Consider the following 57,671-nt stretch of genomic DNA (forward strand, 5'->3'; position numbering starts at 1 on the left):
ACCTTCAATCAAATTCGTCATCGCCGCTATGACGGCATGATTATTACGGGTGCACCAGTAGAGAAAATGGCATTTGAAGACGTAAACTACTGGCAGGAAATTTCAGAAATTATGGATTGGTCCAAGGCAAACGTAACATCTGTTTTACATATATGTTGGGGTGCTCAGGCAGCGTTATACCATCATTACGGTATCGGTAAAGTTGCGCTTCCAGCTAAATGCTCAGGTGTATATTCTCATGTCATTACGGATTTAACAGTGGATTTAGTACGTGGCTTTAGCGATTCATTTACAGCACCACATTCACGTTATACATCCGTATCAATTGATGAAGTACTTAACCATCCTGATTTACGATTACTATCTTTTTCAGAAGATGCTGGTGTTTTCATAGTGCAATCTAAGGATAATAAAAACATTATGATTACTGGCCATCTGGAATATGATGCGACTACTTTAGCTGATGAGTATAGTCGTGATGTTGCGAAAGGATTAGATATTGAGGTACCAGTCAATTACTTCCCACATGATAATCCAGCAAATGAACCGATAAATACGTGGCGTGCCCATACACATTTATTATTCTCGAATTGGTTGAACTACTATGTTTACCAAGAAACACCATACGAATGGGATTTCGTTGATCAAATTGAATATCATATTTAAAACTGCTTAATAACATTTATAAAGAAAAATGATGACCTTGATTTTTCAGGGTCATCTTTTTTTAAGCCATTATGCTGTTAATTTTCTGATGAATTTTTATTTTTATCAATGTTTGGAGTATTGCCGGAATCGCTATCATTTTGTGTAGTATTGCTGTTATTATCACTCTGAGTAGAATTATCGTTATTACTAGTACTTTTACTTTGAGAAGCATTTCCGGCATTGTTGTTACTTTCATTTTGAGTAGAGTTATCGTTAATGTTGTTACTTTCATTTTGAGTAGAGTTATCATTAATGTTGCTATTTTCATTTTGAGTAGAGTTATTGTAATTACTATTACTTTCATTTTGAGAAGTATTTCCGGCATTGTTGCTACTTTCATTTTGAGTACAATTATTGTTATTACTATTACTTGCATTTTGAGAAGTATTACCGGCATTGCTACTACTGTCACTTTGAGTAGAATTATCGTTATTACTACTACTTGTACTTTGAGAAGCATTTCCGGTATTATCTCTACTTTCATTTTGAGTAAAACTATCGTTATTACTATTACTTACATTTTGAGAAGTATTACCGGCATTGCTACTACTTTCACTCTGTGAAGAATTATCGTTATAACTACTACTTGTACTTTGAGAAGTATTGCCGGAATTGCTGCTACTTTCATTTTGAGAACAATTATTGTTATTACTATTATTTGCATTTTGAGAAGCATTTCCGCCATTACTGCTACTATCACTCTGAGTAGAACTATCGTTATTACTAGTACTTGCATTTTGAGAAGTATTACCGGCATTGCTATTACTATCACTTTGAGTAGAATTATCGTTATTACTATTACTTGCATTTTGAGAAGCATTTCCGCCATTACTGCTACTATCACTCTGAGTAGAACTATCGTTATTATTGCTACCTGCACCTTGTGTAGCATTTCCGTTATTACTACCGCTTTCATTTTGTGTACTACAAGTATTATTTCCTGGATTACCGTTAATTTTGCGGATTTTCGCGACAAGTAGTAAAACTAATGGTAATAAGATTGCGAAAATAAAGGAAAAAATAGGCCAGGTTTCTCTATTGTAAATATCTGAATGAATGATATTAGGATGAACAATTTGTGAAAGTCCAAGGATAATCATTCCGAATGGAAAAATGAGCGGTCGATGATTTTTAATTTTACATATTTGTGCGATGCCGATGACCCCAGCGTAAAAAAACATAAAAGTTTTAATATAAATTGATATAATCCACATGGCTGCCATAATAACTTCAATACGCTGCAAAAAATTCCCGATTGAAATTCTTTGGGCTAATGAATAGCTAGGAAATGTCCTAGAAGCAGTATTTGCCGGACCTAGGACAAGGATAGCCAGTGTGATGATAGCAATTAAGACAATCCCTCCAAGAATTGTGCCAATGTAAAAACCTTTTTGTGCCGATTCATGGACGTTAACAGTAGAAGGAAAAATCATTAATAATATGACAAGTGGGAATGAAAAAATACTCATTAATCGAATAATACTAAAGAATAATGATTTTGCTGGTGCTTCCATTATTGGCTGTAGATTTTCCATATGGATGGATGGTGAAATACAAACTACAAAAAAAATAAAAATTATAATAAACATTGGGAATAGTATTTCTGCAGAACGGGCAAAAACTTCAATTCCTAGAAATGCTGCATAAATAATGATAATACTGAACAGAAAAGCAAAGGCCATCGTAGGTGTTTCAGGCATAACTGATGTTTTCATGAAAATGCCAATGAAATATAATAATTCACCGGCAGAAAGAAAGGATAGAATAATAAAGCCAATCGAAGTTATTTTTCCAAAAAAGCGACCTAATATCTTTTCATTAGCCTCTACAAATGTAAGGGTAGGTGTCCGTTTTCCTACAGTAACGAAAAGCTTTATTAAGAGTAAACTTAAAACGACACTAATGATCGCTGCAATCCAGGCATCTTGTTTTGCTTCACTTGTTACACTAGCAGGGCTAATTAAAATAGCAGTCCCAATTGAAGAGAGAAGGGTAATGATCATAAATTGTCTTGAACTAATTATTTCTTTTTCCATATGAACACTACCCCTTTCTCTTAACATAAAGTTCCTTATTATTTTGTCAGGGAGACAATGAAATCTTTAATTGGTGAAAAAATAAAAGTAAGCAAGTCTAGTGGGCTTGGAATTTTGACCCTTAATGATACCCCAATATTTAATGCAGCGTTGATCAATAAAAAAATTTAAAAAATAACAATCGTCTTCGTTTGATGGATGCGGCTGGTCCAATGGTTCGTGGCATTCGAAGACCTGCTTCTCTTAACACCTCAAAGGCTATATCCATGATGAGTGCCTCGACTATGACAGGGAAGGGGTCTCCTTCTCGATGAGATGCAACAATTATCAGCATAGGAGCTCACTATGCTGTTTAACTTTCTGGAGAATCTTTATTTTTATCACTGTTTGGATTATTGCCGGTATCGCTATCATTCTGTGTAGTATTGCTTGAAGCGTTATCACTTTTGCTAGGTGAAGGATTTTCACTATTACTGCTACTATCACTTTGAGTAGAATTACCGTTATTACTGCTACTATCACTTTGAGTAGAATTACCGTTATTGCTGCTACTATCATTTTGAATAGAATTACCGTTATTACTGCTACTATCATTTTGAGTAGAATTACCGTTATTACAATTACTTTCGTTTTGAGTAGAATTACCGCCAGTGCTGCTACTATCACTTTGAGTAGAATTAGCGTTATTACAATTACTTTCATTTTGAGTAGAATTACCGCCAGTGCTGCTACTATCACTTTGAGTAGAATTACCGTTATTACTGCTACTATCACTTTGAGTAGAATTACCGTTATTACTGCTACTTTCATTTTGAGTAGAATTACCGTTATTACAATTACTTTCGTTTTGAGTAGAATTACCGCCAGTGCTGCTACTATCACTTTGAGTAGAATTACCGTTATTACTTTTATTTTCACCTTGTGTAGCATTTCCGCCATTGCTACTACTATTACTCTGTGAAGAATTATTGCTAGCTGCACTTTGAGTAGAATTACCGTTATTACTACCACTTTCATTCTGTGTACTACAAGTATTATTTCCTTGATTACCGTTAATTTTACGAATCTTCGCGACAATTAATAAAACTAATGGTAAAAAAACCATGAAAACGAAGGAATATATAGGCCATATTTCTCTATTGTAAATATCTGAATGAATGATATTAGGATGAACAATTTGTGAAAGTCCAAGGATAATCATTCCGAGTGGAAAAATGAGAGGTCGATGATTGTTAATTTTACATATTTGTGCGATGCCGATGACCGCAGCGTAAAAGTACATAAAAGTTCTAATAAAAATTGATATAATCCACATGGTTGCCATAATAACTTCAATACGCTGCAAAAAATTCCCGAGTGAAATTCTTTGAGCTAATGAATAGCTTGGAAATGTCCTCGAAGCTGTATTTGCCGGACCTAGGACAAGGATACACAGTGTAATGATAGTAACTAAGACAATCCCTCCAATAATTGCACCAATGTAAAAACCTTTTTGTGCAGATTTTTGGACGTTAACTGCGGAAGGGAAAATCGTTAATAACATAGCAAGTGGGAATGAAAAAAGACTTATAAATAGAATCATACTAAAGAATATTGATTTTTTTGGCGTTTCCATTATTGGCTGTAAATTTTCAATCTTGATGGATGGTGAAATACAAATTACAAAGAAAATAAAAATTAAAATAAATATAGGAAATAGTATTTCTGCAGAACGGGCAAAAACTTCAATTCCGAGAAATGCAGCATAAATAATGATAATACTGAACAGAAATGCAAAGGCCGTCGTAGGTGTTTCGGGCATAATTTCCGTTTTCATGAAAATTCCAATGAAATATAATAATTCACCTGCAGAAAGAAGGGCAATAAGAATAAAGCCAATCGAAGTAAATTTTCCGAAAAAACGACCTAGTATCTTTTCATTAGCCTCTACAAATGTAAGGGTAGGTGTTCGTTTTCCTACTGTAACGAAAAGCTTTATTATGAGTAAACTTAAAACGACACCAATGATCGCTGCAATCCATGCATCTTGCTTTGCTTCGGTTGTTACACTAGCAGGGAGAATTAAAATGGCTGTCCCAATTGAAAAGAGAAGGGTAATGATCATAAATTGTCTTGAACTAATTATTTCTTTTTCCATATGAACACTACCCCTTTCTCTTAACATAAAGTTCCTTATTATTTTGTCAGGGAGACGATTAAATCTTTAATAGGTGAAAAAATAAAGGTAATCAAATCGAGTGGGCTTGGAATTTTGATCTTTAATGAGACCCCAATATTTAATGCAGCGCCGATTAATAAAAAAATCGAAAAAATAACAATCGTTTTCGTTTCTTTATTTTTTTTTAATGTTGGAATGAAGGCAAAGGCAATAACAGCAGAAATCATTAGTATGAATATCGTCATAATCATGGCTTATTCTCCCTTCGTCTTACTCACTAATGAGTTTTCCATCGTTCCTACTCCTTGTGTGTTGACATGTACTTCAACTTTCACTGGTAGCTCTTGAAATATCGTTAGCCAGTCTTTTTTAATTTTTTTCCACTCTTTAGGATTTGTACGATGAAGTTCTTCACCAAAACCAAAAATATCGACCCTGTAATTTTGCTGAACTGAACGGATAGTTTCTTCGATTCGTTTTTTTATAAGTTCTTCTGTTTTTTTATTTATGAAGTGAATCGATTTTTCTTTCGTAAGGTCTATTTTACATAGAACTTCTCCAACATTTTGGTCAACATCTATAAGAACATCGATTTTGGGAGCTCCATTTTCAAATTTACCTTTTATTTTCGTCTTTGAGTGCGTAATCTCTACTGCTAACGTATCTCCCTTAGGGCAAGCAATAATTTCAACTGTACTTTGTATTTTGTCCCTTAAAAAACTTAGGCTTCTACTCTCATCTTCCGTTAAAAGACCAATGAGTTTACCTTTTTTAAAAACTGCTAAGCCCGTATACTTCAATAGCACAGGAGATTTCGATTTTTTAACATTTGTTTGTTCCATGCCAACATTTTTATTCCCAAGTATTTCAATGGCAGAAATGACTACGCTTGTTGTTTTATTATTTATAGTATTGATTAATTCATCAATTTTAATGGATTCGGTTGTACCCCACGTTTTCTCCGACGTTTTAAGAGAATTTAGTAATTTATTAGCTGGTACTTTTTCGATAGGTGTTAACACATTTAATACTTCATCGGCAGTCGCGTCATTGGCAACGATGACTTCGAAATCATTTCTGAATTCATGATCTCTTGAAATCAAATCTAACGTTTCGTTAATTCCTTCTTTTGCCAATTCGTCGCCAAGCACAACTATTTGAAGGTGAGAAAAATAAAGTTTTCTAGCTGTTACTGTTGTCATTTTTCTAATGGCCTCAAAGACCGTCGCACCTGTTGAATGATAGGTAATAATGGGTGATCGCCCAGAAGAAGGCTGTTTTGAAGAAATTTCACCAGGAACCACAACTTGAACAGTTATTTTAAATTCATTATCAACTTTATCTATACCTAATGCTGCGACAATTGCTAATTCATTGAGCTCACGCTTACTCCAGCAACCACTTAAAAGCAACGTAAGAATCATTAGTAAACAAATTGCCTTAAATTTTGACATCGTTCATTCCTCGTTTACACATTCGATTGATTCCTTTTTTTCGTATTAAAATATTTATGACCCCTGACAGTATTTTTTTGACTAATTAACCGTGGTCGGGTCAATAAAGCTCTACGAGGGAACAACACTAGTGCGTCTTTTTGATCTTGTAGAATTAATGGGCCGAATGGACTTAAATAGGGAACACCGAACGTTCGTATACTGCATAAGTGTAGGACGATAATCATAAGGCCAAACATTAAACCAAACAATCCAAGTATTGAAGATAAAATCATTAATGGGAAACGAAGAGCACGAACTGTATTAGATAAGCCGTAAGCAGGGAACAGGAAGCTACAAATGGCTGTTAATGCCACAATAATAACCATTACGGCTGATACAATTCCAGCTTCTACGGCAGCTTGACCGATTACTAATGTTCCAACAATGGATACGGCTGGCCCAATGGTTCTTGGCATTCGAAGACCTGCTTCTCTTAACACCTCGAATGCAACCTCCATAATGAGTGCCTCGACTATGGCAGGGAAGGGGACTCCTTCTCGTTGAGATGCAACACTTATTAGCATAGGAGTTGGTAGCATTTCTTGATGGAAGGTGGTGATAGCTACATAAAGCGATGGTGCCACCAAGGCTAAGCTAATTCCAAAAAATCTCAAAAGGCGTACAAGAGAACTAATCATCCAATGCTGATAATAATCTTCAGCAGATTGTAAAAAGGCTGTAAATAAAGCTGGTACAATTAGGACAAAAGGTGAACCGTCCACTAGAATTGCAATTTTTCCGTCTAATATTTCACCAGCAATAACATCAGGTCGTTCAGAATTATAAATCGTAGGGAATATCGAGTATTTCGAATCTTGAATAAAATCTTCGATGTAGCCGCTTTCTAAAATACCATCAATATTAATACGATCTAAACGAGCAAGAACCTCTGCTACTATTTTGTCATTCGCAATGCCATTTAAATACATAACAGCAACATCCGTTTTTGTTACTTCACCGACAATACGGGACTTGATCCAGAGATTCGGACTTTTTATTTTTCTACGAACCAGAGCAGTGTTCGTACGTAATGTTTCCGTAAAGGATTCCCTTGGACCTCTAATGACCGACTCTGTTGATGGCTCCATAACGGCTCTATCTTTTGCACCTTGAGTACTTGTTACGATACCAGTTGAAGATTCATCTAATAAAATGACCGTATTACCATTCAAAATCGAATTGTACAGTGCTGAAAAATGAAAAATATCATTAACATCGCCGACTGTTAAACAAGAATCTCTTAAATATCGAATAATCTTTTCTATTTCTGCATCATGATTATCCTCAATATCAAGCATTAGTTTATCAATTACAGCATTAGAAATGCTTAATTTATCGGATAAGCCATCTACATAGATGATCGCTAACGTAAATTGTTCAGCTTTTCCAATGGTAATTTCTCGTATGACAAGGTCATTACTATTCCCAAGTGTATTTTTAATCATTTTTAAATTTTGTGAAAGAGAACTATACAATTGGTCATTGTTGTGGGAGGTATCAGTAATTTTAGAAATAGACATTTTCATTCCTCCTCAAGATATACATAACTATAGAATGTACAATTTCGAGAGAAGATAAACCAAGCATGGAATTGAATTCATATAACTTCTTTCAGAGGATGGGTTTCCAAACATCCGCCGAAATAGAGGAACTCAGTCTAAGAGCGCCGCGTCCTGTGGCAACGACTGAGTGACCAACATCATGTTGTTGCTGTCGCTTCGCTTTCGCACAGTCAAAACACGTTGCTGCCGCTGCGTTAACACTACGCTGTCGCACAGAAAACATTTGTTGGCCTAAAGCCTCCGGCGGATGTCACGGAATCGGAAAGGAGTTCTTAGGGGATGTTAGCCTAAAAACCATCGCATCCATGCGATAACGGCTAACTGACCTGCATCCAGCAGGCCTAAGCACAAAGCCGATTCTGGACACAATTATGCCGAGGCATAATTGATAAAAAAAGCAGTGTTCCCTTCGTATAAACGAAAGGAAACACTGCTTTATTTTCTATACTCATATTTTAATTCGTCATTTGTAGCATCCACATCAACAAATAAAGTGTGATCATTGAAAAACCATAAATCTTTTTCATCTATATAGTAGGTAACATCGTCAATAATTGTTTTTACTCCAATGTTGATTGGTTCCTCACGTGTCATACCAAGAGAAAAGCCTTCGTGAAAAGGACTGGAACCACCATATCTTGCATAAAAACGAATAGTGTCTCCGGATTCAACTTCCATCTCATTTTTAAACCAATGTAGGGCTTCATCTGTTAGTACGATATTCATTAGAATGCTCCTCTCTTTGTTACAGCCATTTCACCTTTGGTTCGGTACCATTTTTAATGCGTGCAATATTTGCTCGGTGACGATAAATGATAAAGGTAAATAAACAAGCTACTAAAAAGCCTAACGCAAAGTCGCCTGTAACAAAATAATAAACGATTGAATAAATAAGTGCTACTAAAGCGGCAATCATGGAAGTTAAACTTACAATCTTTGTTAATTTTAATGTTACAATAAATGCAATAAATAGTAAGACAAATAGTGGCCATGAATATCCTAAGAGAACTCCTGCTGATGTTGCTACCGCTTTCCCTCCACGGAAACCCGCAAAGATCGGGAACATATGACCGATAACGGCTACTAGTCCAAGTATTAGCGAGTGGATAGAGACATCAGAGAATATAGGAAGAGCTCCGAGTAAAACGGCTGCTGTACCTTTTAAGACATCCATAATCGTTACGACTATTCCTGCTTTTTTTCCTAAAATACGAAAAGTATTTGTCGCACCTAGATTACCACTTCCGTGTTGACGTATATCAGTTTTATAAAAAATTTTGCCTACCCATAACCCAGAAGGGATCGAGCCGATTAGATAAGCACATAAAATAATAAGTCCATTTAGCATATTTGGACTCCTTTCATTCAATTGATTATCACTTGGTACTAATAATATGTAACAATTATTCTACACTTTTTCTCTATATTCTACAATGTCATGAAGGAGATTTCTTAGTGTATCTTGAATTCATTACAAAAGATAACTATTTTTCAAGGATTTTTAGATGTATTTGAATGTATGTTAGTCTTTTAGACATGATTCATATAGTCAGCATGAAAGCCCTTTCTAAAAATATAGGTCAAATGGCAATTTTGTCAATCACCCATTCCTTTGGTAGAATAGAAGTCTATCTTTAATTTCTAGAGTAAGCTAGTATGAATCTTCTTTAGACAGAAGAAACCCATCTATTACTGTACCTGTATATTTTTCAGAAAATATTCAAATGCTTTTGAATGAAAGTTAAAGCCTTCAGCGATTCGTATCGTTTTGAAAAAGAGTAATGACCAGAAGTTAGTCATATGTTGTTTTATTTATGCAACTAATGTTTATTATCCTGCGTCAAGGGAATAGGGTAGTTAGTGATACATATTGAAACAACTATTGCAACTTTTTCTCTCGGTAAAAAGCTCAAAACGATAAAGCTGTGAAGAAATTTTAAAAATTTATTGGGCCTGTCACTAGCTATTGACAGGAAATGCTATTATTATTAGGTAGAGAATATAAATAGAACATGCGTTTGTTTTTTGGAGGGGAATTTTTTGGCGAATAAACAGTCACCAAGCGTCTATAATGATGACGCCATTCAAGTATTAGAAGGATTAGAAGCGGTACGAAAACGACCCGGCATGTATATCGGTTCTACAGATGGCCGTGGACTTCATCACCTTGTATATGAAATCGTCGATAATGCGGTGGATGAAGCACTGGCTGGCTTTGGTTCTCATATCATTGTCAATATTCATAAAGATCAAAGTATCAGCGTTCGAGACTTCGGCCGTGGAATGCCAACAGGTATGCATAAGATGGGGAAACCAACTCCCGAGATTATCTTCACTGTTTTACATGCTGGTGGTAAATTCGGACAGGGTGGCTATAAAACAAGTGGTGGTTTACATGGTGTAGGTTCTTCTGTTGTTAATGCTTTATCCACTTTTTTAGAAGTAACGATTCACCGCGACGGTAAAAAGTATCGTCAACGTTTTGAAAACGGTGGCCATCCTGTGACGACATTAGAAGAAATTGGACAAACAAAACAGACAGGAACACTTGTCCATTTTTTACCGGACGATTCGATTTTCTCTGTAACAAAATACAATTATGATACGCTTGCAGAACGTTTACGTGAGTCAGCATTTTTATTAAAAGGCTTAAAAATTGAGTTAATCGATGAACGCGAGGAAGGCAAAGGTGATGTTTTCTTTTATGAGAACGGCATTGAAGCTTTCGTTGCGTATTTGAATGAGGAGAAAGATGTACTTCATCCCGTTAAGTATGTGGAAGGGATTCAGGACGAAATTGAAGTAGAATTCGCCTTCCAATACAATGATGGTTACTCAGAAACAATCCTTTCATTTGTTAACAATGTACGTACACGAGATGGTGGGACACATGAAACAGGTGCCAAGGCAGCTTTAACACGTGTTTTTAATGAATATGCGCGAAAAATTGGTCTGTTAAAAGATAAAGATAAAAATCTTGAAGGGACAGACATTCGAGAGGGCTTAGCGGCGATTGTTTCTGTCCGTATACCAGAACATTTACTGCAATTCGAGGGTCAAACGAAGGGTAAGCTCGGGACGAGTGAGGCACGATCGGCAGTAGATAGTGTTGTCTCGGAGCAAATTTTATATGTGCTTGAAGAAAATGCTGAATTGTCTGCATCTCTTGTACGTAAAGCTATTCGTGCGCAACAAGTACGTGAAGCGGCTCGTAAAGCACGTGAAGATGCACGAAATGGCAAGAAGAGCAAAAAAGCCAGTACCATTCTTTCTGGAAAATTAACTCCTGCACAATCTCGAAATGCGGCGAAAAACGAGCTGTATTTAGTCGAAGGTGACTCTGCAGGTGGCTCTGCAAAACAAGGGCGAGATCGTACGTTCCAAGCGATTTTACCATTGCGTGGTAAAGTTATTAATACAGAAAAAGCAAAGCTGCAGGATATTATGAAAAATGAGGAGATTTCAACGATTATCCATGCCATTGGTGCTGGCGTTGGAACAGATTTCTCTGTCGAGGATGCATCCTATGATAAAGTCGTTATTATGACCGATGCTGATACTGACGGAGCGCATATTCAAGTGCTACTGTTAACGTTCTTCTATCGTTATATGCGACCATTGATTGAAGCTGGAAAGGTATTTATCGCATTACCACCACTTTATAAAATATCAAGAGGTACTGGTAAAAAAGAAGTGATTGAATATGCTTGGACCGAAAATGATTTACAAGCGGCCATTAAAAAAGTTGGAAAGGGTTACATATTACAGCGTTATAAAGGGCTTGGTGAGATGAATGCTGACCAGCTGTGGGATACGACAATGAACCCTGAAACGCGTACATTAATTCGTGTAACAATTGAGGATGGTGCACGTGCTGAAAGACGTGTGACAACATTAATGGGCGATAAAGTAGAGCCACGCCGTAAATGGATCGAAGCTAATGTAGACTTCGGTATGGAGGATGATTCAAATATTTTAGACAATGAATTCATCCAACAAGAGGAGGACCAAGCATGAGTAGTACGGAAAAATTTCAAGATTTACCTTTAGAAGAAGTTATGGGTGACCGTTTTGGTCGCTATAGTAAATATATTATTCAAGACCGCGCGTTGCCTGATGCACGTGACGGTCTTAAGCCTGTGCAACGCCGTATTTTGTATGCAATGTTTACAGAGGGCAATACGAACGAGAAACCATTCCGTAAATCAGCAAAAACTGTCGGTAATGTTATAGGTAACTATCACCCACACGGTGATAGCTCAGTATATGAAGCAATGGTGCGCATGAGTCAGGATTGGAAGGCGCGTCATATGCTTATCGAAATGCATGGGAATAACGGTTCCGTTGATGGTGACCCACCGGCAGCGATGCGTTATACCGAGGCAAGACTTTCTGCTATTGCAGCGGAAATGCTTCGCGATATTGGCAAGAAAACTGTTGAATTTGTACCTAACTTTGATGATCAGGATATGGAGCCAACTGTTTTACCAGCTCGTTTCCCGAACTTACTAGTCAACGGCTCAACGGGTATTTCGGCCGGCTATGCTACGGACATCCCTCCTCATGCACTTGATGAGGTGCTAGACGGTGTTCTAATGCGCTTAGATAACCCAAATACCACTGTTGATGAATTAATGACCGTTATTAAAGGGCCTGATTTCCCAACAGGTGGGATCATTCAAGGTGTCGATGGCATTAAAAAAGCGTACGAAACAGGACGCGGTAAAATCATTGTGCGTGCGCAAGCAGTCGTTGAGCCAATTAAAGGTGGCAAAGAGCAAATTGTTATTACGGAATTACCGTATGATGTCAATAAAGCAAATCTTGTGAAGAAAATTGATGAGCAACGTGTAGATAAACGACTTGAAGGAATTGCGGAAATTCGTGATGAATCGGATCGTACTGGCCTACGTGTTGTCATTGAACTGAAAAAAGAGGTTCCAGGACAAGGAATATTAAACTACTTGTTCAAAACAACTGATTTACAAGTAGCCTATAATTTTAATATGATTGCTATCCATAATCGTCGTCCGACAATGATGACATTACCATTGTTACTGGATGCTTATATTGCTCATCAAAAGGAAGTCGTGACGAACCGCTCCATTTATGATTTGCAAAAAGCTAAAGATCGTTCGCATATTGTTGATGGCTTGATCAAGGCGCTGTCCATTTTAGATGAAGTTATTGCAACGATTCGTTCTTCTAATGATAAACGAGATGCGAAAACGAATTTACAGGTGAAGTTTGACTTTACAGAAGTGCAATCAGAGGCAATCGTTAGCTTGCAATTATACCGTTTAACAAATACGGATATTACGGAATTACGTGCTGAACAGGAAGAGTTAAATAAATTGATTGCTAAGCTTGAAGGTATTCTTAATAGTGAAGCAAAACTTGTACGCGTTATTAAACAGGAACTACTTGACATTAAAAAGCGCTTTGCAGAGCCACGTCGTTCAAAAATCGAACAAGAAATCGAAGAAATCAAAATTACGTTAGATGTCCTTGTCCCAAGTGAAGAGGTCGTAGTGACTGTCACAAAGGATGGCTATATTAAGCGTACATCTACACGTTCGCATGCAGCTTCGAATGGTCAGGATTTTGCGATGAAGGATTCCGACTATTTATTATATGAAGCAAATTTAAATACACAGCATCATCTACTGTTGTTCACAAATCGAGGCAATTATATTTATCAGCCTGTCCATGAACTACCTGATATTCGTTGGAAGGATCTTGGTCAGCATATTTCAAGTATTGTGCCGACTGGGGAAGATGAATCTATTATTGCTGTATACGGTTTTGAGACATTCGAACAGGGCAATACGTATATTTTAACGGCTACAAAAGATGGACAAATTAAACGCTCACCTGTAGCAGATTATGCAGTTACACGCTATTCGAAGCCTATCAAAACGATGAATGTTAAGTCAGGCGATGAAATGATTTTTGCAGGCATTGTGACGGACGAGGCAGAACTAATGTTAACGACTGATACTGCCTATGCTATTCGTTTCCCAATGGAGGAATTGCCAGTAACGGGTGTTAAAACAGGCGGCGTTAAAGGGATTACGCTGAAAGACGGAGAAGCATTAGTCGGCATCAATGTTTTACCGCCAAATGGCACGGCATATGTTGCGATTGTGACACATCGCGGTGCTGTGAAGAAAATGAATGTTGCCGAAGTAGAGATGACGAGTCGTGCAAAACGCGGCTTAAAAGTGTTAACAGAATTAAAGGCGAACCCACATCGTATCGTGGCTGTAGTCAAGGTAACCGATGAAGAACAGCTACTGATTGAAACGGAAAAAGGTGTGCAAGAAATCCTTGCTGTACAAGCATTAACTCGAGCAGATCGCCATTCAAATGGCTCCTTTAAAGTGGATATAGCTACAGACGGTGCGATTTCACATGTCTTCGCGGTCAAAAAAGAAGAGAAATAACATTACTAGCCCATGCTCCTTTGAGAGCTGGGCTTTTTTGAGTTAATTGAAACCAATGAGCTTGGTGCTTTGTCTACTATATACAATCTAAAGAAGGGAGGATTGTAAAGTGATGCTTTACCTAACGATAAAGTCAGTTGAAAAACTGGTTTGATCGATTAGTGGAAAGACAATCTTTAAGAAGAAACAGGTACTTTTCTTTCATTCCCTTCAATTTCTTTAGCGTATAGCGTTTTTGTTAATATGTAGTACAAAAATGTACCCGTTAATCCTAGAATAAGGAGTAATCCGCTCATATATATGGGGCGAATCCACTGTCCAATGATGATCAATAACGAAGCTACAATCATGGCTCCATAGGTAGTTAAGCTATTAAAAGCCATATAGGTGCTACGAGCGTTAGGCGGGGCAAGTTCTCCTATCATCGCCTGTTTAATAGGAATAAACATCAGCTCACCAATTGTTCCAATAAACATGGCAATAAAAAGAAACAATACGCTATTTGAAGAAGCAAAAACACTAAAACATATAGTAAAGATCAACATTCCTGTAACAAGAGTCCAGCGATCACTGTATTTTTTAAATAAAAATAATACAATGCTTGATAGGACAACTACAAGAATAGTATTCTCTGTTCGGAGAAATCCAAGCATTTTAGTGCCGTCTACGATGAAATCTATGCCAAACAATGAAGCTGATTGCTGGGGTATATCTTTTTCAAGACGAATCCCAATATAGTTGGATAAAGACTGTTCCAATGTAAAAATCATGATTGCTCCTAAAATATAAAACATAAACAGCTTATCTTTTAAAACGGTTGAATAGGTTTGAAACATCTCAAATGGTGAAAGCTTTTTCTTATGAAGAGAAGACTTAGGTGAAGGTACTGGTGAATAGGTTTCTGAGATGAAGAAAATAGTCACGAATACAGATAATAAAGAGATAAGTGAAATCCCAATAAATAGTTCAAATAAGTAGTTTTTAAAAAGAAATGCCCCAATAATTCCTCCAATTGCCGTTGATAAATTCCCCAACCAGTAGCTAATTGTAAATACAAGCTTTCTCGATTCGGAATTAGTAACATCAATCATCATAGCTTGTGCGGCTGGCTGAAACATCCCTCCGCAAAACATAGTGAGGACGAAGAATGCCGCAGAAATATAAGGAAGATTAAACCAAGGAGAATTACAAAGTGCTATAAACAGATAAGAAAGCAATAGTCCAAGTTCAGCATAAATCATTATTTTTTTTCGCCCAATTTTATCTGAAACATGTCCTCCTATGAACCCTCCAATAACCCCGCTAATCACTATTATTATAAGAATAATACCCGTTTTAGTAGCTCCGATATTTTGAGTAAAATAAATTGCCAGAAAAGGTATAACAGCCATAGAAATAAGACCGCCTAGAAATTGCATGACTAGGCGAAGTTTGATGTTGGGATGGATATCTCTCAATTTCATATAATCACTCCTAAGTATATTAAATATGAACTATTTCCGATAGAATCTTCAGGTGTCTCAGTTTGGGGTTATCTATTGATTATCCTATTAGGAAGTGTCTCTTTGACTCTTTTTATGTTTAACTTGTTTAACCTTATGTCTACAAGTGATGGCCGGGCAAAGGGGGAGGAGCTTATTTATTAGAGATAGGCCCAAATAATCTCAGTGCTTGTCTCGATATATCCTTCCGCTTCTCGTTTGTATATTCATCAATAAACGTTAAACGCATTCCGTTTAAGATCGATAAGTATGATTCAGCAATTAATGAAGGTGATTCTTCATAAAAGGAACCGAGCCTTTGTCCTGATTCAATAATCGGATAAATAGAGGCCTTAAATAATTTTGCAAAATCATCTAGTTCTTTATAAAGCTTCGGAAACCGTTCAGGTCTTGCAAGAACCTGCTGAATTAGGCGTAGAAATTCAATTCTCATGGCAAAAAGTTGTACATGACAATCTATCATTTCCTTAATTACTTCAAGAGGCTCACCTTTAAAATGTTCTGCTATTTCAGTAAAATATGGTTTGATTTCTTCCAAGGGCTCCAATATTGCCGATTCATAAAGTACTTCTTTTGAATCAAAATATGTAAATACGGTACCAAAACTAACACTAGCTTCCTTTGCTATTTCGGCAACTTTTGTCTCTGCAAAACCATTCTCACTATATAATTTAATGGCGGCGTTCAGGATAGTAGATCTTTTTCTTTTTTTTTTTCATCATTAGTAAGTTTAGTCTCCATTTAGATATTCCTTTCATAATAAATGATTGATTGATCAATCAAATTTTATTGTAATTTGTTTCCATTGTCAATATGTTGATGGAATTTTTTGAATTTTACGGTTAGTTATAATGGAATTCCTTAAATGAAGGGATATTATTCTTTAAAATTGAGTTTTTAAAAAAAGTAGAACTGACAATTTAAGCATGAAGCCTCTATTTCAATGGAGTCTGAAAATATTATCTAGCTCTCCTAAAGTACCCTTTACAAAAGAGGCGCCATAGCAGTTATTTGATGTGAATGAAAAATATATTTCAAAAAAAGGATTAGAAATAAGGCTATAAAATAATAATTCAGCGCTATTTGCAAACAGAGCCTTGTCATTTCCGGATAGATATGGGTATAATAATCACGAAAAGTTCATATGGAAAGAATGTAGGGGGGCTGGTGTTGCCAGCTGAGATTGTGTCCGATAGACGCTGACTCTTTGAACCTGATTTGGCTCGTACCAGCGTAGGGAACATCTATTCAAAAAGTGAAAGTTTTTGATATTGATTACAAAACGTCTGGGAGGAATCCTAGGCGTTTTTTATGTTTTCAGACTTTTGTTGCATGCACATACCTTACGTGCAAACAGATTGTGAACGGTTTCTTCTGGTAAAGACATTCATACATGAACACTTTCACACTACTTACTTGGAGGATTCAGCATGAAAAAATGGTTATTCATCCTGATGGCTGCACTTTTAACTTTAGTGGGCTGTAGCGAAAAAGAGACTAAAAAGGATGCTAAGGGATTAACGAAAGTATCAGTCGTTCTTGATTGGACACCGAACACAAATCATACAGGCTTATATGTAGCGGAAAAACTTGGCTACTTTAAGGAACAGGGCCTAGATGTTGATATTTTATTACCTGGCGAAACGGGAGCCGATCAGCTTGTGGCGTCTGGCAAGGCTCAGTTTGGCGTAAGTTATCAGGAAGGGATCACACAGGCACGTGTGCAAGATGTACCTTTAGTATCGATCGCAGCGATTATTCAACATAATACTTCTGGCTTCGCATCCATTGCATCAAAAGGCATTACGTCACCTAAGGATTTTGAAGGTAAAACATACGGTGGCTGGGGTGCACCACTTGAAAAGGCAGTACTGCAATCACTAATGCAAACAAAAAAGGCAGATATTAATAAGTTAGATATTGTCAATGCAGGTGATTTAGATTTCTTCACAATGATGAAAAAAGATATTGATTTTGCCTGGATTTATTATGCGTGGACAGGTATTGAAGCCGAACTGCGTGGCGAAAAACTAAACATGCTATATTTAACAGATTATAGTGATCAGTTAGATTATTACACACCTGTACTTGCTACAAATGAAAAAATGATTAAGGATGATCCCGAGACGGTAAAAGCATTTGTCGCTGCCGCAGCAAAGGGCTATGAATATGCGATCAGCCACCCAAATGAAGCGGCTGATATTTTACTAGAAGCGGTACCTGATTTAGATAAGAACCTTGTCCATAAAAGTCAGGAATGGCTAGCAGATAAGTATCAAGACGACGCTGCACAATGGGGCGAGCAAAAGCTAGCTATCTGGGAAAATTACGCGAAATGGATGGCAAGCAACAAAGTTTTAGAGGGCGAATTTAACGCAAAACAAGCATTTACAAACGACTTTTTACCGAAAAAGGAGACGAAGTAGTATGGCAAACTCATTAATAAGTGTACAAATTATCCCGAAAACTGAAAAATATGAGGATGTGATTCCATTTGTCGATGCAGCGATTGCGGTTTTAGACGCATCAGGGGTGAAATATGAAGTTCATCCGTTAGAAACGACAATGGAGGGTGAGCTATCGACTTTGCTACAAATCATTGAAAAAATGAATGACAAGATGATTGAGCTTGGCGCTATCAATGTCATTACGCAAGTGAAAATTTTATATCAGCCATCAGGTATTACAATGGATACGCTAACGGAGAAATACCAGTGATGAAGCAAGCTGTTAAACAAGGAAGGACGATAATTTTTATCGCCTTCCTCTTATTCATGTGGGAACTTATTGTCCGTTTTGCAGATGTACCACATTGGCTATTGCCTACACCAAGTGCCATTTTGAAAGAAGGCTTTCAATCGTATAAGACGTTTGTGCCACATGCTTTAGCGACTGTTCAGTTAGCACTCCTAGGCCTTACCATCGGAATATTGTGTGGGCTAACGGTTGCCGTGCTATTACATCGTTTTACGTTTGTGCGAGAGCTATTTTATCCTATTCTCATTATGTCACAAAATGTCCCTGTGCTCGTCCTAGCACCGCTCTTAATCATTTGGTTTGGCTTTGGTTTATTGCCAAAGCTCATTATTATTTGTTTGGTGTGCTTTTTCCCGATTGTTATTTCGGCAATGGATGGCTTTCGTCAAACCACACCTGAGCTGAAGCATTATTTTGAAATGATTGGGGCAACGAAAGCACAAACCTTTTGGAAGCTTGAATGGCCCTATGCGTACCCGTCGATTTTTTCAGGCATTAAGATTGCGGCAACGTATAGCGTTATGGGAGCTGTCATTGCGGAATGGTTAGGTGCGAAAATGGGGATTGGAGTCTATATGACATTGGCACAATCTTCATTTCGAACGGATCGCGTGTTTGTAGCGATTTTTGCTATCGTATTTTTAAGTTTACTATTATTTAGTGCTATACAATTGTTAGAAAAACTTGTTGTGAAGGGGAGAGGACTCCATGCTAAGCATTCAAAACATTGATAAATCCATTGATGCTCTTCCGGTTATTCGCAATTTATCTTTTGAGGTGAAGGACGGGGAATTTGTGGCGATTATCGGTCCGTCGGGCAGTGGGAAAAGTACACTCTTTCAATTAATTGGTGGTGTTACCTCTATTGATAAGGGAGCTATTTTATTAAACGATACAGATATCCAGCAAAAAAGAGGAACGATTGGCTATATGCCTCAGCAGCCCTGCTTACTACCATGGCGTACGATATTGGAGAACGTCGCGATTGTCGAAGAGCTTCATCGAAAACCAAATGTTGAGCTTGCAAAGGAATGGCTAGAAAAAGTAGGGCTCGCATCATTTGAACATGCGTATCCTAATTAGCTGTCGGGCGGTATGCAACAGCGGGTATCATTTATTCGCGCAATTGTCAGTAATAAGCCCATTTTATGCTTAGATGAGCCGTTTTCTGCCCTTGATGAGTTTACAAGGCTTGAAATGCAGGCATGGCTTTTATCGATATGGGAGAAAGATCGAAAATCTATATTGTTCGTTACACATAGTATCGAGGAAGCTCTCTTTTTAGCTGATCGAATCATCGTGCTTTCGAAACGGCCAGCGACGATTAAAAAGGAAATGATTGTACCTTTTGCAAGGCCACGACAAGAAGAAATTCGCCATTCCTCTACATTTACGGCACTGAAGCAACAGCTATTCACGTATTTAAAAGAAGAAAAGGATGAGGCGAATGTTGATTGACGCACATATTCATTTAGATCAGTATAAGGAACACGACATACCAACTTTGCTAGAAGAAGCTGAAAAAGTCATTGCTGTTAGCATGAATCTTTCATCATGTGAAAAGACGTTGAAGCTGTCGAAAGCCTTTGCAAAAGTAAAGGCAGCATTTGGTTTTCATCCAGAACAACCGTTACTTAGTAATGCAGAGGAAGACGCGTTATTCGATTGGATACGTCAACATGCTCATGAAATGGTAGCAATTGGCGAGGTAGGATTGCCTTATTATTTGAGAAAGGAGAAGGCGATTGATGATCGTCCGTATGTGGCATTGTTAGAACGGTTTATCGTATTGGCGAAGGAATTAAATAAACCAATTGTGTTACATGCTGTTTATGAGGATGCGGCGATTGTTTGTGATTTACTAGAAAAACATCAAGTCACGAATGCGCATTTTCATTGGTTTAAAGGTGATGAAGAAGTGATTGAACGGATGATCTCTAATGGGTATTTTATTTCTGTCACACCTGATTGTACGTATGAGGCAGAAATTCAACAGCTTATTAAAAAATATCCAATTGAACTGATGATGGTAGAAACAGATGGGCCTTGGCCGTTTGAAGGTCCTTTTAACAACAAACAAACATCTCCTTGGATGATGGATCATTCCATAGAGGTTATCGCTTCGATAAAGGGGCTTACAACACAGGAAGCGGCACGTATCATCACAAGAAATACGACAAAATTTTATAATTTATAGCAAAAAACACAGCTGTTTTTTTAGAGGGCACTGAAAAAGTCTATATCTTCTCACATTGCGAGGTATTCAACGATTAAATCGTTGAATACCTCGCTTTTTTCATTTGGCACTGTGACTCTACTGTTGTTTTCCGAAGCATTCCGCTCGCTTTCCGCGGGCGAGCGTCGAGCGATGCTTCTCCAAACAACGCAATGTATCACACTATTATTTTAGTCACGCTTTCCTTTATAAAAAAGAATTAATGTGCAGGTGGTGCCCCCCGATGATTTCAAATCAAGAAACCCTTAATGTAAGTCCATATATGGCGATCTACGATATTGTTGTGCCAAAAGATAATATACTTCGCCAAATCAATGAACTTGTTGATTTTTCATTCATTTTGAAGAGTTAAAAACAAAATATTGTTTAGACAATGGACGTAATGCCATTCCTCCAATTCGTATGTTTAAGACTTATTATTAAAAGTCGGATACACATGCCGAACAAGAGGCATTTCAAAATACGGAAGCATTTAAGCAATTAGCCGCAAATCGCTACAAAGTAGAAGCGAAGAATAGTGAATTTAAAGACGACTCGGGTACGATACGGCATCGACTGCGAGTCTATTTGGCATGGGAATTCAAGGTGCTACAACGATATTCGCTGTCAATTTGAAACGGATATTAAAGCTACTAAACGAAGATGAATTAGGAATAGAGACAGAAATAAGGCACTTCCTGTTCAAAATTGAACAAGAAGTGCCTTATTTTTATCTGAAAAAGGTTCGCTTTTATGAAAACGTAAGTTTTTCAGTGCCCTCGTTTTTTTTTAGAGTGGCTGTATTTTTTTAAAAGTGCCAGAATCGCTGATCCACTTTTAAGCGAAAGTTTAAAAAGGAAATTTTTTATTAACTCAACTTTATCAGAGCAAAATAGGAGGGCAGGCCCTGATATAGCTTTGCAAACCTTTAAACCAAGCCCCACTCCTCACTTAGAAAGAGATTGTGCCAAAGCTAGCTTATGCAAATACAAATACCCCAAAAACGAAAAAATGTACAACTTCATGTGAAATTGTACATTTTCTCGTCTTTGGGCGTTATAAAATTTTTAAGTTGATGGATGTGGGGCAATACGCCAATCTAGGGAATGGGATTAATCCTGTATAACCCCTACGACCTTTCCAATTGTAATAAAGGTGAAACACCATAATAAAGCACCAATCGCAGCAAACGTAATATATGTTTTTAATTTCATTTTGCCGATTCCCGCAAAGTAACAGGTTACGTGTCTGAAACCAGGAATGAAGTATCCGAAAACAAGTGAGAACGGCCCGTATTTCTTCATCCACCTTTCCACTTTCATCATTCTCTTTTCTTTCAGTCCTATCCATTTTCCATATTTGGCTATTAAAGGACGACCAGCTTTTCTTCCGATTAGATAACTGATTATCATCCCTATAAGCGCTCCTGCAAAACTAACGAAAATAGCAAGTTCATAATTCAGGACATGAATATTTGTAAAATAACCGACAATTGTCATTAGGACTTCATCGGGTATCGGCAATCCAACGATTCCAAGAATCAACATTAAAAAAATTGCTATATACCCATAAGATGTGATTAATTCTTGAATTGTTCCCATCTTTTCACCTCTGAATTTTCAACCGTAAGTCTTTTAAAATGTGGAAACTTTATTTTGCTCACCATCAAATAAGAAAGCACACATGTGCTTAAAGCTAATACGTTTGAGTTATTCATGAAACTTAATAAAACAAGACATATTCCTGCGAATGGAATCGGCATTCCAATAAATGTCGGAGACTTGCTTTGATGAACATTAAATCTGGAAAGGCGAATCGCTCCACAAGTGCCATATGCCAACGTACACAAAATCCCAATAAACGGAATACTATTCAACGCTACATTGTAAGCGAGCATAGCCGGAGCCACACCAAACGTAATCAAATCAGCAAAAGAATCAAGTTCCTTCCCAATATCCGAAACGGCATTTAGCTTACGTGCGACCATACCGTCGAAAAAGTCGAGAAACATACCAACAAAAATGAAGAACGCTGCTGAATAGAAATCTTGAATAAACAAAGAGCGAATGGCAAGAAGTCCGCAAATAAAGTTTCCAATTGTAATCATACAGGGTATATATTTCACAGTATAATAAACCTCCAATTCATTCAAATCAACACAATGGATAAAAAAACAGTCTTACAGCACACCTGAAAAAATAGAGGTTTTATTCGGTAAATGTTTTTGTAGCGAAAGTAAAACGTAAGCTACAGAATAATCCCACTCTGAAGGTGGTGAGATAAAGGCGAAATTGATTTCACGACTCCTCCACAAACTGCTAATTATATTGTGAATAGTATTTAAGTAAACAAAAATACTAGGTAAAACTTTTCGAGTGAGGAAATTGTCTAGGTCCACAAAGAGAGCTTCTTTGAATGACCACAGGAACAATTTTGATTGTTCCGAAGGCTTCCTTGACTTTCCTAATTATTCCACTAAGTTTTCTATCAATTGTTTTTCTTTCCATACAAATGTAATACCGAGGCCAATAACCATAATAACAGCAGAGAAAAGGTAGGGATAGTGGACGTTTACGTCAAATAGCATAGTTACTCAGGAATCCCACTGACATTAGTCAGCTTGTCCCTTTAGGGGTGGGAGTCTCAATCCATAGCTTCTTTTGTTAGTATTTTTAACATTTTTTCAAATTGTACTATTTCCTCTGTAGTACATCTTTTTTTCAAATTTGTAATTATATTATTAATATAATTATCATTAAGAGAGTAATACTCCATAAATTTATCTGTTACTTGGAGGTAATATACACGTTTATCTCTTTCATCATTGAATTTTGTAAGATACCCTTTTTTAATTAATTTGTTGATTCTATAAGTTGCATTCGGCTGTGATATATTAAAAAACTCTGCAAGCTCGCTATAGGTAGGTTTTTTTAAGAAATATACAACTTCAAGACATGCCATTTCTACAGCACTTATATTTTCAATCTCTATTGCTTGGCCGTGAGCTGTCTTTTTATAAAAATTCATAGTAAGTTTCATATACAAATCTTCAAAGAGTTCATTCAACACATTTTTTCTCCTTTCCACAATAAACTTAAAACATTTTAATTAAAATATTTTAAGTTTATGTTAAATTAAATAACCTTCATTGTCAAATGTTATAAAAAAACTAATTAAATGCTGTAAAAAGGTTGATTGAAGAAGATAGGACTTGAATTTGAATTTATAGTCATTGATGAAATCCATTCTTTTATTAATACAGAAAGAGGGGTTCAATTATGTCCGCTTCTTTCCGGAATAGTAGACTATTCAGAGGAATGCACTAGAATCGTTGGGTTATCCGCTACCATTGATAGTTTTGACTTGGTAAAGAAATGGGTGAATTACACCGTAAACTTGACCATGTAGAAATAATAATGCATTTCCAAACAGGGAAGGAACGGAAATAAACAGTGGAATATAACACTTTTAATTAGATTGGGTATTAAAATCAAGTAGTTTAAAAGGGTTGGTATAACTGTGTTGGAAAATATATCGCTAAGAAATTGGCAAAAGTAAACTAAAATCAAAAAAGCAATTTCATATTAAAATTCTAGAACTAAAACGGGCGCGATCGTTGAATAATACTTCCATAATTGTACTGCCATCCAAAACAAGACGGAGGTAAGATTATGGAAGTAAAGATAGAATTTTAAAGGTATCAATAAGAGAGGCTGAACGAAAAGGCTTCCGATTTACGATGGGGGAGCTAGCAAAACAGCTTGGTATGAGTACTAAAACATTGTATGGATATTATCCCTCAAAGGAAGAGCTTCTAAATGAAATGATTGATCTTGCAATTGATGAACTGAAAATGAAAGAGGAAGAAATACTGCATGATTCAACTTTAAATCGTATAGAAAAACTACAGAAATGTCTTGTACTCATTCCAGCTGATTTTCAATTTGCTCAGCTCCAATATTTAGCGGAGCTTCAAAAATATTATCCAAATCAGTGGGAAACACTCGATCAATTTATTCATGAACAATGGACAGGCATCTTTTCGTTATTAGATGAAGGGATTGTCGCAAATCAAATACGTCCCTTTAATAAGGAGATATTTATAGAAATCTATGTTGAAGGGCTTTATCAATTGATGGAACATGCATCAAAAAACAGAAATATGAGTTCGCTTCAGGATACAATGCAGGAAATGGTGGACATTCTTATGCTTGGGATTCTTAAAGATATCGTTCATAAAGAAAATTAAATGGGGGCTGTAGATGAGTAAAACTTTAAGATACCTATTTTTAGTTACAGATTTCTTTTTTATACTCTATTGGCTTGTCACTTTTTTTCATTTGATTCCAAAAGAGTATTTATATCAGGATTATCAAAATGAATTATTAGTTATATGGAATTGGTCGTTCTTCCCGCTAGATTTCAAGCAAAACACAACCACTAATCATCCTCGGTGTGGTTGTGTTTTCTGTGTTTTGTAAAATTTTGTTCAAGGTTTTCTTTTTTAGTTTTCGTTACACGTTCATGTGTACTGAAAGGGGAGAACTGACGATTTTTTTCAACGTCTTTCCCTTTCGTACGCTTGATATGCGAGCGCTTCTTTTTTGCTTTTGATTGTGTCATTGTCATTCCTCCTCGTTATTCTAAATATATCATAACGTGGGATTGATTTCCGTTCCATCTGTGCGCTTTTTTGTTGCTGTCGCTACGCTTTCGCACAGAGCAAAGCTTCCTGGGGGCGTCTGATGAGCCGCTTGGGCAAAAAGCTAAGAAAAAGTAAAACCTCGTAAGTATTATTAACTTACGAGGTCTTTGTTATATTATTAGTGAGATACGTCCTGTACAGAAATACCTGTGTTTGCTTTAACTTCCACTTCACGATATTTCTTAGCATCTGATTCCTTAGAAAGCAATGTTCCGATGAAACCTCCAAGGAAGCCAAGTGGTACAGAGATTATAGCTGGGTTTGTTAACATAATTAACGGATCACCAACGAAAATTGCTTTTCCTTCAACTGGATTCCATAGGTTTGGTGAAACTGCAACTAAAGCTAAAGCAGAGATTAAACCTGTTAACATTGCCGTAATAGCACCTGCTGTATTAAAGCGTTTCCAGTAGATTGTATAAATGATTACAGGTAAGTTAGCTGAACCTGCAATACAGAATGCAAGTGATACTAAGAACGCTACGTTTAATGTTTGTGCACCAAGTGCTAAAAGGATTGAAATTATAGCGATTGTAATAGAACCTATACGAGCTGCAAGTACTTGCTCTTTCTCTGTAACTTTACCCTTTTTAATGATTTGACCGTAAATATCATGTGATAGGGCAGAAGCGCCAGAAAGTACAAGACCAGCTACTACCGCTAAGATTGTTGCGAAAGCTACCGCACATACGAATGAGAATAGAATGTCCCCACCAAGTGCTTCTGCAAGAAGTGGAGCAGCCATGTTACCAGCAGCGTTTGCAGCAATAATATCTTCTTTACCAACGAATTTAGCTGCACCGAAGCCTAAGAAGATTGTAAGAATGTAGAAAATACCAACAATCCAAGTAGCCCAAATTACAGAAGAACGAGCAGTTTTCGCATCTTTTACTGTAAAGAAGCGCATTAGGATATGTGGAAGACCAGCTGTACCTAAAACTAAAGCGATTAACATTGAAATAGTATCAATACCATTTTGATATTTAAGACCTGGGTTCAAATAAGCTGCACCGCTATCAGTTGCAGTTTCCATTTCTTTGAACATCGTTGCAATACTAAAGCCGAATTCTTTTAATACTAAGAATGAAATAATAACTGTACCTAACATTAAAAGACAAGCTTTAATAATTTGTACCCAAGATGTTGCAGTCATACCACCGAAAAGTACATAAGTCGTCATCATGAAGCCTACGATTAAAACGGCAACCCAATAGTCGATTCCTAAAAGTAATTGAATAAGTGCTCCTGCACCAACTAGTTGTGCAATCATGTAGAATAATACAATTGTAATAGTGCTTAAAGCTGCTGTACCACGAACTTTAGAGCTATCAAAACGCGCTGTGATCATGTCAGCTAATGTAAATTTACCAAGATTACGTAATGGCTCAGCTACGATATATAAAACCACTAAGTAAGCTACTAAATAACCGATAGAGAAGAAGAATCCATCAAATCCAAATAATGCAACTGCTCCGGCGATCCCTAAGAAAGATGCTGCTGATAAGTAGTCACCAGCGATGGCTAGTCCATTTTGCCAGCCTGTTAACCCACCGCCTGCAGTATAGAAATCACTTGCAGAAGAAGTTCGTTTTGATGCCCACCATGTAATAACTAATGTTAAACCAACAATGGCTACGAAGAAGAATATGGCTGTAAAACTCATTCCGTTATTCATCGGCGGCCACCTCCGTTCTCGTACTCAGCGATAATCGCCTTTGCCTCTTTATCAAAGCTATTTGCTTTTGCTACATATAAGTGACATAAGCACCAAGTCATGATGAATAGCCCTGCTGAATATACCCACACCCAAGTAATTTCCCCAAATGCCTTTTGGTGTAGTACTTTCGTGTACGAAGTAAGAATTGGTAGCAACATGTATGCTGCTAAAAAGAACACAGTCATTGACCAAAGAAATGATTTCTTTCTTCGCACAAGTGCTTTAAACGATTCTTGATTTGCAATTGCATCATAGTCAATCACGATGCTCTTATTGCCTTGATTGTTCCCCATTAACATTCCCCATTTTGTGTTTATTTTTACTGCTTAAAGACTTAATTTTGCTAGTTTAGTGAATTCACATCTTCATTTTATGAGACAGTTCACAAAATTGCAATACTTTTCAGAAAAAATTATGAAAAAATAGTTTTTGTAAAAATAGTCTTTAAAGAGAATATAAACGACAAATTCAAGAAATATAAGCGTTTTGGAAAATTCTGATAAATAAACGAAGTTAGGTCAATTCTTGATTTCCGAGCGAGAAATATGGTTGAAATGTCCAGAGTGAAATGAATTTTTATAAAAAAATAAACACTATTTACTCAGTGAAAATCGGTTTTTTTTGAAAGAGAATAGTATTGTTCGATAAGTAAATTGGTAAATACTTTAAATAAAAAGTTAAAAAACCCGATGAAAAATCGAGTTTTTTAACTTGATATTTTTATTATGATAGATAGGACGTTTGAAATATCCTTTTACAATTATTGGATTGCAGAAAGCGATCAATGAGAGATATCAGAAACGGATACTCCTGTGTTTGCTTTCACGCGAATTTCCTTATAAATACGGTCTGCTTCTTCCTGTGGAACTTTGCTAGAAGATAGAACAGTGCCTAAATAACCTGCGATAAAGCCAAGCGGAATTGTAATGACCGCTGGAACTGCTAACGGTACGATAGGGTTGCCAACAAAGATTGCCGCACCTTCAACAGGACTCCAAACATTTGGCCCCATGGCACCTAAAACTAAACATGATACTAAACCAGTTAACATCGCTGTTATAGCACCTGTTGAATTGAATTTTTTCCAATAAATTGTGTAAAGAATAACTGGTAAGTTTGCTGAAGCGCCGATACAAAATGCAAAGGATACTAAGAACGATACATTCAAGTTTTGCGCAAATAGTGCAAGGATGATGGATACAATAGCAATAGAAATCGATCCAGTACGAGCAGCTACAACTTGTTGCTTTTCTGTTAATTTACCACCTTTAATGATTTCTCCATAAATATCATGGGAAATCGCAGAAGCTCCTGTTAAAACTAAGCCCGATACAACAGCTAGAATGGTTGCGAATGCTACTGCACCGATAAATGCCATTAACACATCTCCGCCCAAGTAATTAGCAAGAAGTGGGGCTGCCGTGTTACCAGCTTTACTTTCAGCAAGAATTTTATCGATCCCTACAAAATTTAATGCTCCGAAGCCTAAGAAAATAGTTAATGAGAAGAAAATAGCTGTAATCCAAGTCGTCCATGAAATAGAAGAACGAGCAGTTTTGGCATCTTTAACTGTGAAAAAGCGCATTAAAATATGAGGTAACCCAGATGTACCTAAAACAAGAGCCATCATCATTGAAACCGAATCAATTGAACTTGTATATTTCATCCCTGGTACAAGGAATTTCTCGCCATGATCAGTGGCGATTGTATCAAACATTTTCATAAGAGAGAAGTCGAATTTAATTAATACTAATGTAGCTAATACGCCTGTCCCGAATAAAAGAAGGCTAGCTTTAATAATTTGCACCCAAGAAGTAGCTGTCATTCCACCGAATAATACATAAGTAGTCATCATAACACCTACAATTAACACTGCAACCCAATACTCAATACCAAATAATAATTTAATAAGGGCACCTGCACCTACTAATTGTGCAATCATATAAAGTATGACGATGATAATTGTTCCTGACGCAGCAACCCCGCGAATACGTTTTTCATTAAAACGGGCAGTAAGCATATCTGCTAGAGTATAACGACCTAAGTTACGCATAGGCTCAGCAATTACATAAAGAAGAACTAAGTTAGCTACTACATAGCCGACAGAGAAGAAGAAGCCATCAAAACCAGTTAATGCAATCGCACCGGACACTCCAAGAAATGCTGCGGCAGATAAGTAGTCACCAGCGATTGCAAAGCCATTTTGCCAACCTTTAAGACCACCGCCAGCTGTATAAAAATCAGCCGCAGAAGACGTACGCTTCGCTGCGATATATGTTACAACAAGTGTCAAACCAACGATTGCTAAAAAGAAACCAACGGATACTAAGTTCATTTATTTTCCACCTTTCGCCTGATACTCAGCTAGTACTGCTGCTGCAGCTTTATCGAATGAAGCAGCTTTTTTCACATATACTGTACAAAGAACGATTGTCATAATGAATAATCCTGCTGAATATACCCAAACACCCGTAATATTTCCGAAGAATTTTTGTTGTAGTACAGGTTGGAAAGCAAGGATTGGTAACAAAATATATAGTGTTAAAAATACTGCTGTTATCGAGAAAAGGAAGGTATTTTTCTTTTTCACGAAGTTATTGAACGATTCCATAGCTTCAATTGCACTATAGTCAACTGAATCTATATTTTTGTCCCCAGAAATGTTTGCCATTATTATTCCCCCTAAAGTGATATATTTCTGTTTTAAACGACATATTTCTTTATGGCTCGTCGTTATATTCACTTATTTTATGGGGAAGATTCTTATAATGCAATACTAAATTTTGAGTTTTTATAATTTTTAATTACTTTCAGAATGTGGAAATAACATAGAAATAATAAGGATTTAATAGAAATAATCCGTATGAAAGAGAATGATATTTTCTACAAGAATAATATTCCTTTAATAGTTTAATGATGATAATTTCGAATGTAGGAGAAAATTTGAACGTGAAAGAGAATTTTTGAGAATTTAATATTGTGTCATTATATGGTGGATTTGCCTGAAAAGCAAAAACACTTTGTTATATAACAATGATATGTTGCCTTGGGAAATAACCGAAATAGTAAAAAACAGCTTTAAAAAATTTTTAAAAAAGTGTGAATTGTCTAGAAAATACAGGATATTAATATACCAAAATCGTACAATATACATTGAATGGACATAAAAAAATGAAAGGATAAGCTCATATCTTGTATTCAGTAACTATAATTTATACAATAAACAACGATGGTAAATTGAAGGGAAGTGAGCAAATAAATGAAAAAGAACAGTGTCATGCTCGTGTTGATACTAACATTAAGTAGCATTCTAACTGCTTGTGGAAGTTATAAATTTGAACCTGAAATGAATATAGAAGTACAGGATTTTTCGGTTACAAATCAAAAAAATGAAAAGGTTAGCCTTAATGATATTAAAGGCAAGCCGTCGTTAGTGATGTTCATCTTTACTAATTGTAATTCCATTTGTCCACCAATGACGTATAACATGACAGAGGTTCAAAAGGCACTTCAGGATAAGGGCGTGGAAAACTATCAAATTGTAGCTTTTAGTGTTGATCCTCAAGTTGATAAGCCAGAAGTTTTAACGAATTATTTAAAAACGTATTCAGTGCCCGATGATAGTAAATGGCAACTATTAACTGGCTACGATCAAAAGTTTATTGAACAGTTTGCAATGAAATCGTTTAATTCAGTAGTAAAGAATGATCCTAATTCTGACCAAGTTATACATATGGGAAGGTATTACTTAGTTAATGCCGATGGAATTGTTGTGAAGGATTATAACGCTACAACAGATGTACCAGTTGAGACGATTGCGGCAGATATGAAGGCGTTAGCTAAATAGTAAAGAATATCACAGAGGTTGGAATGTTTTATTAAGTGTCGAGATATAAGCTGAAACTATTTTTAAATGGTGTATTCTTATATATGGTCACACATTATATGTATAGAAATTAAAAGGATAGAAGAGCTTGAAGAAATTCGCTCTATCTATCCTCTTTTTGTACCATAAATGCCCCTATCTACTACATCAACTAATTAATACGTTTGCAATTTAAAGAAAGGGGTGAACGTTCTTTTCCTGCCTTGATATACGCCTATACGTCATTGTATCCCAGGACATTTAATCAGTGTTTCGAAGCAAAATCTGTATTGTAGTAAGAGTAGAAAGAGCTTAAATCAATACATATCCCTCTATGTACATACCCTTCATTGTTGTTTTAACAATATACCAAAAGCACCAAAAGATGATGGATAGCAGCTGCTCTTCGACTAAAATACAAAGAAAACTATAGTATTCATAACTAATAATCGATGGTAAGCCTCTAATCTTCATAACTCATCATTCAACTTTTATTAGAGAATAATTATATTATGTCTACTAAAATCAAAACCAAAGATACTGAAGCATTTTTTCTTGACGACACATATAGTTTTACCGATAGCATGAATTAGGCTATCGAACCTTATACAATATCCAATTTTCAATGAACGAGCATGTTTTAAAGACTTTTACTTGTCTATCATTGAGGATAACAACTTTCAGACACTTTAAATAGCAAACGTTACCTCTTGTCTGACCTCACTTTCATCCCATGTCTAAAGACGGGGTTCACCCTGCATGGGCTTTCTCTTTCGGAAAATCTGTAGAGGTGTAAAATGGTGACCTTAATAAAGGAGCATCGATTGCCTAAAGATGTAGACAAAGAACAATGTGTGGTAAATATACTTATAATGTAACGAATCAGTCCGATAATCTTTGGGCTGATTTTTTAATTTGCATGAAAGCTTTTGTTATAAATATGTAATGTCGTTTGTATTTTTGTTAAAAGTGAACAATGTTATTTAATAACTCGTATCCTACAATCAGATTAAGAAAAGATATAAAAATAAAAAAAAAAAAGGAGTGTCAATCATTGTAAATGCTTCATTTTTTGTGTGAAGTATACAAAACAAAAAAACGAAGTGTGATTTTCTCTTTTCTAACTATGGTCACTAGTTAATCAACAGACGCATTCGAATATAATAGAAGGGAATGGATTGTATGTTAGTAAAATTATTAGAACCATTAAATGTTCCAGATTCGATCATTGAAAAATTAGCGGAACCAATTAAACAAGGCGGTCATGAGTTTGTTTATTACACCGAGAAAACAACTGATTGTGCAGAATTAGCAAGTCGTAGTGAAGGTGCAGATGTTATTATGATTGCGAATAATCCTTATCCTACAGAAGTAATTGATCAAAATGACAAGTTACAATTAATCAATGTTGCCTTTACAGGTGTTGATCATGTAGGTATCACTCAAGCTAAAAACCAAGATGTTATGGTATGTAATGCAGCTGGTTATGCGAATCAAGCAGTTGCAGAATTAACTATTGGCTTAGTATTAGATGTGTATCGTCGCATTACTAAGGGAGATAGGGAAAATCGTGCCGATAATTTCCCAGGGGCATTCCAAGGTAGTGAGATTAAAGGTAAAACAGTTGGTTTGATCGGTACAGGTAAAATTGGTTTAATGACTGCTCGATTGTTTAAAGCATTTGGTGCAAACTTAATCGCTTCAGACCAATCTAGCAGAAAGCCAGAAGCTAAAGATCTAGGTATCGAGTATATGGAATTAGATGAGTTATTAGCACAATCTGATATAGTGTCATTACATATTCCATTACTACCAAGCACGAAAGGATTAATTTCTAAAGAAAAACTACAGTTAATGAAGGAATCAGCCATTTTAATTAACTGTGCACGTGGCCCAATTGTTGATAATGATGCATTGGCGGATGCATTAAATGAAGGGCAAATTGCAGGAGCCGGTATCGACGTATTTGATATGGAACCGCCTATACCTGGAGACTATAAACTATTACACGCCAAAAATATAATTTTAACACCACACGTAGGGTTCTTTACTGATGAAGCGATGGAACTGCGTGCGAAAATTGCATTCGATAACACTACAGCATTCTTAGAGGGTAAACCCAAAAATATTATTAAACGCTAAATTAATGTAGGGTTTTTTGGAAATTTGAAACAAGGAGAAAATACAATGACATTAAAAAAAATAGCAAGAAAAGATTTAAAAAATCGTATTTTCCATTGGCCAGATATTCAAGAGTTTAAAGAAGAAGAAGCGACAAAACATATTTTCTATGAAACACCTAATACTGTAGGAGCTGTTTGGTGTATGCATCCAGGACAAGATTTGCCAATTCACTCGCACGAGAAAGCTGATGATATTTGGATTGTTGTAGAAGGAACAGCAGATTTTTATCCAGAGTGTGGTGAAATGGTTCAAATTAAAGCTGGAGATGTTGTTGTTGCACGTGCGGGTGAAAAGCACGGAATGACTAATAGTTCTGATAAAGATTTTGTTATGTTAGGGATTGCGGGTCCAACACCAATCGGCTTTATTCCGCATAAACATCATTAAGTGAAATAGCACGTCTGTTGATTAACTAGTTTTCATAGTAAGAAAGAAGGATTCCTCCTTTTAGATGCAATATCTACTAAGGGGGAATCTTTCATGCCATCATTATAAATTGTCATACCTCATTAAAACTTTATATTATAATGTGTTGCACTGTAAATATAGGTCAGTCCGATAACCTTAAGGGTAATCGGGCTTATTTTTTGTTTGTTGCACCTTCCTTGCTGTGCAGAGAGTAATCGAAGGTGCAAAAGTACTGCGTAGAGATCATTTAGCGAGAATACCATAAGTCATACTTTTATAAAAATTTTAAGTATACGCTTTTGTCTAAAATGTGCAAATCCATTTCTGTTTTTGTTAAAAGTGAACAATGTTATTTACTTACTCATAACCTAAAATTAACGTAAGCAATACATAAGTAAAAAAACGAAAAATAGGAGTGTCATATTATGGGACAAACAGTTAAAAATGACCCGAATTATTACAAAAAAATAATTGTAACACTGTGTTTAGGTTGGGTAGTTATTTGGATTTATCGAACAATACTTACGCCAATATACCCGCAAATTCAAGAATCACTAGGGAACATTAGCGATACACAAGTAGGTCTTGTTGCTTCTATTTATTTCTTTGCCTATACAGGTATGCAAATTCCATCAGGAATACTCGTTGATAAATTTGGTCAAAAACGAGTATTAATCCCTGCATTTATCATTTTTGCATTAGCAGCATTCGTAATTGGAACAAGCTCGACAATCACGCAAGTGTATATTGGTGCCTTATTGGCAGGTCTTTCGACTGGTTCATACTATGGCGCAGCATTCTCCTTATCAGCTAAACATATGCCAAAAGATAAAAAAAGTTTTTCTAACGCAATCATAAATAGTGGCTCTGCATTAGGTATGGTAATTGGTTTAATAGGTTCATCTGTGTTAGTAGGTGGTCTTGAAATCAAATGGAATTACATGCTTTATATGACAGCCATCCTAATAATAGCAGTAACATTTGTATTTGCTTTGTTTGTTAAACAAGACAAAAAAACTGCTACAAATGAAACATCTGAAGATAAGAATACAACAACACAAGACACAGAATCTCAAAGCATTGATTTATTTTCGCCCAAAAAATTAGTTATTTATTTTGTTTATTTCGCAACATGTTATGGTTATTACATGATTGTGACATGGTTACCATCATTCCTTGTCGCAGAAAAAGGATTCGAACAAGGTTCAGTAGGATATGTAGCTGCTTTAGTGGCAGTCACAGCAGTACCTGGTGCATTAATATTCTCTAAATATATTGATAAAAATGCGCATATGCGTCTGAAATTAATTTTATTCTTGTTAATTGGTGCAGCCGTTACAATTAGTTTAACCGTGTTTGCGCCTAACCCTGCAGTGCTCTATGCTGCACTAATCTTATACGGTTTATTAGGTAAACTTGCCATTGATCCAGTTTTAATCACATATGTAACTGATTCAGTATCATCAAATTCAGTTGCTAAAGCATTAGGTTTCTTTAACTTCTTTGGTATGACTTCATCTGTTGTTGCGCCAACGCTCACTGGTTACATTGGTGACATCACTGGCTCCAAGGTATTAGCATTCTATATTGCAGCCATACTTCTTGCAGCAGCAGCGATTTTATTCTTCCTTGTAGTTATGTTAAAAGAGAAAAAAACAACCCATCCCCTAACTAGTGAATAAAGCAAAACTACCTATCAGTGGAGATTTTCCCCAGATCCCGCTGATAGGTAGCTTTGTGATTGTCATCAAAATATTTCTGTCCCTTAAAATATTGATAGGAAAATCAAAAAAATAAGGCTGTTTTCGTATAGATTGTAGCTGTTAATTGTTAATTTTTCCATTTAATTTTGATATCATTTTTTCGAAATGCATCAATGATATAGAGGGGCTATCTAAATGCGAAATAAATTGCGTTTCAATAAACGAAAATTCTTTTGGTAAAGGCACGTGCTGTTCAATTAGGAACTGCATTTATTTGTTGCGATGAAAGTGGTGCCAATGAAGTATACAAAAGAGCATTGATAGAAGGACATTTTCAAGAAACAGTATTGACCAAGACATTTACAGGCAGATTAGCGAGAGGGTTATCAAATGAATTTAGGGGTACCGTCAGGAAAATGCGGATTTACAGCGATAAGGAAATTCCAAATTAAAAAGCCCAACTTCTCTGAAAAACAAAATAGAGAAAGTGAGCTTTTCAGTTACTTCATTATTTTTATTTGAACTAATATAAAACTGCTAAGTTGATTTTTTAGCTCAGCTATTTATTGAATTCATTAACTGGAAGAAGTATTCAGGTTTATGAGTCTTACTTAGGTTATACCATGAATGTAATGTGTCGGGTGCAAATACATCTAATTTTTTCAGTACTTCCATCGTAAATTCTAGAGGTGCTACTCCTGATGCAGTAATCAAATTCTCACCAGTTACCGCAGGTCTCATCTCATAAAATTTTTCTCCTTTATAATTAGGACAGACCATTTTAATATACTCTAAGTCATTGCTTGTGTGTTTTCTAGAATCTAAGTATCCCATATTCGCAAGGGCCTCAGTTGCACCACAAATTGCAGCAACAATAGTACCAAGCTTTAAAGCTTCGCCAATTTTTTTTAAGATAGGTTGATGAATATCTTCTCTCCAAGTAGTTCCTCCAGGTAAAATTAAAAGATCCTTACTTTCAAGTGTACATTCATCATGGGAAATATCTGGTTTTATGCTCAGTCCTCCCATCGTAGTAATCATTTCTTTATTAGCTCCTACTGTAACTACTTTTAAAGGTGCTAAATCTTTTTTGAAATATCTTCCTGAGTTTAGTTCAGCAATTAAATATCCATATTCCCAGTCTGACATTGTATTAAAAACATAAAGATAAACTTTTTTTGTTTGCATCCAATAACACTCCAATCACAATTGATATAGCCTATTATAAAATAACTTCCCTGACAGTTAACGTCAGGGAAGTTATCATACTTGATGAAATTTTATTAATTCTGACAGAACTTCAATAAGTCTTTTCTTAAGACTTATTGGCTCAATAACTTTAATAGATTTACCGTACGGTAAAAGTAAATAAGGTACATATGTATGTATCATATCCTTTTCAAGAAGAAAAACTGCTTGATTTGAAGTCCGTTCTTGTAAATAATGTCCTAAAAACCAATGTTGGCAAATATCATCCAACGTCCTTGTATTTCCATTAATAACTAAAGAAATAATCCCTTCCTTATCTTCTATAGTTGGAAGGAGGTTTTTCATAAAAAAGTCACGTGCTGAAAAATTTTCTGGCCGGTTAAACTTATTTTCGGTTAGCATTAGACTTTCAATTCGATCTACTCTAAAACTACGGATATCATTCCTAAGATGACAAAATCCAATCACATACCACTTATTATTCCAATAAATAATTCTGTACGGATCAACCAATCTATATTTTGATTGATCTTCGCCACTTTTATGGTAAAGAATTTTTAAAGAGTATCCGTTAGCTACGGCCTGCTCCAACTCCTTCAAGAAAGGTTCCATAGAGAGGGAATTTAATCGACTTATTACTTCAAGACTGGTCAAATGTTGGTTTATCTTTGTTTCCTGCTCTTGATTTGAATATTTGCTTAGCTTTGAAATAGCCCTATTTAGTGCTTCACCACCATAATATCCAGCTTCTTCTGCAAAAACAGCAGCATGATAAAGTGAAGTTTGTTCCTCAAAATCAAAAAAAAGAGGAGCCTCAATAAAATTATTCAATAAAGTGTATCCACCGTTATGTCCTGGTTCTGAAATTATAGGTACGCCGCTTGTTGAAATTGTATCTATATAACGATACACAGTCCTTATATTCATCTCTAACTTTTCTGAAATTTGTTTTGCAGTAATTTTTTCACCTGAACGAAGCATCCATAGAATTGCTAACATATTGTCAATTTTAGGCATATAATTCCACCTCTATATGAAATTTATTTCCTATTATATATTTCCTATTTTTGGTATAATTMATCAACTGTTCCTTTCCGATAGCTTTCTATATAATGAGGCCCTATATTTACTGGCAACAAATCTTACGAAAACAGCCTAATTTTATAAAGCTGTTTTATCACGATTAATAATTATTGTTAGTGCATTTAATAGAATCGTGCTGATTAATAAGAAGGTTACAGCAAGTACCGAACTACTAGTTGTATCCATAAGAGCAGACCAATCCTCAATCTCAACTAGATGATGATTATAAAATAATTGGAAACTTATCGATATAGCACAGGCGCTGAGACTTAAACTGGAAATAATTAATCTATAATTGCGTAGTTGCTTATTCGTATTCAAAAGACTACTAATTGGTAACAGAAGTGCTATTACTCCAAGTACAAGGCTTCCAATATTAAGTAAACCGATCATAATAGATATCACCCCTTTTCAAATTAGATGACGAAATAGATTGGAAAATGTTTCTTGATAATATCTTTGAATTATAATGTTTGTTAGACCGACTTTTTAATATTCAATTATTTTAACTGAACAATACTAGGAAAAAATAAATAAGGTAATCCACTAGTTATTAATCCAAGAGTTTATGAGAAAATATTTATACTAACTAAGTGCTTTAGTTAAAAATTCGGTTTGCAAAATATCAAAAAAAAGCCAGAGTTAATTCTCTACACATTTTGTAAATTTAAGAAATTATAGGACAGTTTAAATAGCAACTACTTTTTATTTTTAATAAATTGTGTGCGAATCCTCTGTATTTGTAGAGGAGGGAAAGCAAGCGTACCGACAAAATAAGTTTTAGAAGAATCTTTGTGCTTTCGCTGCGTAAGCTTTTTCATATAACTCATTCAAATAGAATCCCGCTAAAAAGCATTCTTAACAGCTTTTTAGCGGGATTTTAGGTTTAAAATGTTATTTTCTCTGATGCAAATAATGCTAATCGTATATCCAATGAAGTATCAGGAGCATCGATTGGCTGACCTAAAATTTCTTCGCATTTTTTAATACGATATTTTACCGTATTACGATGGATATATAAATCTTCAGATGTCTTTGTAAGATCACAATGGTTCGCCAAAAAAATTTCTAAAGTTTGTTTTAGTTCTTTCTCTTTCGTTGTTTTTGGATAAGCTAAGGAACCTAATGTGTACGTGATAAACGGTTTTAATTTATTGGCCGGAATGAGTTGTAATAATTCTTCCACACTTTTGGATTTATAGAGCTCTATAAATCCAACTTCACCGCTTTCAGACTTATGATCAAAAGCTTCATTCGCTTCGAAATAAGAGAGCGGTAACTGTGAGAATTCAGTGACCTCATTACCAATACCAAATGAAAGTGTGCTATTAAATAATTTTTTATACTCTTTTTGAAGATACTTGCAGTAATCTAAATAATATTGATGTTTAGTTTGTAAGAGTATCGTAAACCGATGATTACCTGGAGACATATATAAACTGATAGACGGATCAATGTCAATCAACTTATGTGTTAGCCATTCAAAAGTCATTTGATAGCGCTCATTCAAATAGATATTATTTTCTACATTTTTCTCTTTATCAATCGCACAAATTATCACCTGGTAGAAGTTTGATGTTTGGATATGATGCTTTTTCAAAAACTCAGGATGCTGCTTGACTGACATAAGATTATCAGGATGTTCAGACATGAGTGTTTCGAAAAATCGGTTCACCTCTTGTTGTTCCGCTTCTTTAACTTTACTATTTTTATAAATTGCGAGACTAAGTGTATTTACGGCTTGTTCTATTGCTAGCAAACTAAATGGATAGGTGAGCGTATTGACATTTGAAACCATTAGATAATATGGGAAATATTTAAAAGCGGGCACCTCAAATATAATATGTTCTTCTTGAAAAGATGCACGATTATTAGGTGGAATGTGCTTGGAATTTAAAGATCTTTTGAAGTAACTAAGATTTTTTTGAATCTGTTCTGAGTGTTCTTGGAAGTGATGGCTCATCGATTTAATTTGATAAAAAGGATTTAATAGCATCACAGGGACACGGAGGAGCCTACTCATCCGTTCAATCATCATTTCCAAGCTTAAACCTCTCATAAGCATTGTATTTAATTCTTGTTGGATATCTAAAGCAAAATATAATTTTTCAGTTTCTTCATCCAAGATATAGGATGAAATATGATGAGTGATCGATCCAAGATTCCAACTTTCGGGGATTCTGATAATCGGGAATTTTAATTTGTTCGCAAATTCTATCACTTCATCGTCAATTTTTTCTAAAAATCGGGATAATTTAATACCTATGCCAGCAACTTGTATATCATTTAATTCTCGAATGAGATCAATTAATCCGGATTGATCGTGCTGATAATTCATACCCGTTGTAACGATAAATGAGTGTGGTGCTGTGAAATTTTTGATATCAGGCGTTTCTGTAATATCGACCATTTCTACTTCTCTTTCTAAATCGCCTTCACCATTTAACAATGTTAAATCAGAAAATTGTTGGACAGACATGATTTCTTTTAATGTTGTCACAAGTATCATCTCCTTTATCTTTGTTAGAAAAAGCCAAAATAAAAGTTAAATATGTAAGATGCTACAAGGATAACCTATAAATCTGATTGTATACTATTCTTGAAGGTTATTATACGTATAGTCCTTTATTTCAAAATATCAAAGGAGAATTATGTGAACAAATTCGGAGTATTCAACGAAATACTTCGTTTTTTGACAAGAGCGTGACAGCGAGGGAGCATGCCAAAATTCATTTATTTACAATTACGACTTCGTACAAGTAAATAGAGCAGCTCATAATAATAGCTGTTGAAGGATAATGCTACAAATCTAGTAGATATGTACATATCAGCTGAGGAATATCTAAATTATTTTTGAAATTAACTACTTTAGAAAGAAGTGACAACGATGTGGTATCAACAATATAATCCACTTGGAAACGAAATAGTAAGCGGAATAATAGCCTTTCTTCCTATTCTTCTATTTCTACTAAGCTTAACAATCTTTAAATTAAAAGGGGTTTATGCAGCCGTATTAACTTTAGGTGCAACTATTATCATTACAGTCGGAGTCTTCGACATGCCGATCGCTAAAGCCTTCGGGGCAATTCTCCTCGGAACAGGCAAAGCACTTTGGCCAATCGGTTATATCGTCATTATGGCTGTATGGTTGTATAAGATTTCTGTACAAACCGGTAAATTTGAAATTGTACGTGGTAGTATAGCGAATATTACAGAGGACCAAAGACTTCAATTATTGCTCATTGGCTTTTGTTTTAATGCCTTCTTGGAAGGAGCGGCAGGATTAGGTGTTCCCATCGCTATTTGTGCAGCATTACTGGTGACTCTTGGTTTTCATCCAATAAAAGCAGCTGGACTTTGCCTCATCGCCAATGCCTCTACAGGTGCATTCGGTACAGTTGGAATTCCGGTTATTACAGGTGCCGAAGTTGGAGGTATGGAAACATTAGAGCTTTCAAGAATGACGGCATTGATTTTACCGTTGATTTCATTTCTTGTACCATTCCTCCTCATCTTTATTTTAAATGGCCTCAAAGGAATAAAAGAAATATTCCCAGCTATTTTTCTTGTCAGTAGTGTATTTTCAGTGCTGCAACTACTAACGATTGCTACTATAGGGCCTGAGCTTGCGAACATTATTCCATCTTTAATTAGTATGGTGGTGTTAGCCGCATTTTTAAGAAAATGGCAACCTAAAACGATTTATCATGAACCTGGGGTAGAAGTAACAGGTACTTTAAAAAAATATACTATGAAAGAGATTTTGGTAGCGTGGTCACCATTTTATTTACTTACCGGTGTCATAGCTGTTTGGAGCTTCCCTGCATTTAAAAATTTATTCGCAGATGGTGGTGCACTGGATTTTACAACTATAGCTTTGAAAATTCCTGGACTACATGATGAAATCATTCGTACACCACCGATCGTAACAGAAGCAAATTCTATGCCAGCCATCTTACAACTTAACTTTGTTTCTGCAACAGGAACGGCGATTTTATTGTCAATCATTTTAACCAGTGTGCTATTTCCTGCGTTAAATATAAAACAAACCGTAAATTTACTAGGTGACACCATTAAAGAACTGTGGTTACCGATTTTTACGATCGTTCTTGTCATGGCTTTCGCAAATCTATCTGATTTTTCTGGACTTAGTACATCTTTAGGACTGGCGCTGGCAAAAACGGGTGACTTCTTTCCATTTGTGAGCCCAGTATTAGGTTGGATTGGTGTCTTTCTTACGGGATCTGTTGTTAATAATAACGCTCTATTTGGTAGCTTGCAGGTAGTAACTGGAACGCAAATCGGGATTTCGCCAGGATTGCTGATGGCAGCCAATACAGCTGGAGGAAGCGTAGCAAAATTGATTTCACCACAGTCTATTGCTATTGCAGCAGCAGCCGTTAATCAGACCGGGAATGAATCAAAAATCTTTCAATATACATTACGATATAGCTTAGGGTTACTTCTTCTCGTATGTATCATGACACTTTGCTTATCATTTTTCCTATAATGATTTGAAAATGAATAAACCGCATGGTAAATCTGAGTTTTCTCATTGATTTACTATGTGGTTTTTGTTTGTTGTCAGGATATGATACAAGCAACTTTAATCTGCTCGCATGCCTTCGTATTATCTGGAAAAATTCAATTGCTCCATATAAAAATATAATTTGTTGATAATGCATAAAAAGTCCATCCATTATTGTTCGTTCTGTCAATGAATGGTTGTGAGGAAGGACCTATAATAAAAGTGAATTAAGAGGAAGGAGTGAAAGAGTAATGGATATTCAATCGACTTTTGAATTGTTAGATAAGAAATTCACCAGTTTTGGTGGTTTACAACAAGGTGGAATTACACGTCTGCTATATTCTCAAGAATGGAATACTGCCGTTCGTGAGCTGGAAAAAACATTTAAAGAAGAAGGCTTTGAAGCACGTTTCGACGATATCGGTAACTTATCTGGTCGACTTGTGGGAAGTAAATATCCGGGAGAAACGATTTTAACGGGTTCACATATTGATACAGTTGTTGAAGGTGGTCATCTTGATGGGCAATTCGGTATCTTATCTGCACTTGTGGCTGTTAAATATTTGAAAGAAAAATATGGTCAACCACTCCGATCATTAGAAGTATTATCGCTTGCAGAAGAAGAAGGTAGTCGATTCCCTTACACATTTTGGGGTAGCAAAAACTTCTTTAACTTAGCTAAAAAATCGGATGTCGACACAATTGAAGATGCTGAAGGTATTAAGTTCGAAGATGCGATGCGCGAATCAGGCTTTGATTACCGAAAAACTACTGACGTTCGTAATGACATCAAGGCATTTGTTGAATTGCATATTGAACAAGGGAAAGTATTAGAGACAGAAAATAAAACAATCGGTGTGGTCAAGGGAATTGTCGGCCAGAAACGGTACACAATCAACTTAAAAGGCGAAGCGAATCATGCTGGCACAACGCCAATGTCATTACGTCGCGATACAGTTGTTGCCTATAGCGAAATTGTCACAGATTTAACGAAACGTGCAAGAGAAGTTGGAGAGCCACTTGTCTTAACGTTCGGCCATGTCGTACCTGTTCCAAACACAGTAAATGTAGTTCCTGGAGAGATTTCATTCTCAGTAGACTGTCGTCATATTGATCAACAACTATTAAATGATTTTGCGTCAGAAATCGAAGACAAAATTAAAGCAGTAGCTACCGCAAATAACATGACTTATGACATTCATTTGTGGATGGATGAGACACCAACATTGATGGATGAAAAAATCGTTCAAATAATTGAACAAGCAGCCAAGGATAATGTAGGTGATCAATATAAAGTGATGCCATCTGGTGCAGGACATGACTCACAAATATTTGCACAATATGTTCCAACAGCCATGTTGTTTGTACCTTCTATAGATGGAATTAGCCACAATATAAATGAAGAAACGAAGATAGCTGACCTCGTTAAGGGGATTGAAGTATTGATAGATGTATTGTTTGAACTAGCGTATAAAGAATAAATAATGTGAAGGAGTCAGAAATTATGGGTTACATAAATCTAAATCAAGGATATAGAGAAGGTTTATTAGAAACACGTTCAGTGATTAAAAAAGATAATTACGCGTTAATTACACCAGACGGCTTAGTCAACAATGTTGTACCTGGCTTTAAAGATTGTGACGTAACAATCTTAGGATCTCCACGTTTAGGTGCAAGATTTGTAGATTACTTAATAACAGTAAAAAACCAAGGCGGAAACACAACTGGTTTCGCTGGTGATGGTATTCAATCATTTGTATACGTTGTCTATGGCAATATCAACGCTTATGCGGATGGTAAAAAATACGAACTAACGGAAGGTGGGTACTTATATGTACCTCCACATTTACAGTTGACGTTTGAAAATAATAATAACGGTGAAGATAGCCGCTTATTCCTATATAAAAAACGTTATCAGCCACTTAAAGGGCACCCATTAAAAGGGCATACACCAGAAGTTATTTCAGGTAATGTGAACAACATTAAACAAGAAGCCTATGAAGGGATGCAAGAAGTATTAATCCAAGACTTATTACCAAAAGAAATCGGCTATGACATGAACATTCATATTCTTTCATTTAAACCAGGTGCTTCCCACGGTTATATTGAAACACATGTTCAAGAACACGGTGCTTACGTATTAAGTGGACGCGGTATGTATAACTTAGACAACGAATGGATGCCAGTTGATAAAGGAGACTATATCTTTATGGGCGCGTATGTGCCACAAGCTACCTATGCAGTTGGTTTAGATGAACCATTCTCATATATTTATTCAAAAGATGCGAACAGAGACATTGATTTATAAAGCGGAGCACATTTATTCTCCGTTACAAAGGAAATTCAACATTAAATTTTAGATTATAGAATCTGACGAAATATTTTATTCATGTAAGAGAAGGAGCTGACAAACATGCGTGTATCGAAGGAAGAACTATTTAATTTAATGAAACAAAAGTTTATGAAAGCGGGATTAAATGAAGGAGCGGCACATGATGTTTCAGATGTATTAACATACGCCGATCATAGAGGCATTCACTCCCATGGTGCTGTCCGTGTTGAATACTATTCTGAACGAATTGCAAAAGGTGGTATTACAGCAAATCCAAATTACACATTTGAACAAACAGGACCAGCATCTGCTGTTTTTGATGGGGATAATGGTCCAGGTCACCAAATCGCAAAACAAGCAATGGAAAAAGCGATTGACATGGCCAAAAAATCGGGTGTTGCTGTTGTTGGTATGAAGCACATCTCGCATAGTGGTGCATTAGGTTACTTTGTTGAAATGGCAGCAGAACAAGATATGGTTGCTTTAAGTATGTGTCAATCAGATCCGATGGCCGTGCCATTCGGAGGAACTGAACCTTATTTTGGTACAAATCCAATTGCATTTAGTGCACCATCTGCTGATGACCGCATCATCACATTTGATATGGCGACAACTGTCCAAGCATGGGGCAAAATACTAGATGCTAGAAGTAAAAACGAATCTATTCCAGATACATGGGCGGTTGATGCAACGGGTGCACCAACTACGAATGCAAGAGATGTTCATGCACTCCTGCCAATCTCGGGTCCAAAAGGCTATGGCTTGATGATGATGGTGGATATTTTATCTGGAAGTCTTCTTGGGGTCCCTCATGGTGTACATGTTTCTTCCATGTATCAAGACTTAACAAAAGGACGCGATTTAGGTCAACTTCATATCGTGATTAATCCTGCGTATTTCACAGATTTAGATGCTTTCAAACGACAAATTTCAACGATGCTCGATGAATTAAAAGTGCAGAAAGCGGCAGAGGGCTATGGAGAAATTTATTATCCAGGTGAACGCGGTAAGTTAAGAAGTGAGGAATATGATACGGAAGGTATTGAAATCGTAGACGACATTTACAACTATCTTGTGTCAGACGATGTACATTTCGATCGTTATCACGGAAAAAATAGATTTGCAGAATAATAAAATGGAGGAACATCATGTTATATACAATTATAAAAGAAAACACTTATAAGGACTCCATCGTGTTAATGCTTTTATCAAACAAGTTATCTGCAATTGATGGTGTGAACAAAGTATCAATCATGATGGGAACACCGGCAAACAAAGACATTTTTAAATCGTCTGGCTTAGGCACGGATGAATTAGAAAAAGCCAAGCCAAATGATATCGTTATCGTTGTAGATACAGATCAGGAAGAAAAAGTAGACGAAGTGAAAGAAGAGGTAGAGATCGCATTAAAAGGTGAGTCTGATTCTCAAGACGCGTCTAAAGGCCAAGAAGCACATAATTGGAAACGTGCATTGGAGCTTGCGAACAATCCGAACTTAGCGTTAATTTCAATTCCTGGTCAATATGCAGCAATGGAAGCGGAAAATGCATTGAACGAGGGCTTGCACGTATTCATGTTCAGCGACAATGTTGCTAAAGAAGACGAAGTGAGATTAAAACAAACAGCGCATGAAAAAGGATTATTAGTAATGGGACCAGACTGTGGTACGGCACTTATACACGGGGTTCCATTAGCATTTACAAATATCGTCAACGAAGGTGATATTGGCATTGTTGGTGCTTCAGGCACAGGTATTCAAGAAGTGACAACAATCATTGACCGCTTTGGTAAAGGTGTAACGAACGCTATTGGTACAGGTGGACGTGATTTATCGACAGAAGTCGGCGCCATCACAATGTTAGATACTATCAAAGCGTTAAACCAAGATCCGAAAGTAAAAGTAATTACTGTGATCTCCAAACCACCTGCAGAGGAAGTACAGCGCAAAGTATTAAATGTATTAAGAAATATTGATAAACCAGTTGTAACCTTATTTTTAGGTGACAAACCTTCCTATCAAGAAGCGAACATCTATCATGCGTATACACTTGAAGAGGCAGCGGTTGTAGCTGTCCAATTATCAAATGGGGACAAACCAAATTTCAAACCGACAACAGTTGAGAATGTAAACGTGCAATTAAAAGACTCTCAAGTTGGTATTAAAGGTTATTACTCAGGCGGTACATTAGCATCTGAAGCAGCTATGCTAGTGAGAGACGCTTTCAAAGATACAATAACGGAAGAAAAGAAAGATGGATATATTTTAAAAACAAAAAATCATGAAATCATTGACTTAGGTGATGATGTTTATACAAAAGGTAAACCACACCCGATGATTGATCCTGAAAATCGTATCGCAATGCTTGAAAAATCTGTGCACGATCAAGAAACAGCAGTAATTATGATTGATAATGTCATTGGCAACGGTGGTCATGAAGACATGGCCAGCGCGTTAGCCCCAACAATCAAACGTCTATTGGACAATGCACGTCAAAATGGTCGTCAACTTGCAGTGCTTGTAACTGTTGTAGGTACAGCACGGGACATCCAAGGCTACGACAAACAAATTGACATCTTACAAGAGAGTGGCGCAATTATTTGTCAGACAAACGATCAAATGGTTCGCACAGCTATCAAACTTGTAGGCGGTAAAGTGGAACAACCAATTGTTGTTGTACGGAAATTTGAATATACAGAAGAAAACTTAGCAGTAGATGAGAAAATCATGTCCTTAATTAATATGAAACCAAGTGTTATCAATATTGGGCTGAAAAGTTTTTCTGAGGCTGTTCAAAAAAGTGGCACAGAGTGTGTTCAATTTAACTGGCGTCCGATTGCTGGTGGCGATGAGAAGTTAATGAAAGTACTTCAATTCTTAAACTATTATGAAGGAGGTACAATCTAATGGGTTACAGAACAATAAATAAAGCGAACGAAGCCGTTATCCAGAAAATGATAGCAGCAGCACCATTTTTAACGGATGTTGTACCTGCCAAGTCTGTGATTCCTGAATTAGAAGATTACGTGTTATTACACGCCGGACCTCCAATTAAATACGAAAATATGACAAATCCTATGCAAGGTTCATGTGTTGGAGCAATCCTGTTTGAAGGATGGGCAGATAACGAAAATGCCGCACGTGAATTACTGGAAAACGATAAGATCACATTCATTCCATGTCATCATGTGAATGCTGTTGGACCAATGGGTGGTATCACTTCACCTAACATGCCAGTACTTGTCGTTGTTAACAAAGAAAGTGGGAACGAAGCGTACTGTCAAATGAACGAAGGGATTGGAGCAGTATTACGCTTTGGCGCCTACAATGAGCAAGTAATCGACCGTTTACACTGGATGAAAGATGTATTAGGTCCCGTATTAAGTAAAACATTAAAAACATTTGATGAAGGCTTGAACGTCAACGTATTGATTGCTAAAGCTATTGCAATGGGTGATGAATTCCACCAGCGTAATATTGCAGCGTCACTGGCATTTTTAAAAGAACTATCTCCAGTCATTTCATCATTAGAAGACGTTGACAAGGAACAATGTACAGAAGTAATCCAATTTTTAGCTGATACGGACCAATTTTTCTTAAATATTGCAATGGCGACTGGTAAAGCGATTATGGATGCAGCCCGTACGATTGAACACGGTACAGTTGTTACTGCCATGTGCCGAAACGGTGAAAACTTTGGTATCCGTATTGCGGGGATGGGAGACGAATGGTTTACGGCTCCTGTTAATACGCCGCAAGGATTATACTTTACTGGTTATTCTGCAGAAGATGCTAACACAGATATTGGCGATTCAGCCATTACAGAAACAATCGGTGTTGGCGGTATGGCGATGATTGCAGCACCTGCAGTTACCCGCTTCGTTGGTACAGGAGGATTTAATGATGCGCTTGAAATAAGTAATCAAATGACTGAAATTTGTATCGGCGAAAACCCGAACTATGTCATTCCAACTTGGGACTTCAAAGGCGCATGTTTAGGCATCGATGCACGGAAAGTTGTTGAAACAGGAATTACACCAGTCATCAATACAGGGATTGCCCATAAAATTGCGGGTTATGGTCAAATTGGTGCTGGTACAGTCCATCCGCCAATCGAATGTTTTGAGAAGGCCATCACGGCATATGCTGAAAAGCTAGGTTTTAAAGGATGATTTTACAAGCAAGTGCGGTTGGTCCAATCGCACTTGAATTATTAAATGAAGGAAACACCTTTACCGTGCACAGTATGTTTGAAAAAGGTTTAAATATGGTTGATAGAAATGGTGAATTGATATTTGCTGGTACCGATGAAAATGGGACATTTCCGTTTGGCATCTTGCTTGATCATCAAACTAAACAAACGATAAAGACCCATATTAGGGTAGGCGATACATTAACATTTCACAATAATCGTCTATTTCATAACAGTTTTGAAATGGTGTTTAATGTAAAAATACTACCGTTATATATGGATTTTAATCATGCAAATATAAATAGATTAACAGAAAATTTCAAATGCATTTCATTTATATCATATGAATCAACAGATTTTGAACGAGCACGTCTGTTGGACTTGATCAATAGATTACATGATCCAACCCAAAATCTTGAGAAGACATTCCGTCATTTTATTGGACGGGGACAAGGTTTGACACCAACGGGTGACGATATACTGGTCGGCATATTGTACGGGCATTTTCTAAATAATTTTATTGAACATAAACATCTTGAAACTTTAAAAGCTTTAATCAAGGAACCGTTAACGACCATTGTCAGTAAGCGCTTTTTAACATGTGCTTTAGATGGTGTATTTAGTTCGAAGATTACAGCATTACAGCATGATCCATCCTTAGAAAGCATGAAAAGTCTTATAGAAGTTGGCTCTTCATCTGGGATGGATACGTTATATGGCATTTACATGTCGTTAACTAAGGAGTGAAAGAAATGGGGAAAAGCGTAGTTATTGCATTGGGCGGTAATGCAATTTTACAGCCAAAGCAAGAAGCAACTTATGATAATCAATTCAAAAATGTAGTGTCTGCAACTCGTCATATGATTGAAATGAAAGAAGCGGGGCATAAAATTGTCATTACACACGGCAATGGACCGCAAGTGGGAAATATCATTGCCCAAAATGAAGCTGCTAAAAATGTAGTCGAACCACTACCAATCCATGTTTGTAACGCAGAATCACAAGGTTTCATTGGTTATATGATGGAAACAGCTTTAAAAAACCATATTAATGAACGAGGCATTACTTCAAATGTGGTTACATTGTTAACAATGGTTGAAGTCGATAAAGAGGATCAAGCATTTAAAAATCCGACTAAACCAATCGGTGTATTTTTTTCGGAAGAAGAAGCGAACCATTTAGAAAAACAAGGCTATACGATGTTAGAAGATGCCGGACGTGGATACAGACGCGTGGTACCTTCACCAGAACCACAAGTGATTCATGGTATAGAGGAAATTAAACGTTTAATCGATGATACGATTGTTATTTCATCCGGTGGTGGTGGTATCCCTGTATATCGTGAAGATACTGGTCAATTACAGGGTATTGAAGCGGTGATTGATAAAGACCGTTCAGGATTAAAGCTTGCACAACAAGTAAATGCGGAAGTTTTCATGATGCTAACAGATGTACCAAATGTCTATATCAATTTCGGGAAAGAAAATGAGCAAAAATTAAGCCGAATTACAATAGAAGAAGCCGAACAATACGTTGCAGAAGGACAATTTCCACCAGGTAGTATGCTACCAAAAATGCAAGCAGCTATTGAATTTGCAAAGCTAGGTAAAGAGGCAATTATTTGTTCGTTGGATCAAGCAGTAGCTGCGTTAGAAGGAAAAGCAGGTACACGTATAATACAATAAGGCTCTTGTTAGATACATAACAAAGAGGCATGATATAAAAAGCGCAAGAAATCAATTTTAGAAACGTTGATTTCTTGCGCTTAACTAATATTTACAAGTCTTTGTTTTATCTTACTTATCCACGTGTTTTATTCCTAATCGACGAATACGATCCACAACGCTCAATAATGCTGGTATGAAAATCGGTAACATCACAAAGCTAAGTAAGAAAAGGCCGAGAATAACAGTCATTGCTACTTCTATAAGTGTAATGATCCCTGATGGAATCAATGCCGCAAATGTACCGCCAAGAATGATAGCTGCAGATATAATAACGCCACCAATATTGCGTGCAGCATCCACAAACGCTTGCGTAGAATGACCATCCATCTCTTTATAACGCATCATTAAGAAGATACTGTAGTCTACGCCTAGCGCTATAATCATAATGAAACTAAAGAATGGTACATTCCATCCAAGCTCATTTACATGTAATAGTTTAGTACTTAAAAATTCACTCATTCCAAGTGCTGTAAAGTAGGTCAATATTAGAGATGCTATAATAAAAATCGGTTTCAATATTGAACGAGTAATAATGATTAGAATAATCCCAATCCCAATTAGCATAATCGTTGCTGTTTTAGTGAAGTCTTCACTAGCAATCTCTTCAAGATCCACATTCTGAGATGTTCTCCCACCGATTGCGACCTTCGCATTTAGCTCACCACTTTTGATGATTGCTTGCACCTCTTGTTCTACTTGTTTTACAATGGCCATTGCTTTTTTTGAATAAGGATTAACATCTAATATAATGCTCATTTCAGCTATTTTTCTATTATCAGACATATACATATTCAAAGATTTTTGGAATTCATCACTTTCTAAAACATCCTGTGGAATATAGAATTTCTCAGAGGCCTTTGATTCACTAAGACCCGTCAAATAATTTTGGGCATTGGTTAAACCTGTGCTAACCTCGTTTAAGCCTTTCGTGCTTTCTGATAACCCAGATTGTAAGGTTTTCATTTTATCAGCTAAATCCGTTAGAGAAAATATTAAGCAATAAAGGTTCATTTGAGTCAAATGCAGCGTGTGAAGAGTTACTATACCGTGTTCACTTTTTTGTAGGAGGACTAGCTTCTTTATATCAGGACTGGTTCGCAGGAAAATTTGAATGCACTTTAGAAGAACTAACCGAATCCGTTAGCCGTATGATGATACAAGGGTTTCAATCGTATACTTTTAAATAAAACGACCTTCCTGTTTGGTTTATAGCGCAAGAAAAGACGTTAGGGTATCATTGAAACAACAAATCGAGGGCTACCTTTATATAAATAGGTAGTTAGCTTTTATTAAGATGGAAAGAGGCGAAGAAGTTCGTCTCTTTTTCATTGTACACTCGGCATAAGTAGGAATTATAGGGTGGAAGGTTCAGAAGCGGGAAGATAGAAGTAATGGTTAGCAGATAGCAATAAGTCTATGGTGATGCGGAATCAGAAGGAGCCTGAAGGCAAAGCGCATGCCAGAGGAACATAAATCTCATAGAAGGCTAGGGATGATGGGGTGAGTGTCCACTGTACTTTCAATATGAATCTTAAAGCTCGCTGTCTTTTTTAAAAATTTTTTTTAAAAAAATGCTAATTCCACGAGGTTCGAACGAGTGTTCCTATCGAGGTGAATTCGAGCTAAAGAGGGAAGTCGTCAGTAGGAGTGTTGTTTAACTTGTGTCCAATAATCGGACCATTTAATAAAATATAATAAAGTAATACATTAAACATAGGTAAATAATATGAAATAATACATGACAAATTGATTGGAGGAGTAAAAATGCAAGGCTTTAAACGCTACTGCTCGTTTGTAATTCTTATCTTATTGTTAACAGGGTGTGCGGGTGTGGAAAAAGATAATACGTCCTCAAATGCAAAAATAACCATTGAACCATATAACATGAGTGAAAAAGAAAGTTTGCTTATTAGCAAATCGGGAGTAGGGCATATTGAATTTTTTAAACTAAATGGCACTTTAGCTGAAGATGATGATTTGCAAATCTCAGTGGAAGTATTTGAAAAAGGTAAGTTTAAAGAAGAATTGCTAAAAACCTGGGATGATCCCGAAAAAAATTATAAAGATATTCTCATTTCGTTCGGAATAAGTGACTTTAACGATGAAGTTCGTCCCTTAAAATTGATATCTGGCATACCTTCTGGGCTTGCTACAACGAATTATTCAAATAACATGACGACTTCTTCTTTCAGTAATTTAGTAAGCGAAAAGGTTACTTTAAAGAAAAACAAACCTGTTTATTTAGCGGCATGGCTAGGCACTACAAAAAATGAGCTGCGTTCTGTAGGAAGCGAAAATGGCGAATTACCTACCGGCATTGCAGAAGCTGAGCTCGCATTTTTATACAGAGTTTTATGGACTGATAAGGAAAAGAATTAACATTAGCAGTGTAATTGGAATAAGGAGATACCGGACCTGGTATTATATATTGGGTAATTAACGGGCGCGATTGTTTAATAAGCGTCTGATTCCTTCTTTAACTATAGAGTATTTCAGTTGAGGAGGCTAAAGTTGAATATGTATAAGAAAAATAGACTCGATTTCACTAAAATAGGAACTAAGCCTATATAACCCTCTAGCACCTATGTGTTGCCACATACACTCTGCCACTCCGCACATTGTAATTGGAATTAAACTGAATAATTCGATATAAAATAGGGTCATTTTATCAATAACGATAATTTGATCCTTTTGATTTAACAACTTGTTATTCATGAATGATTTTTGTAGTCTCACTATACTATTGATGTTTAGATTTAGGAATAAAAATAAAAGGAATGTTTCCTGTTGTCGCTAAACACACCGTCACTTCTTTTCATATTTAATATTAGTGTGTAAAGAATGGAAATCCATAATGGGGGAAATAATGTAGTTCTCTTTTGCAAATAACAATTCAAAATAAAACAAAATCAATACGGAGGTAAAAAAATGAATGTCCTTGATTGTATCATTATAGGTGGAGGTCCTTCTGGGTTAAGTGCTAGCTTAACTTTAGGAAGGGCTAGGAGAAACATAGCATTATTTGACGATGGAACGAATAGGAATAGAGTGACACAAGCGTCACATGGATTTATTACTCGAGATGGGATAAAACCACAAGCATTTAAAGAAATAGCGTTAAAAGAGTTGGAGAATTACCCGTCCGTATCATATTTTACTGCAACAGTTACTGAAATCATAAAGGATATAGGTAATGAGCGATTTACTGTCAAAACATCTACTAGTGAGGAATTTGTTTCAGAAAAAATAATACTCGCCACAGGTATTCAAGAAATATTTACTATAGCAAGTATAAGAAAGTTTTATGGGAAAAGTCTATTTAGTTGTCCATATTGTGATGGCTGGGAGCAAAAAGATAAGCCATTAGTGGTTATTGCAGAAAAAGAAGAGCATGTACTGCATTTGACTAAGTTAATTTATAATTGGTCGCAGGATTTGGTTGTCTTAACGAATGGAGTTCAATTATCTAAAGAAGGTAAAATAGAGTTACAAAAACACAATATCAAAGTTATATCGGAAAAGATAAAAGACTTAATAGGTAATGACGGTTACTTACAAAAAATAGAGTTTGAAACAGGAGCAACAATTATAAGATCGGGTGGATTTGTTGCCCCATCTTATTATCGCCCAAATCAGCTTGTCGAGAAGCTTGGCTGTGAAATTCATGAAAATGGAAAAGTTATAACAGATGGTGGTTGGTAGAACAACCCAAAAAAATATATATATCGCAGGGGAAACAGAAAGATCTAAACCATCTTCTTTAATGATTTCAGCTGCTAAAGGTAATAAAGCTGCGGTTTCAGTAAATACTGATCTAACGATGGAACGCTTTTGATTACGTCATAACACCTTCTGCTTTAACTAAATAGGAGCTTTGCCAATATCATTAAACACATCAGAGCCAATGTGTTACCCAAACATTGTTTTAGATTTAGTATAAGAATTTACGAAGAACGGATTTTGATTTTAAAAATCGTTTTTTCTTGTTGTTTAAAAAGGATTAAAGGTTTTTTTGTTGAAGTTATTCAACTAACGGCACAGCTTAGTTTATAGACTTATTCCACAATCGGGCACGTTTGTTGAATAACATAGATAGAAAATGACCCAAACTTTTTTATAGAAATCAAACTTAAATTTACTTAATAATACTCTCTTTTGATGAACTTTTTTCAGAAGGGGGTCTTTTAATTTATCGTGGAATATGAGTTTGTGAGGTTTTTCTAATCAAACTTATTCCAAAGCCACAAATTATTCTGGTGGATATTTATACGTTTTTAGGTGTGTGTGATTTATCAATTTAACCTCAGGTCCAGCAGATATTTCATAGGTCATTCGATCCTTCCCTACTGGAATATACTGACCGTCATCTGTAGGTTCAATTTCAAATGTAATTTGCATTTTAAAGCCTCGGAAATAATTTCTTTTTGTTTCAATCAATTCAATTTTCCACGGAGTAACATGAGGTGAAAAATCTTTTAAAATCATCGGATAATAATAGTTAGTTAAATCATTTTCAATTTAAGGAGTAAGCATTAGCATATCCTGTAATCTAAGCTCATTAGAGTCCTGAGTGGGTTCAGATAATAAAAGGTTCTTGTTTGAAATGATGTAATTAGAGCAAAGGAGAGTATAAAAACGAGTAATATCTTTTTCATTTTCCTAAACACACCTCTTTAAGATTAAAGACTTTTGATAAAGCGATACATGGCTATTTCAAATCATAACGTGTTATGAAACAACAAGATGAACAATAAAAATGTTTAAAGGAGAGAAAATGAAAAATGAGTGTAGAAATTTATAACGGAGAACGTTCTGAAGAAAGTGTTCAATTTGAAAAATTGTTAACTTATCAAAGTAATAAAGAGAGATTTACTAGTATTGAAAACACCAAACAGTATGTGAAGGAAAGAGGAACTGAAAATAGTAAGCCTTATGTTATTGGGGATGAGGTTCAATTTTTAAGTGATGTTAAGGAGCGGGCATTTGAGGGCATACAGCTTTTCACATTAAATGATCAAAAGTCACTGAAACAAAAAGTTATTTTATATTTGCATGGTGGTGCTTGGACGAATCAACCTTTAAATTTTCATTGGTGGTTCTTGGATAAAATGGCGCAATCTTTGAATGCAAAAATAATTGTTCCCATTTATCCTAAAGTACCTTATTTTAACCATAAAGATACTTATCCTAAAATCCTAAATCTTTATAAAGAAATTTTTGAAATTGTTGAAAGTTACGATCAATTGACTATCATGGGAGATTCTGCGGGCGGCAATATAGCTCTTGGCCTTGCTCATCTTTTAAAAATGAATCATTTACCTCAACCGAAAGATATTATTTTATTGTCTGCATGTGTTGATATGAGTTTTGAAAATCCTCATATACCTGAATATGAAGAAAAGGACCCGATGTTAGCTCGTGAAGGAATGGAAGTCATAACAAAGATTTGGGCAGCTGATAAAGATTTAAAAGACGCATTAATTAGTCCAATTTACGGTGATTTTAAAGGACTTGGGAAGATAACTCAATTTATTGGAACACACGAATGTTTATATCCAGATGCCATAAGACTTGATGAAAAGCTAACAGAACAGGGAATTGAAATCAATACCTTTGTTTATCCTAAAATGAATCATGTGTTTGTTGTTATGCCAATTCCTGAAGCGGAAGATGCTCAACAGAAAATTATTGAAATAATTTGTTCGTTGAAGGGAATGGAGAGTTAACTGTACATGAAGCGGTCACCAGGAGGAAGACCTTCGTTTAAAGCAAGAGGAAGAGATTCTAAAAAATGCTATGACCATAAAGGCGTGTCACAAAGTTTAATTTAGACTTTGTGACACGCCTTTTTTCTATATTATTCCATAGTATAGGGTAGTGAAGATAATTAATACGACTTTGATTTTTTGTCATTAAGCACGCTTTGTGTCCTTTGATTAATTAAGTTTAAGACTGTAATATACTTTTGAAAATCTTCGGCTGTAAATTGCTCGAGGTTTTTCAAATGACCCCGATATTCCTCTAGATCTAGATTTTTATGATATTCATAAACTATTTTGCCTTTTGGTGTTAATTCAATATGGAATTCTCGATAATTGTCCAGATTTCTATATTTAATGACTAATCCCTTTTTAATTAGTTTATCAACCATTTGAGAAACAGCACTTTTTGTGCAATTTTTTATTTCTGCAATTTCAGAAGTAGTAGTTTTTATTTGATCTCCAATTAAGTTGAGTGTATGAACTTCTATCATATACAATTCATCTTCTGTCCCATATTTTCTTGGAATATTTTCGTATGAACTAATCAGTCTAGATGTCTCGTAAATCGTTTCCATTAGCTCATAAAAAATCTTCTCTTTATCCACAATGCATCTCCTCCCCATAATTGGTAGCCAATTTAATTTTAACATATAGGAAATCTATATTTAACTTTCGTTTTGAATCTAATTAATTTTTACAATATTCAGAAATTTCGATTGACGATTTTACAGTTAAGGTGTTAAACTGAGGAAAATTTAATCTAAACGTGTCGAAAATTGCTATAAAGTAGAAAATTGAATGCGACAAGAGATGGGGAGAAGCATTGAAATATAATTTTGATGAAGTAGTTAATCGCAGAAATACTTATTCCTTAAAGTGGGATGGTGAAGATTTAATTAAAACAATTGGTTATACAGAAAGGTATGACTATGAGACCATTCCGCTATTTACTGCAGATATGGATTTACCCGTACCGCAACCATTGATAGATGCACTACATAAAACAGTTGATCATCGTATTTTTGGATATTCTGTTTTTCCAGATGAGTACTTTGAATCAATTCAGTATTGGTTTAAAAAGAGACATGACTGGACCATCAAAAGAGAAGAGATTGTATATAGCCCTGGAACTGTACACGCCTTGAATATAGCTATAAAAGCATTAACTAAACATGGTGAAGGTATCATTATTCAACGTCCTGTTTATCCGCCGTTCACAGCTGCGATAGAAGGAAATGGAAGAGTTGTTCGTAATAATGCATTGAAATGTGATGCTGAAGGGTATTACACAATTGATTTTGAGGATTTTGAAGCCAAAGCAAAAGAAGAAAATACTACAATGTTCATTCTCTGCAGTCCACACAATCCGACTGGAAG

The 57,671-nt window shown here is 35.9% G+C and carries 48 protein-coding genes, 7 pseudogenes and 1 riboswitch (2 of these 56 cut by a window edge); of the genes and pseudogenes, 28 read left to right on the forward strand and 27 right to left on the reverse strand.

The features are described 5' to 3' along the window. Positions 1-666, forward strand: the 3' portion of a protein-coding gene (metA, locus tag AC1DCY_RS04415; RefSeq protein ID WP_477347800.1) for a homoserine O-acetyltransferase MetA. It extends 270 nt beyond the left edge of the window; 666 of the gene's 936 nt are visible here — the last part of the coding sequence; the start codon falls outside the window, past its left edge; its stop codon occupies positions 664-666. A gap of 77 nt (positions 667-743) precedes the next feature. Here metA and AC1DCY_RS04420 read toward each other — a convergent pair whose 3' ends face one another. The 9 genes and pseudogenes from AC1DCY_RS04420 to plsY all read right to left on the reverse strand — a co-directional run bounded on the left by AC1DCY_RS04420 (position 744) and on the right by plsY (position 9,308). Next, entirely contained in the window at positions 744-2,744 is a 2,001-nt protein-coding gene (locus AC1DCY_RS04420; protein WP_477347802.1) for a GerAB/ArcD/ProY family transporter, read from the reverse strand. A 193-nt stretch (positions 2,745-2,937) separates the two neighbouring features. Continuing rightward, positions 2,938-3,081: pseudogene (locus AC1DCY_RS04425) on the reverse strand (spore germination protein); the annotation flags it as partial. A gap of 15 nt (positions 3,082-3,096) precedes the next feature. After that, the gene (locus tag AC1DCY_RS04430) at positions 3,097-4,881 is read right to left on the reverse strand and encodes a GerAB/ArcD/ProY family transporter (protein ID WP_477347804.1); all 1,785 of its coding nucleotides are present in this window, start codon (positions 4,879-4,881) and stop codon (positions 3,097-3,099) included. 38 nt (positions 4,882-4,919) lie between these two features. Then, on the reverse strand, positions 4,920-5,153 hold the full coding sequence (locus tag AC1DCY_RS04435) for a hypothetical protein (RefSeq protein ID WP_477347806.1): 234 nt from the start codon (positions 5,151-5,153) through the stop codon (positions 4,920-4,922). Between the two features lie 3 nt (positions 5,154-5,156). Then, positions 5,157-6,356 carry a Ger(x)C family spore germination protein gene (locus tag AC1DCY_RS04440; RefSeq protein WP_477347808.1) on the reverse strand — a complete coding sequence of 400 codons (1,200 nt, stop codon included), beginning with the start codon at positions 6,354-6,356 and terminating at the stop codon, positions 5,157-5,159. Positions 6,357-6,370: 14 nt separating this feature from the next. Then, on the reverse strand, positions 6,371-7,918 hold the full coding sequence (locus AC1DCY_RS04445; RefSeq protein WP_477347810.1) for a spore germination protein: 1,548 nt from the start codon (positions 7,916-7,918) through the stop codon (positions 6,371-6,373). A gap of 91 nt (positions 7,919-8,009) precedes the next feature. Beyond that, a complete protein-coding gene (locus AC1DCY_RS04450) occupies positions 8,010-8,183 on the reverse strand; it encodes a hypothetical protein (RefSeq protein ID WP_477347812.1) in 174 nt (57 codons plus the stop codon). Positions 8,184-8,395: 212 nt separating this feature from the next. Continuing rightward, a complete protein-coding gene (locus AC1DCY_RS04455) occupies positions 8,396-8,686 on the reverse strand; it encodes a HesB/YadR/YfhF family protein (protein WP_477347814.1) in 291 nt (96 codons plus the stop codon). A gap of 19 nt (positions 8,687-8,705) precedes the next feature. Further along, entirely contained in the window at positions 8,706-9,308 is a 603-nt protein-coding gene (gene plsY / locus AC1DCY_RS04460) for a glycerol-3-phosphate 1-O-acyltransferase PlsY (RefSeq protein WP_477347816.1), read from the reverse strand. A gap of 692 nt (positions 9,309-10,000) precedes the next feature. Between plsY and parE the strand changes: the two genes are divergently transcribed. Both parE and parC read left to right on the forward strand, forming a co-directional pair. Beyond that, positions 10,001-11,977: a DNA topoisomerase IV subunit B gene (parE, locus tag AC1DCY_RS04465; RefSeq protein WP_477347818.1), complete on the forward strand. Its 1,977-nt coding sequence runs from the start codon at positions 10,001-10,003 to the stop codon at positions 11,975-11,977. After that, positions 11,974-14,406: a DNA topoisomerase IV subunit A gene (parC, locus tag AC1DCY_RS04470; RefSeq protein WP_477347820.1), complete on the forward strand. Its 2,433-nt coding sequence runs from the start codon at positions 11,974-11,976 to the stop codon at positions 14,404-14,406. Before parE ends, parC begins: the two co-directional genes overlap by 4 nt. A gap of 176 nt (positions 14,407-14,582) precedes the next feature. Here parC and AC1DCY_RS04475 read toward each other — a convergent pair whose 3' ends face one another. The 3 genes and pseudogenes from AC1DCY_RS04475 to AC1DCY_RS04485 all read right to left on the reverse strand — a co-directional run. Continuing rightward, on the reverse strand, positions 14,583-15,869 hold the full coding sequence (locus tag AC1DCY_RS04475) for an MFS transporter (protein ID WP_477347822.1): 1,287 nt from the start codon (positions 15,867-15,869) through the stop codon (positions 14,583-14,585). A 172-nt stretch (positions 15,870-16,041) separates the two neighbouring features. Then, positions 16,042-16,446, reverse strand: coding sequence for a hypothetical protein (locus AC1DCY_RS04480; protein WP_477347824.1), 405 nt, complete (start codon positions 16,444-16,446; stop codon positions 16,042-16,044). 75 nt (positions 16,447-16,521) lie between these two features. After that, positions 16,522-16,599 (reverse strand): annotated as a pseudogene (locus AC1DCY_RS04485) (TetR family transcriptional regulator); the annotation flags it as partial. A 456-nt stretch (positions 16,600-17,055) separates the two neighbouring features. Continuing rightward, a riboswitch (TPP riboswitch) is annotated at positions 17,056-17,165 on the forward strand. Positions 17,166-17,338: 173 nt separating this feature from the next. Here AC1DCY_RS04485 and AC1DCY_RS04490 point away from each other — a divergent pair. The 6 genes and pseudogenes from AC1DCY_RS04490 to AC1DCY_RS04515 form a co-directional block, all read left to right on the forward strand. Continuing rightward, positions 17,339-18,334, forward strand: coding sequence for an ABC transporter substrate-binding protein (locus tag AC1DCY_RS04490; protein WP_477347825.1), 996 nt, complete (start codon positions 17,339-17,341; stop codon positions 18,332-18,334). A 1-nt stretch (position 18,335) separates the two neighbouring features. Beyond that, entirely contained in the window at positions 18,336-18,626 is a 291-nt protein-coding gene (locus tag AC1DCY_RS04495; RefSeq protein ID WP_477347827.1) for a thiamine-binding protein, read from the forward strand. Next, positions 18,626-19,396, forward strand: a complete 771-nt coding sequence (locus AC1DCY_RS04500) for an ABC transporter permease (protein ID WP_477347935.1) — start codon at positions 18,626-18,628, stop codon at positions 19,394-19,396. Before AC1DCY_RS04495 ends, AC1DCY_RS04500 begins: the two co-directional genes overlap by 1 nt. Then, positions 19,374-20,123, forward strand: a pseudogene (locus AC1DCY_RS04505) (ABC transporter ATP-binding protein). Before AC1DCY_RS04500 ends, AC1DCY_RS04505 begins: the two are co-directional and overlap by 23 nt. Next, positions 20,113-20,862 carry a TatD family hydrolase gene (locus AC1DCY_RS04510; protein WP_477347829.1) on the forward strand — a complete coding sequence of 250 codons (750 nt, stop codon included), beginning with the start codon at positions 20,113-20,115 and terminating at the stop codon, positions 20,860-20,862. The pseudogene AC1DCY_RS04505 and the gene AC1DCY_RS04510 overlap by 11 nt, the downstream one beginning before the upstream one ends. Before the next feature lie 262 nt (positions 20,863-21,124). Then, positions 21,125-21,312, forward strand: a pseudogene (locus AC1DCY_RS04515) (transposase); the annotation flags it as partial. 680 nt (positions 21,313-21,992) lie between these two features. Here the strand turns inward: AC1DCY_RS04515 and AC1DCY_RS04520 are convergent. From AC1DCY_RS04520 to AC1DCY_RS04530, 3 genes are all read right to left on the reverse strand, one after another. Then, positions 21,993-22,481, reverse strand: coding sequence for a DedA family protein (locus AC1DCY_RS04520; protein ID WP_477347831.1), 489 nt, complete (start codon positions 22,479-22,481; stop codon positions 21,993-21,995). Next, entirely contained in the window at positions 22,460-23,005 is a 546-nt protein-coding gene (gene pssA, locus AC1DCY_RS04525; RefSeq protein WP_477347833.1) for a CDP-diacylglycerol--serine O-phosphatidyltransferase, read from the reverse strand. The genes AC1DCY_RS04520 and pssA overlap by 22 nt, the downstream gene beginning before the upstream one ends. Before the next feature lie 518 nt (positions 23,006-23,523). Then, positions 23,524-23,949 carry a MarR family transcriptional regulator gene (locus tag AC1DCY_RS04530; RefSeq protein WP_477347835.1) on the reverse strand — a complete coding sequence of 142 codons (426 nt, stop codon included), beginning with the start codon at positions 23,947-23,949 and terminating at the stop codon, positions 23,524-23,526. A gap of 619 nt (positions 23,950-24,568) precedes the next feature. Here AC1DCY_RS04530 and AC1DCY_RS04535 point away from each other — a divergent pair. Beyond that, entirely contained in the window at positions 24,569-25,129 is a 561-nt protein-coding gene (locus tag AC1DCY_RS04535) for a TetR/AcrR family transcriptional regulator (RefSeq protein WP_477347937.1), read from the forward strand. Between the two features lie 13 nt (positions 25,130-25,142). Further along, the gene (locus AC1DCY_RS04540) at positions 25,143-25,361 is read left to right on the forward strand and encodes a DUF5360 family protein (RefSeq protein ID WP_477347836.1); all 219 of its coding nucleotides are present in this window, start codon (positions 25,143-25,145) and stop codon (positions 25,359-25,361) included. Here the strand turns inward: AC1DCY_RS04540 and AC1DCY_RS04545 are convergent. The 5 genes from AC1DCY_RS04545 to AC1DCY_RS04565 all read right to left on the reverse strand — a co-directional run bounded on the left by AC1DCY_RS04545 (position 25,321) and on the right by AC1DCY_RS04565 (position 29,973). Then, entirely contained in the window at positions 25,321-25,503 is a 183-nt protein-coding gene (locus AC1DCY_RS04545; RefSeq protein WP_134023135.1) for a hypothetical protein, read from the reverse strand. The two genes, AC1DCY_RS04540 and AC1DCY_RS04545, sit on opposite strands and share 41 nt — an antisense overlap. 200 nt (positions 25,504-25,703) lie before the next feature. After that, positions 25,704-27,248: a solute symporter family protein gene (locus AC1DCY_RS04550; protein ID WP_477347939.1), complete on the reverse strand. Its 1,545-nt coding sequence runs from the start codon at positions 27,246-27,248 to the stop codon at positions 25,704-25,706. Between the two features lie 8 nt (positions 27,249-27,256). Continuing rightward, the gene (locus tag AC1DCY_RS04555) at positions 27,257-27,595 is read right to left on the reverse strand and encodes a DUF485 domain-containing protein (protein ID WP_460011704.1); all 339 of its coding nucleotides are present in this window, start codon (positions 27,593-27,595) and stop codon (positions 27,257-27,259) included. A gap of 488 nt (positions 27,596-28,083) precedes the next feature. Then, complete coding sequence (locus AC1DCY_RS04560) at positions 28,084-29,637, reverse strand: solute symporter family protein (protein ID WP_477347838.1); 1,554 nt, start codon at positions 29,635-29,637, stop codon at positions 28,084-28,086. Further along, positions 29,638-29,973, reverse strand: coding sequence for a DUF485 domain-containing protein (locus AC1DCY_RS04565; RefSeq protein WP_477347840.1), 336 nt, complete (start codon positions 29,971-29,973; stop codon positions 29,638-29,640). A 588-nt stretch (positions 29,974-30,561) separates the two neighbouring features. On the opposite strand from AC1DCY_RS04565, the gene AC1DCY_RS04570 reads away from it, so the two are divergent. The 5 genes from AC1DCY_RS04570 (at position 30,562) to AC1DCY_RS04590 (ending at position 35,914) form a co-directional block, all read left to right on the forward strand. Continuing rightward, positions 30,562-31,149 carry an SCO family protein gene (locus tag AC1DCY_RS04570; RefSeq protein ID WP_477347843.1) on the forward strand — a complete coding sequence of 196 codons (588 nt, stop codon included), beginning with the start codon at positions 30,562-30,564 and terminating at the stop codon, positions 31,147-31,149. 1,200 nt (positions 31,150-32,349) lie between these two features. Continuing rightward, on the forward strand, positions 32,350-33,309 hold the full coding sequence (locus AC1DCY_RS04575) for a 2-hydroxyacid dehydrogenase (RefSeq protein WP_477347845.1): 960 nt from the start codon (positions 32,350-32,352) through the stop codon (positions 33,307-33,309). A gap of 45 nt (positions 33,310-33,354) precedes the next feature. Then, positions 33,355-33,738, forward strand: coding sequence for a cupin domain-containing protein (locus AC1DCY_RS04580; protein ID WP_477347847.1), 384 nt, complete (start codon positions 33,355-33,357; stop codon positions 33,736-33,738). 446 nt (positions 33,739-34,184) lie between these two features. Continuing rightward, positions 34,185-35,441: an MFS transporter gene (locus AC1DCY_RS04585; protein WP_477347849.1), complete on the forward strand. Its 1,257-nt coding sequence runs from the start codon at positions 34,185-34,187 to the stop codon at positions 35,439-35,441. Between the two features lie 254 nt (positions 35,442-35,695). Next, positions 35,696-35,914: a nitronate monooxygenase gene (locus AC1DCY_RS04590; protein WP_477347851.1), complete on the forward strand. Its 219-nt coding sequence runs from the start codon at positions 35,696-35,698 to the stop codon at positions 35,912-35,914. Between the two features lie 103 nt (positions 35,915-36,017). On the opposite strand, the gene AC1DCY_RS04595 is transcribed toward AC1DCY_RS04590, so the two are convergent. The 4 genes from AC1DCY_RS04595 to AC1DCY_RS04610 form a co-directional block, all read right to left on the reverse strand. Next, positions 36,018-36,650, reverse strand: coding sequence for a type 1 glutamine amidotransferase family protein (locus tag AC1DCY_RS04595; RefSeq protein WP_477347853.1), 633 nt, complete (start codon positions 36,648-36,650; stop codon positions 36,018-36,020). Positions 36,651-36,725: 75 nt separating this feature from the next. Next, positions 36,726-37,688: a helix-turn-helix transcriptional regulator gene (locus tag AC1DCY_RS04600; RefSeq protein WP_477347855.1), complete on the reverse strand. Its 963-nt coding sequence runs from the start codon at positions 37,686-37,688 to the stop codon at positions 36,726-36,728. 144 nt (positions 37,689-37,832) lie between these two features. Then, complete coding sequence (locus AC1DCY_RS04605; protein ID WP_477347857.1) at positions 37,833-38,147, reverse strand: hypothetical protein; 315 nt, start codon at positions 38,145-38,147, stop codon at positions 37,833-37,835. Between the two features lie 493 nt (positions 38,148-38,640). Next, on the reverse strand, positions 38,641-40,254 hold the full coding sequence (locus AC1DCY_RS04610; protein WP_477347859.1) for a PucR family transcriptional regulator: 1,614 nt from the start codon (positions 40,252-40,254) through the stop codon (positions 38,641-38,643). Positions 40,255-40,641: 387 nt separating this feature from the next. On the opposite strand from AC1DCY_RS04610, the gene AC1DCY_RS04615 reads away from it, so the two are divergent. The 8 genes from AC1DCY_RS04615 to arcC all read left to right on the forward strand — a co-directional run bounded on the left by AC1DCY_RS04615 (position 40,642) and on the right by arcC (position 50,490). Further along, on the forward strand, positions 40,642-42,264 hold the full coding sequence (locus AC1DCY_RS04615; RefSeq protein ID WP_477347861.1) for a lactate permease LctP family transporter: 1,623 nt from the start codon (positions 40,642-40,644) through the stop codon (positions 42,262-42,264). A 269-nt stretch (positions 42,265-42,533) separates the two neighbouring features. Next, a complete protein-coding gene (gene allC, locus AC1DCY_RS04620) occupies positions 42,534-43,763 on the forward strand; it encodes an allantoate deiminase (protein WP_477347863.1) in 1,230 nt (409 codons plus the stop codon). A gap of 23 nt (positions 43,764-43,786) precedes the next feature. Next, entirely contained in the window at positions 43,787-44,590 is an 804-nt protein-coding gene (allE, locus tag AC1DCY_RS04625; RefSeq protein WP_477347865.1) for a (S)-ureidoglycine aminohydrolase, read from the forward strand. A gap of 105 nt (positions 44,591-44,695) precedes the next feature. Continuing rightward, on the forward strand, positions 44,696-45,745 hold the full coding sequence (allD, locus tag AC1DCY_RS04630; protein WP_477347867.1) for an ureidoglycolate dehydrogenase: 1,050 nt from the start codon (positions 44,696-44,698) through the stop codon (positions 45,743-45,745). 17 nt (positions 45,746-45,762) lie between these two features. Next, on the forward strand, positions 45,763-47,520 hold the full coding sequence (locus AC1DCY_RS04635) for an acyl-CoA synthetase FdrA (protein WP_477347869.1): 1,758 nt from the start codon (positions 45,763-45,765) through the stop codon (positions 47,518-47,520). Further along, the gene (locus AC1DCY_RS04640; RefSeq protein WP_477347871.1) at positions 47,520-48,785 is read left to right on the forward strand and encodes a YlbE family protein; all 1,266 of its coding nucleotides are present in this window, start codon (positions 47,520-47,522) and stop codon (positions 48,783-48,785) included. Before AC1DCY_RS04635 ends, AC1DCY_RS04640 begins: the two co-directional genes overlap by 1 nt. Beyond that, positions 48,782-49,552, forward strand: a complete 771-nt coding sequence (locus AC1DCY_RS04645) for an oxamate carbamoyltransferase subunit AllH family protein (RefSeq protein WP_477347873.1) — start codon at positions 48,782-48,784, stop codon at positions 49,550-49,552. The genes AC1DCY_RS04640 and AC1DCY_RS04645 overlap by 4 nt, the downstream gene beginning before the upstream one ends. A gap of 5 nt (positions 49,553-49,557) precedes the next feature. Continuing rightward, positions 49,558-50,490: a carbamate kinase gene (gene arcC / locus AC1DCY_RS04650; RefSeq protein WP_477347875.1), complete on the forward strand. Its 933-nt coding sequence runs from the start codon at positions 49,558-49,560 to the stop codon at positions 50,488-50,490. A 111-nt stretch (positions 50,491-50,601) separates the two neighbouring features. On the opposite strand, the pseudogene AC1DCY_RS04655 reads toward arcC, so the two are convergent. Then, a pseudogene (locus AC1DCY_RS04655) lies at positions 50,602-51,528 on the reverse strand (MMPL family transporter); the annotation flags it as partial. 834 nt (positions 51,529-52,362) lie between these two features. Between AC1DCY_RS04655 and AC1DCY_RS04660 the strand changes: the two are divergent. Then, complete coding sequence (locus AC1DCY_RS04660) at positions 52,363-52,911, forward strand: hypothetical protein (protein ID WP_477347877.1); 549 nt, start codon at positions 52,363-52,365, stop codon at positions 52,909-52,911. A 549-nt stretch (positions 52,912-53,460) separates the two neighbouring features. Beyond that, positions 53,461-54,367 (forward strand): annotated as a pseudogene (locus AC1DCY_RS04665) (NAD(P)/FAD-dependent oxidoreductase). Between the two features lie 413 nt (positions 54,368-54,780). On the opposite strand, the pseudogene AC1DCY_RS04670 reads toward AC1DCY_RS04665, so the two are convergent. After that, a pseudogene (locus tag AC1DCY_RS04670) lies at positions 54,781-55,187 on the reverse strand (DUF3888 domain-containing protein). A 126-nt stretch (positions 55,188-55,313) separates the two neighbouring features. Between AC1DCY_RS04670 and AC1DCY_RS04675 the strand changes: the two are divergent. Next, the gene (locus AC1DCY_RS04675) at positions 55,314-56,258 is read left to right on the forward strand and encodes an alpha/beta hydrolase fold domain-containing protein (RefSeq protein ID WP_477347879.1); all 945 of its coding nucleotides are present in this window, start codon (positions 55,314-55,316) and stop codon (positions 56,256-56,258) included. A 161-nt stretch (positions 56,259-56,419) separates the two neighbouring features. Here the strand turns inward: AC1DCY_RS04675 and AC1DCY_RS04680 are convergent, their stop codons facing one another. Further along, a complete protein-coding gene (locus tag AC1DCY_RS04680; RefSeq protein ID WP_477347881.1) occupies positions 56,420-56,899 on the reverse strand; it encodes a MarR family winged helix-turn-helix transcriptional regulator in 480 nt (159 codons plus the stop codon). Positions 56,900-57,117: 218 nt separating this feature from the next. Here AC1DCY_RS04680 and AC1DCY_RS04685 point away from each other — a divergent pair, with 218 nt between their 5' ends. Next, positions 57,118-57,671: the start of a MalY/PatB family protein gene (locus AC1DCY_RS04685; protein WP_477347883.1), read on the forward strand. 670 nt of this gene lie beyond the right edge of the window; the window shows 554 of its 1,224 coding nt (coding positions 1-554); it begins with the start codon at positions 57,118-57,120; the stop codon falls past the right edge of the window.

This window comes from Lysinibacillus sp. 10T31 (genome assembly GCF_056394365.1).

Bases quoted from the DNA above. Each gene is read 5' to 3' on its own strand.
- AC1DCY_RS04420 (WP_477347802.1), bottom strand. From the start codon at position 2,744: ATGGAAAAAGAAATAATTAGTTCAAGACAATTTATGATCATTACCCTT.
- AC1DCY_RS04430 (WP_477347804.1), bottom strand. From the start codon at position 4,881: ATGGAAAAAGAAATAATTAGTTCAAGACAATTTATGATCATTACCCTT.
- AC1DCY_RS04435 (WP_477347806.1), bottom strand. From the start codon at position 5,153: ATGATTATGACGATATTCATACTAATGATTTCTGCTGTTATTGCCTTT.
- AC1DCY_RS04440 (WP_477347808.1), bottom strand. From the start codon at position 6,356: ATGTCAAAATTTAAGGCAATTTGTTTACTAATGATTCTTACGTTGCTT.
- AC1DCY_RS04445 (WP_477347810.1), bottom strand. From the start codon at position 7,918: ATGTCTATTTCTAAAATTACTGATACCTCCCACAACAATGACCAATTG.
- AC1DCY_RS04450 (WP_477347812.1), bottom strand. From the start codon at position 8,183: ATGTTTTCTGTGCGACAGCGTAGTGTTAACGCAGCGGCAGCAACGTGT.
- AC1DCY_RS04455 (WP_477347814.1), bottom strand. From the start codon at position 8,686: ATGAATATCGTACTAACAGATGAAGCCCTACATTGGTTTAAAAATGAG.
- plsY (WP_477347816.1), bottom strand. From the start codon at position 9,308: ATGCTAAATGGACTTATTATTTTATGTGCTTATCTAATCGGCTCGATC.
- parC (WP_477347820.1), top strand. From the start codon at position 11,974: ATGAGTAGTACGGAAAAATTTCAAGATTTACCTTTAGAAGAAGTTATG.
- AC1DCY_RS04475 (WP_477347822.1), bottom strand. From the start codon at position 15,869: ATGAAATTGAGAGATATCCATCCCAACATCAAACTTCGCCTAGTCATG.
- AC1DCY_RS04490 (WP_477347825.1), top strand. From the start codon at position 17,339: ATGAAAAAATGGTTATTCATCCTGATGGCTGCACTTTTAACTTTAGTG.
- AC1DCY_RS04495 (WP_477347827.1), top strand. From the start codon at position 18,336: ATGGCAAACTCATTAATAAGTGTACAAATTATCCCGAAAACTGAAAAA.
- AC1DCY_RS04500 (WP_477347935.1), top strand. From the start codon at position 18,626: ATGAAGCAAGCTGTTAAACAAGGAAGGACGATAATTTTTATCGCCTTC.
- AC1DCY_RS04510 (WP_477347829.1), top strand. From the start codon at position 20,113: ATGTTGATTGACGCACATATTCATTTAGATCAGTATAAGGAACACGAC.
- AC1DCY_RS04520 (WP_477347831.1), bottom strand. From the start codon at position 22,481: ATGGGAACAATTCAAGAATTAATCACATCTTATGGGTATATAGCAATT.
- AC1DCY_RS04540 (WP_477347836.1), top strand. From the start codon at position 25,143: ATGAGTAAAACTTTAAGATACCTATTTTTAGTTACAGATTTCTTTTTT.
- AC1DCY_RS04545 (WP_134023135.1), bottom strand. From the start codon at position 25,503: ATGACACAATCAAAAGCAAAAAAGAAGCGCTCGCATATCAAGCGTACG.
- AC1DCY_RS04550 (WP_477347939.1), bottom strand. From the start codon at position 27,248: ATGAGTTTTACAGCCATATTCTTCTTCGTAGCCATTGTTGGTTTAACA.
- AC1DCY_RS04555 (WP_460011704.1), bottom strand. From the start codon at position 27,595: ATGGGGAACAATCAAGGCAATAAGAGCATCGTGATTGACTATGATGCA.
- AC1DCY_RS04560 (WP_477347838.1), bottom strand. From the start codon at position 29,637: ATGAACTTAGTATCCGTTGGTTTCTTTTTAGCAATCGTTGGTTTGACA.
- AC1DCY_RS04565 (WP_477347840.1), bottom strand. From the start codon at position 29,973: ATGGCAAACATTTCTGGGGACAAAAATATAGATTCAGTTGACTATAGT.
- AC1DCY_RS04570 (WP_477347843.1), top strand. From the start codon at position 30,562: ATGAAAAAGAACAGTGTCATGCTCGTGTTGATACTAACATTAAGTAGC.
- AC1DCY_RS04575 (WP_477347845.1), top strand. From the start codon at position 32,350: ATGTTAGTAAAATTATTAGAACCATTAAATGTTCCAGATTCGATCATT.
- AC1DCY_RS04580 (WP_477347847.1), top strand. From the start codon at position 33,355: ATGACATTAAAAAAAATAGCAAGAAAAGATTTAAAAAATCGTATTTTC.
- AC1DCY_RS04585 (WP_477347849.1), top strand. From the start codon at position 34,185: ATGGGACAAACAGTTAAAAATGACCCGAATTATTACAAAAAAATAATT.
- AC1DCY_RS04595 (WP_477347853.1), bottom strand. From the start codon at position 36,650: ATGCAAACAAAAAAAGTTTATCTTTATGTTTTTAATACAATGTCAGAC.
- AC1DCY_RS04600 (WP_477347855.1), bottom strand. From the start codon at position 37,688: ATGCCTAAAATTGACAATATGTTAGCAATTCTATGGATGCTTCGTTCA.
- AC1DCY_RS04605 (WP_477347857.1), bottom strand. From the start codon at position 38,147: ATGATCGGTTTACTTAATATTGGAAGCCTTGTACTTGGAGTAATAGCA.
- AC1DCY_RS04615 (WP_477347861.1), top strand. From the start codon at position 40,642: ATGTGGTATCAACAATATAATCCACTTGGAAACGAAATAGTAAGCGGA.
- allC (WP_477347863.1), top strand. From the start codon at position 42,534: ATGGATATTCAATCGACTTTTGAATTGTTAGATAAGAAATTCACCAGT.
- allE (WP_477347865.1), top strand. From the start codon at position 43,787: ATGGGTTACATAAATCTAAATCAAGGATATAGAGAAGGTTTATTAGAA.
- allD (WP_477347867.1), top strand. From the start codon at position 44,696: ATGCGTGTATCGAAGGAAGAACTATTTAATTTAATGAAACAAAAGTTT.
- AC1DCY_RS04635 (WP_477347869.1), top strand. From the start codon at position 45,763: ATGTTATATACAATTATAAAAGAAAACACTTATAAGGACTCCATCGTG.
- AC1DCY_RS04640 (WP_477347871.1), top strand. From the start codon at position 47,520: ATGGGTTACAGAACAATAAATAAAGCGAACGAAGCCGTTATCCAGAAA.
- AC1DCY_RS04645 (WP_477347873.1), top strand. From the start codon at position 48,782: ATGATTTTACAAGCAAGTGCGGTTGGTCCAATCGCACTTGAATTATTA.
- arcC (WP_477347875.1), top strand. From the start codon at position 49,558: ATGGGGAAAAGCGTAGTTATTGCATTGGGCGGTAATGCAATTTTACAG.
- AC1DCY_RS04675 (WP_477347879.1), top strand. From the start codon at position 55,314: ATGAGTGTAGAAATTTATAACGGAGAACGTTCTGAAGAAAGTGTTCAA.